Source organism: Rufibacter sp. JT20002, assembly GCF_056491185.1.
Genome location: NZ_JBSZJY010000002.1, coordinates 346,030 through 403,700, shown reverse-complemented (window position 1 = coordinate 403,700; position 57,671 = coordinate 346,030). Strand labels below are relative to the sequence as shown.

The 57,671-nt window shown below is 49.3% G+C and carries 50 protein-coding genes (2 of these 50 only partly in view); 26 read left to right on the top strand and 24 right to left on the bottom strand.

Going from position 1 to position 57,671, the window contains the following annotated elements:
- Positions 1-39, bottom strand: the 5' end (the start) of a protein-coding gene (locus ACW9SV_RS11195) for a glycoside hydrolase family 10-like protein (RefSeq protein ID WP_479556851.1). Its footprint begins 1,806 nt before the window's first position; the window shows 39 of its 1,845 coding nt (coding positions 1-39); the start codon lies at positions 37-39; its stop codon lies off the left edge, out of view.
- Positions 40-404: 365 nt separating this feature from the next.
- On the opposite strand from ACW9SV_RS11195, the gene ACW9SV_RS11190 reads away from it, so the two are divergent.
- The 6 genes from ACW9SV_RS11190 (at position 405) to ACW9SV_RS11165 (ending at position 8,489) form a co-directional block, all read left to right on the top strand.
- Complete coding sequence (locus ACW9SV_RS11190) at positions 405-1,235, top strand: ion transporter (RefSeq protein ID WP_479556850.1); 831 nt, start codon at positions 405-407, stop codon at positions 1,233-1,235.
- Between the two features lie 79 nt (positions 1,236-1,314).
- Positions 1,315-1,662, top strand: coding sequence for an MmcQ/YjbR family DNA-binding protein (locus ACW9SV_RS11185; RefSeq protein ID WP_479556849.1), 348 nt, complete (start codon positions 1,315-1,317; stop codon positions 1,660-1,662).
- Between the two features lie 355 nt (positions 1,663-2,017).
- Positions 2,018-4,435, top strand: coding sequence for a TonB-dependent siderophore receptor (locus ACW9SV_RS11180; RefSeq protein ID WP_479556848.1), 2,418 nt, complete (start codon positions 2,018-2,020; stop codon positions 4,433-4,435).
- A gap of 597 nt (positions 4,436-5,032) precedes the next feature.
- Positions 5,033-6,118, top strand: a complete 1,086-nt coding sequence (locus ACW9SV_RS11175; RefSeq protein WP_479556847.1) for a 3-oxoacyl-ACP synthase III family protein — start codon at positions 5,033-5,035, stop codon at positions 6,116-6,118.
- A 60-nt stretch (positions 6,119-6,178) separates the two neighbouring features.
- Complete coding sequence (locus tag ACW9SV_RS11170) at positions 6,179-7,315, top strand: FAD-dependent monooxygenase (protein WP_479556846.1); 1,137 nt, start codon at positions 6,179-6,181, stop codon at positions 7,313-7,315.
- A 286-nt stretch (positions 7,316-7,601) separates the two neighbouring features.
- Entirely contained in the window at positions 7,602-8,489 is an 888-nt protein-coding gene (locus ACW9SV_RS11165; protein ID WP_479556845.1) for a DUF3822 family protein, read from the top strand.
- 86 nt (positions 8,490-8,575) lie between these two features.
- On the opposite strand, the gene ACW9SV_RS11160 is transcribed toward ACW9SV_RS11165, so the two are convergent.
- The 3 genes from ACW9SV_RS11160 to ACW9SV_RS11150 all read right to left on the bottom strand — a co-directional run bounded on the left by ACW9SV_RS11160 (position 8,576) and on the right by ACW9SV_RS11150 (position 9,953).
- Positions 8,576-9,208 (bottom strand): cytochrome c oxidase subunit 3, encoded by a 633-nt coding sequence (locus ACW9SV_RS11160; protein WP_479556844.1) that lies wholly within the window; start codon positions 9,206-9,208, stop codon positions 8,576-8,578.
- 182 nt (positions 9,209-9,390) lie between these two features.
- Entirely contained in the window at positions 9,391-9,744 is a 354-nt protein-coding gene (locus tag ACW9SV_RS11155; RefSeq protein WP_479556843.1) for a hypothetical protein, read from the bottom strand.
- A gap of 2 nt (positions 9,745-9,746) precedes the next feature.
- On the bottom strand, positions 9,747-9,953 hold the full coding sequence (locus ACW9SV_RS11150; protein ID WP_479556842.1) for a hypothetical protein: 207 nt from the start codon (positions 9,951-9,953) through the stop codon (positions 9,747-9,749).
- A 152-nt stretch (positions 9,954-10,105) separates the two neighbouring features.
- Between ACW9SV_RS11150 and ACW9SV_RS11145 the strand changes: the two genes are divergently transcribed.
- Both ACW9SV_RS11145 and ACW9SV_RS11140 read left to right on the top strand, forming a co-directional pair.
- Positions 10,106-10,849 carry a TapB family protein gene (locus ACW9SV_RS11145; RefSeq protein ID WP_479556841.1) on the top strand — a complete coding sequence of 248 codons (744 nt, stop codon included), beginning with the start codon at positions 10,106-10,108 and terminating at the stop codon, positions 10,847-10,849.
- Positions 10,850-10,913: 64 nt separating this feature from the next.
- Entirely contained in the window at positions 10,914-11,411 is a 498-nt protein-coding gene (locus tag ACW9SV_RS11140; protein WP_479556840.1) for a DUF4920 domain-containing protein, read from the top strand.
- Positions 11,412-11,506: 95 nt separating this feature from the next.
- On the opposite strand, the gene ACW9SV_RS11135 is transcribed toward ACW9SV_RS11140, so the two are convergent.
- On the bottom strand, positions 11,507-11,923 hold the full coding sequence (locus ACW9SV_RS11135) for a hypothetical protein (protein WP_479556839.1): 417 nt from the start codon (positions 11,921-11,923) through the stop codon (positions 11,507-11,509).
- A gap of 72 nt (positions 11,924-11,995) precedes the next feature.
- The gene (locus ACW9SV_RS11130; protein ID WP_479556838.1) at positions 11,996-12,790 is read right to left on the bottom strand and encodes an alpha/beta fold hydrolase; all 795 of its coding nucleotides are present in this window, start codon (positions 12,788-12,790) and stop codon (positions 11,996-11,998) included.
- A 587-nt stretch (positions 12,791-13,377) separates the two neighbouring features.
- On the opposite strand from ACW9SV_RS11130, the gene ACW9SV_RS11125 reads away from it, so the two are divergent.
- Positions 13,378-14,094 carry a 3-ketoacyl-ACP reductase gene (locus ACW9SV_RS11125; protein ID WP_479556837.1) on the top strand — a complete coding sequence of 239 codons (717 nt, stop codon included), beginning with the start codon at positions 13,378-13,380 and terminating at the stop codon, positions 14,092-14,094.
- 102 nt (positions 14,095-14,196) lie between these two features.
- Here the strand turns inward: ACW9SV_RS11125 and ACW9SV_RS11120 are convergent, their stop codons facing one another.
- Positions 14,197-15,342: a DEAD/DEAH box helicase gene (locus tag ACW9SV_RS11120; protein WP_479556836.1), complete on the bottom strand. Its 1,146-nt coding sequence runs from the start codon at positions 15,340-15,342 to the stop codon at positions 14,197-14,199.
- Positions 15,343-15,426: 84 nt separating this feature from the next.
- Positions 15,427-15,918, bottom strand: a complete 492-nt coding sequence (locus ACW9SV_RS11115) for a gluconokinase (protein ID WP_479556835.1) — start codon at positions 15,916-15,918, stop codon at positions 15,427-15,429.
- A gap of 203 nt (positions 15,919-16,121) precedes the next feature.
- On the opposite strand from ACW9SV_RS11115, the gene ACW9SV_RS11110 reads away from it, so the two are divergent.
- The 4 genes from ACW9SV_RS11110 to ACW9SV_RS11095 all read left to right on the top strand — a co-directional run bounded on the left by ACW9SV_RS11110 (position 16,122) and on the right by ACW9SV_RS11095 (position 21,876).
- The gene (locus ACW9SV_RS11110; RefSeq protein ID WP_479556834.1) at positions 16,122-17,393 is read left to right on the top strand and encodes a hypothetical protein; all 1,272 of its coding nucleotides are present in this window, start codon (positions 16,122-16,124) and stop codon (positions 17,391-17,393) included.
- A 227-nt stretch (positions 17,394-17,620) separates the two neighbouring features.
- Positions 17,621-19,672, top strand: coding sequence for an NAD-dependent DNA ligase LigA (ligA, locus tag ACW9SV_RS11105; protein WP_479556833.1), 2,052 nt, complete (start codon positions 17,621-17,623; stop codon positions 19,670-19,672).
- Positions 19,673-19,939: 267 nt separating this feature from the next.
- Complete coding sequence (locus ACW9SV_RS11100; protein ID WP_479556832.1) at positions 19,940-20,947, top strand: amidoligase family protein; 1,008 nt, start codon at positions 19,940-19,942, stop codon at positions 20,945-20,947.
- On the top strand, positions 20,935-21,876 hold the full coding sequence (locus tag ACW9SV_RS11095; RefSeq protein WP_479556831.1) for a gamma-glutamyl-gamma-aminobutyrate hydrolase family protein: 942 nt from the start codon (positions 20,935-20,937) through the stop codon (positions 21,874-21,876). Before ACW9SV_RS11100 ends, ACW9SV_RS11095 begins: the two co-directional genes overlap by 13 nt.
- A 216-nt stretch (positions 21,877-22,092) precedes the next feature.
- Here ACW9SV_RS11095 and ACW9SV_RS11090 read toward each other — a convergent pair whose 3' ends face one another.
- Together ACW9SV_RS11090 and ACW9SV_RS11085 are read right to left on the bottom strand one after the other, a co-directional pair.
- Complete coding sequence (locus ACW9SV_RS11090; protein WP_479556830.1) at positions 22,093-24,018, bottom strand: OmpA family protein; 1,926 nt, start codon at positions 24,016-24,018, stop codon at positions 22,093-22,095.
- Positions 24,019-24,022: 4 nt separating this feature from the next.
- Positions 24,023-24,604 (bottom strand): 7-carboxy-7-deazaguanine synthase QueE, encoded by a 582-nt coding sequence (locus ACW9SV_RS11085; RefSeq protein ID WP_479556829.1) that lies wholly within the window; start codon positions 24,602-24,604, stop codon positions 24,023-24,025.
- Between the two features lie 136 nt (positions 24,605-24,740).
- Between ACW9SV_RS11085 and ACW9SV_RS11080 the strand changes: the two genes are divergently transcribed.
- The 4 genes from ACW9SV_RS11080 to thrC all read left to right on the top strand — a co-directional run bounded on the left by ACW9SV_RS11080 (position 24,741) and on the right by thrC (position 28,870).
- Positions 24,741-25,070 (top strand): hypothetical protein, encoded by a 330-nt coding sequence (locus tag ACW9SV_RS11080; protein WP_479556828.1) that lies wholly within the window; start codon positions 24,741-24,743, stop codon positions 25,068-25,070.
- 101 nt (positions 25,071-25,171) lie between these two features.
- A complete protein-coding gene (locus ACW9SV_RS11075) occupies positions 25,172-26,578 on the top strand; it encodes an aspartate kinase (protein WP_479556827.1) in 1,407 nt (468 codons plus the stop codon).
- Positions 26,579-26,588: 10 nt separating this feature from the next.
- A complete protein-coding gene (locus ACW9SV_RS11070; RefSeq protein WP_479556826.1) occupies positions 26,589-27,554 on the top strand; it encodes a homoserine kinase in 966 nt (321 codons plus the stop codon).
- A complete protein-coding gene (thrC, locus tag ACW9SV_RS11065) occupies positions 27,551-28,870 on the top strand; it encodes a threonine synthase (protein WP_479556825.1) in 1,320 nt (439 codons plus the stop codon). The genes ACW9SV_RS11070 and thrC overlap by 4 nt, the downstream gene beginning before the upstream one ends.
- A 90-nt stretch (positions 28,871-28,960) precedes the next feature.
- Here thrC and ACW9SV_RS11060 read toward each other — a convergent pair whose 3' ends face one another.
- From ACW9SV_RS11060 to lepA, 7 genes are all read right to left on the bottom strand, one after another.
- Positions 28,961-29,842 carry a bifunctional 5,10-methylenetetrahydrofolate dehydrogenase/5,10-methenyltetrahydrofolate cyclohydrolase gene (locus ACW9SV_RS11060; RefSeq protein ID WP_479556824.1) on the bottom strand — a complete coding sequence of 294 codons (882 nt, stop codon included), beginning with the start codon at positions 29,840-29,842 and terminating at the stop codon, positions 28,961-28,963.
- 381 nt (positions 29,843-30,223) lie between these two features.
- Positions 30,224-31,771 (bottom strand): DHA2 family efflux MFS transporter permease subunit, encoded by a 1,548-nt coding sequence (locus ACW9SV_RS11055; RefSeq protein WP_479556823.1) that lies wholly within the window; start codon positions 31,769-31,771, stop codon positions 30,224-30,226.
- 3 nt (positions 31,772-31,774) lie between these two features.
- The gene (locus ACW9SV_RS11050; RefSeq protein ID WP_479556822.1) at positions 31,775-32,815 is read right to left on the bottom strand and encodes an HlyD family secretion protein; all 1,041 of its coding nucleotides are present in this window, start codon (positions 32,813-32,815) and stop codon (positions 31,775-31,777) included.
- Between the two features lie 18 nt (positions 32,816-32,833).
- The gene (locus ACW9SV_RS11045; protein ID WP_479556821.1) at positions 32,834-34,207 is read right to left on the bottom strand and encodes a TolC family protein; all 1,374 of its coding nucleotides are present in this window, start codon (positions 34,205-34,207) and stop codon (positions 32,834-32,836) included.
- Complete coding sequence (locus ACW9SV_RS11040; RefSeq protein WP_479556820.1) at positions 34,204-34,842, bottom strand: TetR/AcrR family transcriptional regulator; 639 nt, start codon at positions 34,840-34,842, stop codon at positions 34,204-34,206. The genes ACW9SV_RS11045 and ACW9SV_RS11040 overlap by 4 nt, the downstream gene beginning before the upstream one ends.
- Before the next feature lie 269 nt (positions 34,843-35,111).
- Entirely contained in the window at positions 35,112-35,855 is a 744-nt protein-coding gene (locus ACW9SV_RS11035) for a DUF4184 family protein (RefSeq protein ID WP_479556819.1), read from the bottom strand.
- Positions 35,856-35,911: 56 nt separating this feature from the next.
- Positions 35,912-37,699, bottom strand: coding sequence for a translation elongation factor 4 (gene lepA, locus ACW9SV_RS11030; RefSeq protein WP_479556818.1), 1,788 nt, complete (start codon positions 37,697-37,699; stop codon positions 35,912-35,914).
- Positions 37,700-37,931: 232 nt separating this feature from the next.
- Here lepA and ACW9SV_RS11025 point away from each other — a divergent pair, with 232 nt between their 5' ends.
- Positions 37,932-38,498 carry a DUF1003 domain-containing protein gene (locus ACW9SV_RS11025; protein ID WP_479556817.1) on the top strand — a complete coding sequence of 189 codons (567 nt, stop codon included), beginning with the start codon at positions 37,932-37,934 and terminating at the stop codon, positions 38,496-38,498.
- A gap of 59 nt (positions 38,499-38,557) precedes the next feature.
- On the opposite strand, the gene ACW9SV_RS11020 is transcribed toward ACW9SV_RS11025, so the two are convergent.
- Positions 38,558-39,184, bottom strand: coding sequence for a trimeric intracellular cation channel family protein (locus ACW9SV_RS11020; protein ID WP_479556816.1), 627 nt, complete (start codon positions 39,182-39,184; stop codon positions 38,558-38,560).
- A gap of 183 nt (positions 39,185-39,367) precedes the next feature.
- Between ACW9SV_RS11020 and ACW9SV_RS11015 the strand changes: the two genes are divergently transcribed.
- The 3 genes from ACW9SV_RS11015 to ACW9SV_RS11005 all read left to right on the top strand — a co-directional run bounded on the left by ACW9SV_RS11015 (position 39,368) and on the right by ACW9SV_RS11005 (position 44,151).
- Positions 39,368-42,775 (top strand): methylmalonyl-CoA mutase family protein, encoded by a 3,408-nt coding sequence (locus tag ACW9SV_RS11015; RefSeq protein WP_479556815.1) that lies wholly within the window; start codon positions 39,368-39,370, stop codon positions 42,773-42,775.
- A gap of 516 nt (positions 42,776-43,291) precedes the next feature.
- Positions 43,292-43,420 carry a hypothetical protein gene (locus tag ACW9SV_RS11010; protein WP_479556814.1) on the top strand — a complete coding sequence of 43 codons (129 nt, stop codon included), beginning with the start codon at positions 43,292-43,294 and terminating at the stop codon, positions 43,418-43,420.
- Between the two features lie 107 nt (positions 43,421-43,527).
- Positions 43,528-44,151, top strand: a complete 624-nt coding sequence (locus tag ACW9SV_RS11005; protein WP_479556813.1) for an FKBP-type peptidyl-prolyl cis-trans isomerase — start codon at positions 43,528-43,530, stop codon at positions 44,149-44,151.
- Between the two features lie 92 nt (positions 44,152-44,243).
- Here the strand turns inward: ACW9SV_RS11005 and ACW9SV_RS11000 are convergent, their stop codons facing one another.
- The gene (locus ACW9SV_RS11000; RefSeq protein WP_479556812.1) at positions 44,244-44,663 is read right to left on the bottom strand and encodes a hypothetical protein; all 420 of its coding nucleotides are present in this window, start codon (positions 44,661-44,663) and stop codon (positions 44,244-44,246) included.
- A gap of 373 nt (positions 44,664-45,036) precedes the next feature.
- Here ACW9SV_RS11000 and ACW9SV_RS10995 point away from each other — a divergent pair, with 373 nt between their 5' ends.
- The gene (locus ACW9SV_RS10995; RefSeq protein WP_479556811.1) at positions 45,037-46,983 is read left to right on the top strand and encodes a KUP/HAK/KT family potassium transporter; all 1,947 of its coding nucleotides are present in this window, start codon (positions 45,037-45,039) and stop codon (positions 46,981-46,983) included.
- A 174-nt stretch (positions 46,984-47,157) separates the two neighbouring features.
- Here the strand turns inward: ACW9SV_RS10995 and ACW9SV_RS10990 are convergent, their stop codons facing one another.
- The gene (locus ACW9SV_RS10990) at positions 47,158-48,960 is read right to left on the bottom strand and encodes a M61 family metallopeptidase (protein ID WP_479556810.1); all 1,803 of its coding nucleotides are present in this window, start codon (positions 48,958-48,960) and stop codon (positions 47,158-47,160) included.
- Positions 48,961-49,085: 125 nt separating this feature from the next.
- Here ACW9SV_RS10990 and ACW9SV_RS10985 point away from each other — a divergent pair, with 125 nt between their 5' ends.
- Complete coding sequence (locus ACW9SV_RS10985; protein WP_479556809.1) at positions 49,086-49,688, top strand: C40 family peptidase; 603 nt, start codon at positions 49,086-49,088, stop codon at positions 49,686-49,688.
- A gap of 605 nt (positions 49,689-50,293) precedes the next feature.
- Here ACW9SV_RS10985 and ACW9SV_RS10980 read toward each other — a convergent pair.
- Positions 50,294-50,671, bottom strand: coding sequence for a hypothetical protein (locus ACW9SV_RS10980; protein ID WP_479556808.1), 378 nt, complete (start codon positions 50,669-50,671; stop codon positions 50,294-50,296).
- A gap of 115 nt (positions 50,672-50,786) precedes the next feature.
- Between ACW9SV_RS10980 and ACW9SV_RS10975 the strand changes: the two genes are divergently transcribed.
- Positions 50,787-51,215 (top strand): DUF2147 domain-containing protein, encoded by a 429-nt coding sequence (locus tag ACW9SV_RS10975; protein WP_479556807.1) that lies wholly within the window; start codon positions 50,787-50,789, stop codon positions 51,213-51,215.
- Positions 51,216-51,345: 130 nt separating this feature from the next.
- Here the strand turns inward: ACW9SV_RS10975 and ACW9SV_RS10970 are convergent, their stop codons facing one another.
- The 3 genes from ACW9SV_RS10970 to ACW9SV_RS10960 form a co-directional block, all read right to left on the bottom strand.
- Positions 51,346-51,816 (bottom strand): hypothetical protein, encoded by a 471-nt coding sequence (locus tag ACW9SV_RS10970; protein WP_479556806.1) that lies wholly within the window; start codon positions 51,814-51,816, stop codon positions 51,346-51,348.
- Between the two features lie 224 nt (positions 51,817-52,040).
- On the bottom strand, positions 52,041-53,915 hold the full coding sequence (locus tag ACW9SV_RS10965; protein ID WP_479556805.1) for a M1 family metallopeptidase: 1,875 nt from the start codon (positions 53,913-53,915) through the stop codon (positions 52,041-52,043).
- A 213-nt stretch (positions 53,916-54,128) separates the two neighbouring features.
- The gene (locus ACW9SV_RS10960; RefSeq protein ID WP_479556804.1) at positions 54,129-55,196 is read right to left on the bottom strand and encodes a T9SS type A sorting domain-containing protein; all 1,068 of its coding nucleotides are present in this window, start codon (positions 55,194-55,196) and stop codon (positions 54,129-54,131) included.
- Between the two features lie 147 nt (positions 55,197-55,343).
- Here ACW9SV_RS10960 and ACW9SV_RS10955 point away from each other — a divergent pair, with 147 nt between their 5' ends.
- Positions 55,344-57,485, top strand: a complete 2,142-nt coding sequence (locus ACW9SV_RS10955) for a sensor histidine kinase (protein WP_479556803.1) — start codon at positions 55,344-55,346, stop codon at positions 57,483-57,485.
- Between the two features lie 31 nt (positions 57,486-57,516).
- On the top strand, positions 57,517-57,671 hold the beginning of the coding sequence (locus ACW9SV_RS10950) for a response regulator transcription factor (protein WP_479556802.1). It continues 583 nt past the right edge of the window; 155 of the gene's 738 nt are visible here — the first part of the coding sequence; the start codon lies at positions 57,517-57,519; the stop codon falls past the right edge of the window.

The following is a 57,671-nucleotide window of genomic DNA, read 5'->3' as shown; positions in this document are numbered from 1 at the left end:
AAGGGCAAGCGCAATTAACGGGGCAAGAAGCTTGAGCATAAAGGTGAAAAGGGTTGCTGCGGGATTGGAAATAAACGGTACGTTCTACAAAGGTAAGGATAAGGCACTTAAAAGTCTCCTTTGACTCTTTATCCATGGCTATTCTCCTGCAGCAAGTAGTCTATTATTAACCAAACCAAAACGTACTACTACTTAATAGCAGACATGCTTTTGGGTTTAGGGCTGCTTTTCAGAAAACACGCTTTAAAACAGGTTTGAGGTTGAGCAAAGGATCTACCCATTTCTGAATATGTTTGCAAGAGGTAAAATCCTTTTCTCAAAAGAAGGAGGAGCGGTTTAAAAACCCTTAGCCTACGTAGAAGTCGTATACATTCACTCTGAGGGTAATCAAAGAAGTAAGAAATATGGGCCAGGCCAGATTGCGGAAACAGCTCTACATTGTCATCCACGGAACAGACACGCCGGCCGGAAGAAGGTTTGACGTGGTGCTGCTCTGGATGATTCTGCTTTCTACCCTTACCGTCTGCCTGGAGAGTGTGCCAGCTTACCGGCGGTTTGCTAATGATCTCTTCAGGTTGCTGGAGTGGTTTTTCACCATTGCGTTTACCCTGGAGTACATGCTAAGGATCTACAGCAATCCCCGGCCGCTCAAGTACATGTTCAGCTTCTATGGCGTCATTGATTTCCTTTCCATCATTCCTACCTTTCTGGCTTTTTTCGCGCCAAGTTTGCGGTTCATCATGACCATCCGGATTCTGCGTTTACTGCGGGTATTCCGGATTCTGAAGCTAACCAGCTACGTAGAAAACGCCCAACTGATCACCAGGGCACTGGTGGCCAGTTTGCACAAGATCACGGTCTTTATAGTGGCGGTATTTGCCCTGGTGCTGATTGTAGGGACAGTCATTTACGTAGTGGAAGGCGAGGAAAACGGGTTTACCAGCATCCCGCAGAGCATCTACTGGGCCATTGTCACCATCACCACCGTGGGGTACGGGGACATCACCCCACGGACAGCTTTGGGCCAGATCATCTCCTCATTGGTAATGCTGATGGGCTACGCCATTATTGCCGTACCCACCGGCATTGTAACCGTGGAGTTGTCCAAAGTGAAAGGAAACTCCTCCGATTCACCTGACCCCACCCCTGTCACGTGCGGCAACTGCGCGCAAACCGTCAGGAAAACCGACAACTATTGCTCTAACTGCGGCAATCAATTAGTGAACATGCGGTAGGCCCCTCCTTTTAAGGTTCTTTTTGGAAAACAGGGTCAAAACAATCGTATCTTTCGGGTTCACTAACCCAAGAACCTGCATGACCCTTGACTCGCTCCGCTCCCTTTGCCTTTCCTACCCTGCCGTGACCGAAAACATTAAGTGGGAGCATGACCTGTGTTTCTCTGTTGGGGCAAAGATGTTCTGCGTGGCCAGCCTGGAGCCCCCTTTCACCTTTTCGCTGAAGGTCACCGACCAGGAGTTTGAGGAACTAGTCGCTTTGCCCGGTATCATCCCAGCACCGTATCTGGCCAGGTATAAATGGGTGTATTTTGAAAACCCTGAGGCGCTTCCCGCTGATAAGCTGGAGCATTTACTTCGGCAGTCTTATGAGTTGATTAAGGGCAAACTTCCGAAAAAGGACCTTAAAGCTGCCGGCTTGCTTTAGCCTGCTGTCTGGCAAACCCTAAGAACATAAGATTTTCTAAGACCCTTTGTTGAACCAAAAAGCCACCCTATTCAAGGTTTTTACAGACCTTGAATAGGGTGGCTTCTTCTTTCCGCTTTCATCTTCTTTTACCTTTTATGGGTTAAAAGCGACCTTTTAGCCACCCACCCCCAACTTTAATATTTTGTTTAAAAGAGTGTTCTCTACATAAGAACCCCAAAAAAACCCTTATAAAAGCCCCAAATCACCTCTTTATTAAATTTATCAAATATTTGGGGAACTTATTTGGAATGTTTCTAAACAGGTGTTTAGTTTGCATCAGTTTAGAACAAGTCTAAATAAAGCTAAACCCATCATGACCCACACCTACCCCTCTCCCAGATTCATACCATCCCTTCTTTTATCTTTTGCTCTTCTCTTATGTTCTACCTTGGCTTTTGCCCAAAATGGCAACCTGAAAGGTAGAATCACCACCTCAGACGGTGAAGCCGCGCCTTACGTAAGTGTGATGCTTAAGGAGCTTGAAAAGTCCACTATGACCTCTGAAGAAGGAGCTTTCTTCTTCCGGAACGTGCCCGCGGGTAGCTATACCTTACAGGTTTCTTGTATGGGCTACAATGTGGAGGAAAGACAAATCAGTGTTTCTTCAGACAGAACGGTTATACAGGATATTCCGCTGGTAAGAAGCAGCCAGCGCATTGGCGAAGTAGTGGTAACAGGGCGCCAAACCCTTAATGAGAAGCCGGTGAGCGCTGGCAAAGTGGCTATTAAACCATTAGACCTGCCGCAGAGCGTGACCGTAATTGGCGGTGAGGTACTGGAAAGACAGCAAACCCAAGCCTTAAGCGAAGTACTACAAAACGTCAACGGCGTGTACGTATCGGGCACCACCGGCGGTACCCAGGAAGAAATTGCGGGCCGTGGCTTTGCTTTCTCCAGCAGCAACACGTTTAAAAATGGTGCCCGCTACAACAACAGCGTCATGCCCGAGATGAGCGGCCTTGAGCGGGTGGAAGTTTTGAAAGGCAGCAACGCCATCCTTTTTGGGAACGTGTCTGCAGGCGGCGTCCTGAACCTGGTGACCAAAAAGCCTAAGTTTGAAACCGGCGGAGAAGTGAGCATGCGGGTAGGTTCTTATGACTACTACAAACCCTCTCTGGATGTTTACGGCGCCATTAACAACAGTGAAAAAGTAGCCTATAGACTGAATACGTCTTACTTGAACGCGGGCAGTTTCAGGGACGGGGTTTCAGCAGAGCGCTTCTACATCAACCCTTCCCTTTTGGTGAAGGCTGGAAGTAAAACCGACATCTTACTGGAAGGAGACTACCTGAAAGACACCCGCACCCCTGACTTCGGGATTGGAGCCATCAACTATGAGATTGCCAACATTCCGCGCAGCCGTTTCTTAGGTGTTTCCTTCGCCGAGAACAACGTGGAGCAGAAGAGTGCCATGGCCTCCATCACCCACCACATTACTTCTAACTGGAACATCAAAGGGATTGCCTCTTACCAGAACTACGATGCCCGCCAGATCAGCACCACTCGCCCTACCGGTTTCATCGCCCAGGTAGATCCTGAAACCCAGGCCAGATCGTTCAACGGAGACCTGAGAAGAGGTTTGCAGCGCAGCGCCTCTGATGAGAACTATTACCTTACCCAATTAGACCTTACGGGCCGTTTCTCAACCGGATTCATCCAGCACACCCTGCTCTTCGGGGCCGATATGGATAAGTACAACACAGACACGTACGCCTTCATTTCAGAGCCCAACTTTGACGTGATCAACATCTATGACCTGAACAAGTACGAGCAGCGCTCAGACATTCCGGTTCTGGCCCGTAACACCACTACCAACACCCTCACTAACCGGGTTGGGGTGTATGTACAAGATTTGTTAAGCCTCTCTGACCACTGGAAAGTACTGGCGGGCTTACGGTACAGCTACCTTGACATGGAAACCGATATTTTCACCCACGCCAAAGGGACTACCACTAACACCCACACGTATGACTACGCGTTTAGCCCACGGGCAGGTATTGTGTACCAACCCACCCAGAATACCTCTGTGTTTGCCAGCTATGCCAACTCTTTCACGCCTAACAGCGGTATTGATGCCAACAGCAACCCTTTAAAACCTTCCATCATTGACCAATATGAGGTGGGGGTGAAAAATGACCTGTTCAAAGGCCTGCTTTCCGCCAACCTTACGCTTTACCAAATTGTGAACAGCCAGTTTGTGCAGAACGTGATCATCCCGGAAGGAAATCCGAACAACATTCCGGCCAATGCCCGGGAACTTGGCGGCGAGGTGACCAGCAAAGGGGTAGAGCTTGACCTGATGAGCAAAAGCATCAACGGCTTCTCTTTCATAGGCGGGTACAGCTACAATGACACTCGCTACACAGAAAGCAACATCTACGCGAAGAATGACCGTCTGCGCTACAACCCGTCTCATACCGCAAACGCCAGCGTGTACTACACTTTCCAGAACGCGTCTTTGAACGGCCTGAACCTGGGTCTGAGCTCCTTCTACGCCGGTGAGCGCTTGGCAGGCAGAAACACTACCGCCGCCAACCCCAACTACAAGTTGATTGCCCTGCCTAACTATTTCCTGTTTGATGCGCACGTAGGCTACAGCATCCAGCGGTTATCGCTTCGCGTGAAGATGACCAACCTGCTCAACAAACTAACCTACAACGCCCACGACGATAACAGCATCAACCCAATTGCTCCTCGTCAGTTCATGGCCACGGTATCTTACAAACTGTAACAAATTTTGAAATCGGCGCAACTTGCAGAAGTTGCGCCGATTTTCTTTTTACCCTACTGCTCTGATCAAAGCCTTTTCTTTTGAGGCCGTTTTTTGAAAAGCTACCTAAAACTAGTTTCTTCGTATGGGGTACTTCCCCCATCTTTCACCGTATAAAATTTTAAGATGATGTCTAACTGGAAAAAAGGCTTAAAAAGAATAGGTGTCGCGGGCTTCCTGTTTTTCCTGATCAAAGGCTTGATCTGGATTTTCATTTTTTTGGGCGGCGCCAAGCTCCTGTTTGATTAGTCCATCCCCCATCTTTTAGTAAAAACCGTTCCTTACCGTACCTGGTTTACAAGGCATTCAGGTGCTTCATAGTTTTTTGTTTTAGGCCTCCTTTTACCTAAAAGCCTTAAAACAAATCCTTTCTCCTCCCCTGCTTTTTATTCAATTTCTTTCCCCTGTTTTTGATTTCAGGATTTATTCTGCACCTTTCCTCTGCAGCAGACAGAAACCTGGTTTGCCGTTGTTTTCCGGCCACTTCCTTTTTTTGTCTCTAATTTTTAATTTGCTTAACAAGGCAAACCTCTTTCTGGCCCATACAACCTACCCTTTATGTCACCTAGCACGCTTTCTACTATCATCACTGGTTCTGGCAGATTCCTCCCCGACCAAGTGGTCTCCAACGCTGATTTCCTGGAGCAAACCTTTTTTGACGCCTCGGGCAAACAATTGGCCAACAGCAATGAAGTCATTATCCAAAAATTTGAGCAGATAACCGGGATACAGGAAAGAAGGTATGCCGCCGAGGAGATGGTTGCTTCTGACCTGGGTTACCTGGCCGCGCAGGAAGCGATTCAAAATGCCGGTATAGACCCGGAAACCCTGGACTACATCATTGTGGCCCACAATTTCGGGGATGTGAAAGCAAACTCCCGGCGGGTAGACATGATGCCTCCGCTGGCCTCGCGCATCAAGCACAAATTGCAGATTGCCAACCCGTACACCGTGGCCTATGACTTGCCGTTTGGGTGCCCGGGCTGGTTGCAGGGCGTCATTCAGGCACATTATTTTCTGCAGTCAGGCGATGCCAAGAAGATTTTGGTCATTGGATCCGAGACTTTGTCACGCGTCACCGATGCCCATGACCGCGACAGCATGATTTATTCTGACGGGGCCGGGGCAGTTGTCTTGGAGGCCCAAGAAGGAGAATCCAAAAGCGGAGTTCTGCAACACCTTACCGTGTCAGATACCTTGACCCAGACGTATTGGCTCCACTCTTCCCCTTCTTACAATCCGGTCGTTCCGCAGGAAGACCTGTTCATTAAGATGGATGGTCGTAAGATTTATGAATACGCCCTTAAAACGGTACCGCAGGTAATCAAAGACTGCCTTGACAAAGCCCAGCTTCCGCTTTCCGCTATCAAGAAAGTGCTGATTCACCAGGCAAATGAAAAGATGGACGAAGCCATGCTGGAAAGACTTTTCAAACTGTATGGAATTGAAACCATCCCGGCCCAGATCATGCCCATGACCATTGCCACTCTGGGAAACAACTCGGTGGCCACCCTGCCCGTGCTATATGACTTCATAGCCCGTGGAGAGTTTGACGGCCAGGAGTTCCAGAGCGGCGATACGGTGGTGTTTGCCTCAGTGGGAGCCGGAATGAACGCCAACACGGTGATCTACCGAATTCCTTAAGTTTAACGCACCCGGCACATTTTCCTACCATTAAATGTTAAAAGGTAGATAAAAGCTAGTATGAAGATCGGAATTATTGGGGGTGGCATTGCGGGTCTTACCACGGCCATCGGATTACAGAATATTGGGATAAAGCCGCAGGTGTTCGATTCAGCTCCCCGGTTTGAGCCCGTGGGCGCGGGGCTGGCTCTTGCCGCGAACGCCATCAAAGGGTTTCAGCGCTTGGGCATTGACCAGGAGGTAATCGCCGAAGGCAATTGCCTGGACGGCTTCCATATCTTTGATAAACATGGGCACCTCATTAACCGCACCGACAGCCGCGCCATCAGTGACAAGTATGGGTTAGACAATTTCGTGATCCATAGGGCCTCCCTGCACCAGGTGCTGGTTAACCAACTCCCCGCCGATTCTTTGCACCCAAACAAAAAGGCCCTTCGTACTTCTGTTGCCAAGAACGGGGTCACGGTTCATTTTCAGGATAACACCGAAGCCACCTTTGATTTCCTATTGGTAGCAGATGGGATTCACTCAGCCATCCGGAAACAACTGTTGCCCCAATCTTCTACCAGATTCGCAGGGTACACCTGCTGGCGGGCCATCATTGAAAATCCCGGACTGGAAAGCATCTACGCGTCTGAGACCTGGGGCAAAGCCGGCCGGGTGGGATGGACCCCATTGAAAGAAAACAAAATCTATTGGTTTGCCTGTATCAATGCGCGGGAGAATGACCCTGCCATGAAAACCATGAAGGTAGAAGACCTGCAGCAGCATTTCAAACACTACCACGCCCCCATTCCGGAGTTGTTCAACCATACCAAACCAGAACAGCTACTCTGGCATGACCTTTATGATTTAGCGCCTCTTTCGCAATTTGCCTTCCAAAACATCCTGCTGCTAGGTGATGCCGGGCATGCCACTACCCCAAATATGGGTCAGGGAGCCTGCCAGGCCGTAGAAGATGCCGTGGTGTTTGTAGATGAACTGCAGAAGGATTTTAATTTCAACAAGGCGGCGCAACGCTTTGAGAAACGCCGGATGCCCCGCACCCATTGGATTACCAAACAATCCAGGTTCTTAGGCGAAGTAGCCCAGGCGCAAAATCCCTTGTTTATGAAAGCCCGCAACCTTGCCCTGCGACACCTGCCCACCTGGATCAATGATAAACAGCTGGAGAAGATCTACTCGGTAGATTTCTAAAATTGTGGTTTAAGCTATCAGTTAATACGTTTCGGCCTTTAAGTCTGTTTTTCTCAAATTAGGAGTAAAATGGACTAAATAAGTTAGCATTTTAGCTTTGCCAGGTAGAAGCTGGTTTGGCCCTTCTTTTCAAAAACGAGGCTTCAAAAGGAGCTAATTCTTAGGTTTCAACATTCCTTAGATCAAGGTTATCTGCTGGCGTTGGGCATCAATCTGGCATCATGGCATGGGGAGTAGGTTTAAATTGAGTAATATTGTAGTCACATTCTCACTAGACCACTTATCCTTGACAACGTCCGTGCCGGCTTTCAGACAGACGCAACGCGTCGTAGATGACGCTTTTGACCCTAGCTATAGTGCCAGTGCACACCTATACCTCAGTTTTGGTGCCCACCGCATCCGCTTGGGCGTATTAGATGCCCAGAGAAACAAGTTCGTTGCCCTGGAGGACTATGAGGCGGAAAGACCTTCCACGGTGGAGAACGCGATGAGCTACCTGCAGGAACTGAGTTCTTCTAATCCGTTGCTGCAGGAGAGAAAATGGCAGCAGGTGCGCATTGGCATCAAAAATCAGCAATTCACTCTTATCCCCGAGGCGCTTTTTGACCTGAATGCCCGCGAAGAATACCTCAAACTGAATGCGGTAGTGGAACCCGAGCAGGAAGTGGTGCACCACCATGAGCATCCGCGGTTAGAGCTCATGAATGTTTTTACCGTCCCCGCCCTACTCCAAGAGTGGTTAGCCCCAAAGTTTCAGGAAAGCCCGGTGGAGTTTGTACACCAGACTTCCGCCTTGATGGAAGGTGTCCTGCACATGGCAGAGCGCAGCACCCGTCCCCAGCTTTTCGTCTACGTAGACAAGAACTACGTTACCTTGATCGTCTTGCAGGGGCTGAAACTGGAGTTCTGTAATTCCTTCTTCTTCACCTCGTCTGAAGACTTTATCTACTACGTGCTGTTTGTCCTTCAGGAAAAGAAAATGAACCCCGACCAAGACCAAGTAACCGTCTGGGGCGAACTTCTGCTGGACTCAGAGTTACACGAAGTTCTCCGGACGTATATCCGGCACGTACAGTTCGGGAAAAAACCCACAGGGGTAGGATTTAGCTATCGTTTTGACACGCTCTTTAACCACCGAAACTTTGATCTTTACAGCCTTCACTTCTGTGACTAAAGTGAAAAGGACCAAATCGTTTTTCCTTCTTTAAGGCTTTTTAACTTTCATTTACTTGATCACTTCCTCTTTCAATCCCCCATTACTTACAACGTGAAAAGGAAGATGAAGAAAAGCGCAATCCAGATCACGTCCAGGAAGTGCCAGTAGGTGCGCAGCATCTGTACCTGCATGAGCCGGTACGGATCGCGGTTAAAGATCAGGGAGCGAATGGGGTCTAGGGAGGCTCTGTTCACCTTCACGTACAGGTAAGAGGCAAAGGCCAGTCCGCCGGCTATGTGCAGCAGGTGCAGCGCTGAAAGCAAGTACAGGAACGTGCCAGCGGGGTGCCCGTCAAAGAACACCCTGGCCGAGGCCATCTCATACCAAGCCACAATCTGCGCAATAGCAAAGGTCACACCCAGCACCAGAGACCACATCAGGTTTTTCTTCATACTCACCAGGTCATCCTGGGCGTAAAAACCCGGTACCTGCTGCATATAGAAACCGCTCACCAGAATAAGGATGGTGCTCACTGAAAAAAGCTTTGGCAATTGAAACGAAGAGGCCGTTGTCGCCTCCCCTGATTTAAACAGGAACATGGCGGTTAACATGAAAAACAACATGGCCATGCCTGCCATGCTCACATACAACAGCATCTTGAGGGGGGGTACCTTCTCTATCTTCTCAAAGCTGGACATCTTTCCAGCCCCAATTTTATTTTGGTTCTCAGATTTCATGATTCAGAAAATTCATCGGCCCAACATGCGTTACCTGTCAGATAAGAACACTAGCTCATACCTTAGATACTACACTGAAAATCAACAGAATGTTTACAGGTTTTCTCATATTTGATGCACTTTTCTGCAAGAACGTTGCATCTACATATTTTTATATTAAATAATCCAGTATTAAGCCTTTCTTAGCTTTTCTTGAACCATGAACCTACCTGCCCAAACACGGCATTGGCGGTGATTCGGGGAGAACTGCCGGTACCAAACTCTACGTAGGTTTTGTTGTTTACCCGTACATCCACCACCAGACCGGCTTTAACCATGGCCTGATTCAGCTCCTTCGCCTTCTCCAACTTACTAGCCAAACTTCCCGAACTTTTTCCCGGGGCAGACGGCGGTAGGATGTTCTCCAGCACCCGCTCCATGGCCGCGTGATCATGGAAGTTAACAATGAAGTAGTTTTCTTCCGCTACTAGTAGAACATGGTCTTGCAGCACGGTAATCACCAGTTTACCGGAAACCTCAAAAGGAAAAGCATCCATGGCTATGATGGGGAAGACCCTGTTGATTTGGTTTTAAGGGAAAGCTTGCCGTTCAGTTTCCATTGGCCGGGTTGCCCCTTCGGCCCAGGTCCTTGCACGGATAGATCCTGAAAATCCAAAGTGATATCAGTTTGGGCGGCCTTCAGTTTCTCCAGGAGAAGGGCGGCTACATCAGAAAGCTTGTGAACGGGTTGGGTAGAATTTTCCATAGTTTTTAGATAATGTAACAGAAACAGAAATACGACGAAGAAAACGCCTCGTTTCTTTCTTTATTTGAATTTAAAAAGTCCAATATATCCAAGTAAACTGCTGCTACGTATAAATAGCAGTTTTACTCTCATTGATGGGGGTATTTCCTTCTATGAAAAACACGTACTTTTTTATACTGGGTCTGGTGTGGTTTCTAGGCTCAAACGTTATTCCAACCCCCGTTCTTGCGCAGCACTGTCAAAATCCCCTGGGATTAACCAAGAATACAGAATTTGTGTACCAGGTCACCGACAAGGGGCGCAACAAAGGCACGCTTAACAACAAAGTGGTGCAGCAGCAAGCCGACAAAGACGGCGTGATGGTGACCACTTTTAAAAGTGCCCGTATTGACAAAACCAACCGGCCCGAGACCTCAGATGAATACCACATCCGGTGCTCTGGCGATACAATCTATTTAGATGCCATGCTGCTGCTGAGAGAGCAGGTGCTGAAAGCCTTTGAAGGTAAGGACTTTGACTACTCCCCCGTTGACATTGCCTATCCGCAGCAGATGAAGGTGGGCCAAAAATTGCCTGACGGGAAATTGGGCGTAAGGGTCCGCTCCTCTTCAGTAAATATAACCCAAATTTCTATACTAGCAACAGACCGCAAGGTGGAATCTATGGAAAAGTTGACCACCCCAGCTGGTACTTTTGACTGTTTTAAAATCAGTTACCAGTACGAGGTGAACTTAGATGCCATGGGCATGCCCCTGCGGGATATCTTTAGGGTAGAGGAGTATTTCTCCCTGGAGCACGGCCTAATTAAATGCCAGTTCACCACCAAGCGCGGCAAGAAGGCTAAGGGACTGGAGCTGATTTCTAAGCGGAATGTGGCGCAGGCGCTGAAGAAATAGGGCGGGCGTTTTGTACTTTCATAAAGTTCAGTAGTTTTATTCTTTGAAACTACCCTTCACCCTCATGAAAAAGCTCCTGTTCCCATCTGCCCTGGCCCTTTCCCTTTTAATAGGAAGTTGCGCCAAAAACCCTGAAACCCCTCCCACCCAGGCGAAAGCCGCTACCGAAAAGGTAACCTCCTATGGTGACAAGCTAAATGCCGCAAAAGCAATTGATGCCTCAGAGTTACCCTCACTCCTCGCCAACCAAGACTCCGCTAAAGCGGTAGTAGCCTCTAATGTCTTGGGGGTTTGCCAGGCCAAAGGCTGCTGGATGGAGGTGGACGTGAAAGGCCAGGAACCTATGCGGGTAACTTTTAAAAATTACGGGTTCTTTATGCCCAAAGACCTCAAAGGCAAAGAAGTGGTATTTGAAGGGGTAGCCCTGCGTGACACCGTGAGCGTGGAAGACCAGCGCCACTTTGCCGAGGATGCAGGTAAAAGCAAAGAAGAGATTGCGGCCATCACCTCGCCTAAGCCCTCCATCACCTTTATTGCCTCTGGCGTTCAGGTGAAAGAATAGCAGGACTTATAGAATTTCAGTTAAAAGCCGTTTAGCAGCTCTTTTCTTTAAAGGAGCTGCTAAACGGCTTTTAACTTATGATTGTGAAGGAAACCTCAGGTTAGTTGCTGCAAAAGCCACTTCTCTGCCAAGGCTTGTTCTTCAAATGACTTCAGTACTAAATGGCCATTTAGATGGATTTTGAACTGCTCAAAGGACCTTTGCCCATAAATTCCGGGTGATAAAATATGGGCGAAATACCGGAGCCCAAGGGAATTTGCCTGCGGTGCCCATTTATAGGCTAAGAAAGAAACGGCCGCTTCCCAAGGGCCAATCAACTCGCGGTTGCTATTCAGCAGCCCTCTGCAAGGCCTCTCCCGCAGCATGGCGAGTACATGGTTACTGCCCATCACCATCGTTTCCAGAGATTGTATACCTATCCAGTTCACAAAGATGTACTCGTTATGGGGCATCCTATGCGCCTCAAAGTAAACGTCTCCGTTCCCCTTCTTAAGTTCTTTTGTTGTATCCATTCACTACATCTTACCGGCTAAAACTGAGGACCGGAATGAAAACCGATCCTGCTTAGCCTTTACAGGCCAGCCTTACTTTCCTAGAAACTCCTTTATGGCGGCCACCGTCTCCTCTGGGGCACTTAGGTTAGGGCAGTGCCCGGTTGCTTCCAGAAGTTTAAAGGTGCTGTTAGGCAGTTGCTGGTGCATGTACTCTCCTACTTCCTGGGGTGCGATAAGGTCCTCTTTGCACTGAAGGATCAGGGTTTCGGTTTTGACATTATTCAGGTCCGCACGGTTATCAGACAGGAAGGTGATGCGGGCAAACTCCTGAGCTACTTCCCTATTGCTTTGACAGAAACTCTGGGCCAGTTCCTGGCTAAGCTCCGGCCGGTGGGGGTTGCCCATAATCACCGGGGCAATGGCGTTGCTCCATCCCAGGTAATCGCTTTCTAAGGATACCAGCAAATCATTAATCCCCTCCTGGGTGAAGCCTCCGGTGTATTCTTCATCATTTATATACCGCGGAGAGGGACCAATCAGGATCAGTTTTGAGAACCGATCGGGGTCCAAGATGGAGGCCAGTACCCCAATCATGGCACTGACCGAGTGGCCAACGAACAAGACATTCTCCAGCTCCAATTCCTCACAGATTTCAAGAATGTCAACGGCGTAGGACTGCAAAGAAGCGTATCGTTCCAGGGTGAACAACGAGGTGTCTGCCTTCCCAAATCCAACGTGGTCAAACAGGACGATTCTGTACTCGTCCTCAAAGGCTGGGGTGATGTAGCGCCACATATTCTGGTCGCAGCCGTATCCGTGGGCAAACAGCATGGGCTTTTGGCCTTTGCCTTTCACCTTTACGTTGTTTCGTTGGATTGCATTCATGTGTAGGGGGGTGATAAATGAAACCGGAAAATACATCAGAAGCCGGAATAGGCTCAATATACAAACCTTATTTGCAAGAACCTTTTTTGAGCCTTCTTTTCTGAAAAGGGCTCTAAACTATATTCATCTAAAAAAGAAAAAGGTTACAATATTTTATTAAAAAGAGACTATAAAATTAAGGCATGAATGCAGTCTAAGATGCAAATGGCAGAAGGCTTTACCACCCTGTTTATTAGGCAACTAGCTGATTTAAAAACTTATTAAGGCATTCAATTTGCACGGAAGAGGTTCTTCTGAGCACATACTTCTCAGTAAAACAAAAAGCCTTCTATGCAAACCCGGTACAGGTAAGACTATCATCCTGGTACACTTAAGTATTCTGTTAAAGGGCATTATTTAATTCAAATCTTTAACTTATTAGAAAACAGAAAGTTGAAGATGCCTTGCAAGAGGTTCTTTGGTCAGGCACAAACCAGGTCCTTTATTTTCCGTTTGTTTAAGGCCTACCGTATCCTGCAGGATAGCGGATATAGGTTGAGCAGAAGATTTTCCTCTGCTACTTTTGATGTTTTTACAAAAGTTAAACTATGGAATCTTTGAAAGGAAAGACCGCTCTCATCACCGGGGCCGGAAAAGGAATTGGGAAAGCAGTAGCCATTGCTTTGGCAAAAGAAGGAGTAAATATAGGCTTGCTATCCCGAACCCAAAGTGATTTAGAAAAAGTGGCCTCTGAGATTGAGGGCTATGGCGTGGAAACCTCTATTGTCACAGCCGATGTAACCAAAATACACAGTGTGAACGAGGCGGTGGAGCAGGTGCAGCAAGAACTGGGTTTTATAGACATTTTGATCAATAACGCCGGTACCGCTTCTTTTGGCAAGTTCCTGGAACTTGAGCCAGACCAGTGGGAGCACATTATCAAAGTGAACCTGATGGGACCTTACTACGTGACCCGCGCTGTGCTACCGGCCATGATCACCAAAAAAGTAGGCGACATTGTGAACATATCCTCTACGGCGGGCCAACGCGGTTCAGCGGTTACCAGTGCTTATAGCGCTTCCAAATTTGGGTTGATAGGCTTGTCTGAGTCCTTGATGCAGGAAGTCCGGAAGCATAACATCCGGGTAACTACCCTAACCCCCAGCACCGTTGCCACCGAACTCTCCCTGGACCTGAAACTTACAGACGGTAACCCTGAAAAAGTAATGCAGCCAGAAGACTTCGCTGAATTTGTGGTTTGCCAATTGAAACTGAACCGCAGGGTGTTCCTGAAAGAAGCCGGCATCTGGTCTACCAATCCGTAAGTTTCCAGACTTCTCTAAGCAAACAACAAAGCCTTTCGGGCCTGTTTTAAGAAAAGCAGGTCCGAAAGGCTTTGTTGTTTGCTGTCAAGGGAGAACGGTTAATTAATATCCTTTTAGATCAATATCTTTTGTTTCCTGGGTAGGAATTACCCGTTTGGTTTGCTTTTGGATGATCTTGAAATGGTGGGCATCTTCTGGCGTGACCAGGGTAATGGCATCCCCGGCAGATTCGGCCCGTCCGGTGCGACCAATGCGGTGCACGTAATCTTTTGAAGAGCGGGGCAAGTCATAATTGATCACATAAGGCAAGTACTGCACGTCAATTCCGCGCGAGGCCAGATCGGTGGCCACCAACACTGCCACTTTCCCCTTCTTGAACAACGCCAATGCTTCCGTTCTGGCACCCTGGCTTTTACCGCTGTGCAGGGCTACGGCCTTGATCCCGTTGTTGGTCAGTTTTATCACCAGGTGGTCGGCGCGCTGGGTGGCAGAAACAAAGACCAGCACCTGTTGCATTTGGTGGTGCTTAATCAAGTATCGAAGGAAGGGCCCTTTTCGCTCTGTTTCCACCAGGTAGGCTACCTCAGTGATGAGCGAAGGCACGGCACTTTCCGCTTCCTTTATTTCAACCGTAACAGGGTCCCGCAGCAAGGTTTCCTGGATGGCATTCACTTTGTTGTCAAGGGTAGCCGAGAACAGGAGATTCTGGCGTCTTTTGGGTAAAAGAGTTAAAATCTGGCGCATCTCTTCCTCAAACCCTAGGTTCAGCATTTTATCGGCCTCGTCCAGCACCAGCGTTTCCACCTCCGATAAATGCACCGCCTTAGATTCTACCAGGTCCAACAGACGGCCCGGCGTAGCCACCAAAATATCGGTGCCCTGCAATTTCATCATCTGCGGATTTATGGACACGCCCCCGAACACCGCCAGGGTTTTGATCTGGATAGGAATATGGGCGCTGAAAGACAAGAACACCTCCCCCACTTGTAAGGCCAGTTCCCGCGTGGGCACCAGCACCAGGGCTTTCACGTACCGGTTCCGGAACGCCCGGTTGGTTTGCATCTTGTCTAGCAAGGGCAAGGCATAGGCCGCGGTTTTTCCTGAGCCGGTTTGCGCAATCCCCAACAAGTCCTTCCCTTTCAGGATCTCCGGAATGGCTGCCTGCTGCACCGGGGTTGGATTAGGAAATTTTTGGGCGGCAACGGCTTTGACAAGGGCGGGTGATAAACCTAACTCAGAAAAGGACATAGAAGAATGGTATTTGCTGCCTCAAAGATAACCTTAAAATATGGGTTTGGGACACAGCAGGCTTTTACTGCCAGTAGGAAGCACTCACAAAGCCCAATCATTTTGGATGATCTGCTCCACTAAGTCTTCTGGCGAATGCACCACGTCCAGGGCCAAGGCATCTTTAGGCACCTCTAAGGTGTTGAGTTGCGAGGCCAGCAGCGTTCCGGGCATAAAATGGCCCACGCGTTTGCCCATCCTACTTTTCAGGAGTTCCTCATCGCCGTACAGGTATACTATTTTAAGGCCGTTTTCCAAATCTTGACGCAAAACCTCCCGGTACCGTTCTTTGAGCGCTGAGCAAGCCATGACCACTTCCTGCCCGGCTTTCTCGGCCTCTTTCAGAAGATGGTTCAGTTTGAAAAGCCACTCTGCCCGGTCTTCATCGGTGAGCGGAATGCCCTGGCTCATTTTAGCGATGCTAGGGGCCAGGTGGTGATCATCGGCATCAATGAAATGCAGTTGAAGTTTCTCGGCCAGCAGTTTGCCTACGGTTGACTTTCCGCTCCCCGATACGCCCATTACCATGTATGACATGCTTTCTTTTTTTGCGTGATAAGTTATCAAAAAAATACGCACTACCGTCTGGTATGTTATTTCTACGGATAGAACATTCAGGCATAATGGGCAGATACGTGCTACTATAGTCTCTCCTACTTTAACATAGGATGACATTTCAGCGGTATGTTTCTTTCCTTTCTGAATATAGAATTTACTATATTTAGGTAAACTGTCGTTCTATGCTCTTAACTGCCTCCCCTTTTCAGACCAAAGAACCTGTCTTAAACTATTGGAGCACCTGGAAAAAAGTGCTCTTCCGCTTTGTAACCCTTTACCTTGGCTTTTACATATCAGGAACCCTGGTTTCTTCCTGGTGGCAGCCTTTAGTTGCTTTTCTTGCCGAGCATGTGCTGCAGGTAAGTCATCCTGTGAAACAACAATTCACAGGCAGTGGCGATACTCTTTTCCATTACGTGCAAGTACTGGGCATCATCCTGTTGTCTATGCTGGGAACTTTGATTTGGACGGTCATTGACCGGAAGCGCAGAAATTACGACCTGCTTTTGTTTTGGCTTTTGGTTTTGGTTCGGTATACCCTGGCTATTACTATGATTAGGTATGGCTTCGTGAAGATCTACAAAACCCAATTCCCATCCCCACTTCCCTACTCCCTCTTTCAGCCTTTAGGAGAAAGCTCCCCAATGGGTCTAGTCTGGAATATGATGGGCTATTCTACCGGGTATAATTATTTTACTGGCCTAGCAGAAGCGGCTGGGGGTATTTTGTTTTTCTGGCGCCGTACCTCCACACTAGGCGCGCTGCTTTCCTTTGGGGTGATGGCCAACATTGTAGCGCTAAATTTCTTTTATGACATACCCGTGAAGCTGTACTCCTCGCACCTGCTGCTCATGGCTGCTTTTGTTGCCGCGCCAGAAATGAAACGGCTGTTCACTTTCTTTTTCCTGAACCAACCGGTGCCTGCTCCTACCCAGCCACTTCCCTTAAAGAAAAAATGGATGCAGCAAACCCGGTTTTGGCTTAAGTTGGCCTTTCTGAGCTACCTGAGTTTTGCCACACTAGTGCAAGGCTATCAAAGAAGCAAATGGTACAAACAATCCATCACCAGCTTTCCATTATTCGGCGCCTATCAGGTAGAAACATTCGTGCTGAACGGAGACACGCTCCCGCCCCTCACCACTGATACCGTCCGATGGAAACAGATGCTGGTGAACAGTGCTGGTTTCATAGGTGCTAAACTCATGAATGACTCTCTCCAGGGGCTATATGTGAAAACAGATACCATTCACAAAACCATCTCCTGGACTTCATCTTCAGACTCAACCCAAAAATCACTGCTTCGGTATCACCAACCAGATAGCTTACATTTCATTTTGACTGGGCACTTAGAACAGGATTCCGTACAGCTGCACCTCCGGAAACTAGATCTGCAGCAATTGCCCCTGCTTAGCCGAAGATTTCATTGGGTGAATGAGGTTCCGTATAATAGGTAGTTAATGTTTTAAGGCTATTTTCTAAAAGCAGAAGCAAAACAGGTCTATGCTCAACTGCTCCTCAAATTAGCTCCGGTCATTCTCATAAGCGCTAATGAACTCTATACAGCACTAGCAGATTGCTCCACCCAAGTTAAAAGGAATTGTAGTTGGTTAACTTCAGGGCAACGGTACTTAGGCAAGCTCCGTTTTTCTTACCTTTACCAGTAGATTAACGCCATCAACCCATGTCTGAGCAGAACCCTGAAGCCCGCATCTTAGAGCTAACCCAACGCCTGAACTACCTTAACTACCAATACTACCAAAACAGCATCTCAGAAGTGTCTGATTACGAATTTGATCAGATGCTGAAGGAGCTGCAACAATTGGAAGACCAGCACCCTCAGTTTCGCTCAAACAATTCCCCCACCCAGCGCGTGGGCGGAACCATCACCAAGAGCTTTCCTACGGTAAAGCACAAGTACCCAATGTTATCCCTGGGCAACACCTACTCAGAAGACGAGGTTCGGGAGTTTGACAAACGGGTGCGTAAAGTAACAGGTGACGAGGTAGAATATGTCTGCGAACTCAAGTTTGATGGGGTAGCCATGAGCCTCACCTACACCAACGGGGCGTTAACGGCCGGTGTCACCCGGGGCGATGGTACCCGTGGCGATGATATTACGCCCAACGTCCGGACCATCCGTACCATTCCGTTACACCTACACGGGAATGACATCCCGGGGGAGGTGGAAGTACGGGGCGAGGTGTTCATGCCATTTTCCGTTTTTGAGGAATTAAACAAAGAGCGCGAGGAAATAGGCGAAGCCTTGATGGCGAACCCCCGCAATGCTACTTCCGGCACCCTCAAATTGCAAGACTCCAAAGAGGTGGCCCGCCGTCGCCTGAGCATGTTTGCCTATAGCTTACTCAGCACTCCTACCCTGTTTGACAGCCACTCCCAAAGCCTGGAGGCGTTGCAGCGTTGGGGCTTGAACGTGTCGCCCACCTGGCGCGTGTGCGGTACCATTGAAGAAGTAATGGACTTCATCCATGAGTGGGAAACCAAACGCTTTGAACTGCCCATCGCCACCGACGGCATTGTGGTGAAGGTGAACTCCTATGCGCAGCAAGAGGAACTGGGCTACACCGCCAAGAGCCCCCGTTGGGCCATGGCCTATAAATACAAAGCCATGGAAGCCGTGACCGAGCTGCTGGGCATTGAATATAACGTGGGCCGTACCGGGGCCGTGACACCAGTGGCCCTCATGCAACCGGTACTGCTGGCCGGAACCACCGTAAAACGCGCTTCTTTGCACAACGCCAATGAGATAGAACGCCTGGGCCTCATGCTTCATGACCGGGTAGTGGTAGAGAAAGGCGGGGAAATCATCCCGAAGGTGACGGCCGTGAAAACCGAGGCCAGAACTGAGAAAGCGGCCCCAATTGTTTATCCCACCACGTGTCCGGCCTGTAGCACTCCCCTCATCCGTACCGAAGGCGAGGCCAACCACTACTGCCCCAACGAAAAGGGGTGTCCGCCGCAGGTGAAAGGCAAGTTGGAGCACTTCATCAGCCGCAAAGCCATGAACATCATGAGCTTGGGCGAAGGAAAGATTGAGTTATTGGTGGAGCAAGGCCTGGTTACCAGCCCTGACCACCTCTACGACCTAACTTATGACACCTTGTTTGGGTTGAAGAAGACGTTTGTGAACGAGGAAACCGGCAAAAGCCGCATTGTAACCTTCCAGAAAACCACCGTGGAGAACATCCTCAAAGCGCTGGAGAAATCAAAGGAAGCCCCGTTTGACCGGGTGTTGTTTGCCTTGGGCATCCGGTTTGTAGGTAATACCGTGGCGCAGAAACTAGCCCAACACTTCCGGAACATAGACGCCTTACGGGCCGCTACCGAAGAAGAACTGATTGCCGTTCCAGAGATTGGCGGGCGGATTGCGGCTTCGGTGCGGGAGTACTTCCAGGATGTTTCCAATGTTCATGTGGTGGAGCGACTTCGCACCCACGGCTTACAGTTAGACCTAGGCGAAGTGGCCGTGGTGGAACCCCAGAGCGACAAACTGGCGGGCCACACCTTCGTGGTATCAGGGGTTTTTACCGGTTATTCCCGCGAGGAACTCCAAGACACCATTGTGGCCAACGGCGGTAAAATAGTAAGCTCTATCTCCAAAAAGCTGTCTTACCTAGTAGCCGGAGACAAAATGGGCCCGAGCAAACTTGAAAAAGCCACAACGCTGGGCGTTAAGATTGTCAATGAAGAGGAATTCAATCAGATGATCGCCTAAGACATCATATTCCAAAAGGTTATTGCTGGCTTGTCTTATAGACTGGTTAGTAAGAAACATCTAGTTCTGCCATTCAAAGAAAACGTTTAGGGGCTACTTTCAAGAAAGTAGTCCCTAAACGTTTTTTGTTTCTACCCTAAAAGCATTTGAAAATAAATACCAGGCAAAGGCAGTATCAACCCTAAAACACTTTCAGAAAGTACAAAAAATGTAACGCTTCTTGTCTATACACGTTCGTTTAGGAAAAACCGTGTAGACTGTAAAGTTATGTCTTTCAAGCCACTGCCAATAGAGAAGAATAAAGAAGGAAATGTGCGTACCGTAGGCTTTGAACTGGAGTTCGCCAATGTGGGAATCACCGAGTGCATCCAGATTATCCAGGAATTGTACGGGGGCGAGGTGCAATGGCAAAACCGTTTTTGCGCCAAGGTGGTAGGTACGCAACTGGGAGACTTCAGCGTAGAAATTGACCTGAAACTCCTAACCGAGAAGCAGTACAAACCCTTCTTTGAGAAGCTGAACCTTGACATAGAGCACATCAAACTGGGAGAGGGAACGCTGGAGGAGAAGATTGACGATGCTCTGGAGAGCGTCATCAAAAAAGTCATTCCTTATGAGATTGGGGTTCCCCCTCTGCCTTTTACCCAACTAGATCCATTGGAGCAATTACGCCAGTCTTTGTATGAGCACCAGGCCAAAGGGACGGAAGCCTTCTTCACTAACGCCTTCGGTACCCACATCAACACCGAAATTCCCGATACCGAACCAGCTACCATTCTCCGGTACATCCGGGCATTTCTGTTGCTGTACCCTTGGTTACTGGAAGCCGGCGAGACCGACTTCGCGCGTAAGAATTTGACTTCTTTCATCAATCCGTTTCCGGCGGAATATAATATGTTGGTGTTGAATCCTTCCTACAATCCAAGCCTGGAGCAGCTCATTGAAGATTACCACCAATACAACCCAGACCGGAACCGTCCCTTGGATATGTACCCTCTGTTTGCCTATGTGAACCCGGAGCAGGTAAACCAATTCACAAACCTGGGTAGCGTAAAAGCCCGTAAAACATTCCATTACCGTCTGCCTAACTCCTGCGTTTCTGACCCAGACTGGACCCTGGCCCAGGAATGGAACAACTGGGTGGTCATTGAGGAACTGGCCAGCCAACCCGAAAGAATCACCGAGATGAGCCTGGAGTACCTTAAACTAAAGGACTCTACCCTAATAGGGTTTGAAACGAAATGGTGTAAACAAACAGAACAGTGGCTAACCTGAAACCTAAGAATTACAAGATAAACCGCAACCGCCCTACTATTGGCATTACCGGGCCAGACAAGGGCGGTGAGGTGGCCTGGGTTTTCACCGCCTTTGGGGTTTTACTGGCCGGCGGCAAACCCGTTCATATTACTCCCTCCAATCCACGCACTGCCGATGGGTTGCAGGGGCTCATTGTAGGCGGCGGTGCCGATGTGGACCCCCAGACCTACCAGAAAGAAGCTGTTTTCCAGGAGTACCTTCAACGCACCCTCCAAAATCCCCGCAAAAACTTCTTCCAAAGAATATGGCGCTTCACGCGGTGGATCTACTACCCTGCCCTGTTTTTCGTGCGAAAACTTTTTAGCGGAAAGCCCCAATGGTCCCTGGACCAGGCCCGCGATCACCTGGAGTTCCAACTGATTGACCAGGCGGTAAAGAAAAACCTGCCGGTACTGGGGATCTGCCGGGGTTCACAGCTCATGAATGTGTATTTCAGAGGCACCCTGCACCAGGACATTAACACCTTTTACAAAGAAGAGCCTAACCCTTCCAGCATTTTCCCGGTGAAGCAAGTCACGTTGAAGCCCGGCAGTAAGCTGGCGCAAATTATTGGGGTACCTACCTTAAAGGTGAACGCCCTGCACCACCAGGCGGTCAACCAGCCCGGCCAGGGAATAGAAATTGTAGCCCGCGAGGCTAATGATGTGGTGCAAGCCATTGAATATGTAGGACCAAGGTTCATGATAGGTGTACAATGGCATCCGGAGTACCTTCCCCGCCGACAGGAACACCGGCGCATATTCCAAGCCCTGGTGCAGAAAGCCCGCGAAGTGAACCTGCAAATAGAAGACCTGGATATGGATGAAGCCCTGGCACAACCAAGAGCCAAAGAGCTGGCCACCTTAGATCAGCAAGCAGAGGAGACATTGCTTCAAAGCAATAGGTAGGTCAGGCAAGATTGTTTCTACCTCAGGAATTTAATTGTTTTAATGAAAATATATCTAGGGGTTTTCTGCCCTGTTTTCCTAAAAAAGGCAAAAAAGCGCCCGAAGAATCTTCGGGCGCCTTTTTGCTTCTACTTAACTATTTAACAACTAAACCTAAGTTTCACTAATGATAGAACCGCAAGAGGTTGTGATTGTTTAAGGAGTTAGGAAAATATTTTAAAGAATTCGCATTTCAATGCGCCGGTTTAATTGCCGGTTCTCCTCGGTGTTGTTTGAGGCCGCCGGTTGGGTTTGCCCGTATCCCTTGGCTTGGAAGATTGTAGCCGGTGCCCCTTTAGAAACCAGGTACTTCACAACCGCTTTTGCCCTGGCTTCTGAAAGCTTCTGGTTTGCGACTGCTTGGCCCACGTTATCGGTGTGACCGGCAATCTCCACCTGAATCTTCGGATTGGCTTTCAGAAATTGGAACAATTTATCTAATTCCGTCTGCGACTCGGGCCGCAGTTCCGCTTTTCCAGTATCGAAGAACAAGTTGCTCAACACCGCTTTAGCGCCTTTGCTCAAGGGCTGCAGGTAAAAATCCAAAGCCAACGGAGCAGTAGTGGAGGTAGCGGCAATGTGGCGGCTTTCCAGCACGTGGCCTGGGGCCGTGACATACAAGGCATACCGTTGCTTTTGGTTTAGGACGATGGTGTAAGCACCCGATGCTTTATCTGAGCTTACCTGCTGACTAATCACCCCGGCTGAATCCAGGTCATACACCTGCACGGTCGCTTTCAAGGGCTTTTTGGTTTGGGCATCGAACACCCGTCCTTGGGCAAACGAGGATATGGTTTTTCCTTTCCAGATTTCCGGTACCTCAAACTGCAACAAGGCCACTTCTACTTTGCCCCCACCCGCCGATTGGCCGGAGTAGTACCCGGTCTTGTTATCAGCGGAGATGAAGATGGAGCTTTCGTCGCGATGGGTGTTCAAGGGGTAGCCCATGTTTTGGGGGGTACCCCAACCTCCTTTCTCGCGGTCCACTTTGAACAAATCCAACCCTCCCATGCCTTGCAGGCCATCAGTGGCGTAGTAAAGAGTATTTCCGCTGGCATGTAGAAAAGGAGAGTTTTCCCGGCCGGGGGTGTTTACTTTGGGTCCTAGGTTGACAGGGATGCTCCAGGTGTCGTCTTCCTGTTGTCTGGTTACCCAAAGATCCTCACCTCCCTGGCCTCCTTTCCGGTTAGAGGCAAAGTAAATGGTCCGACCATCGGCAGAGAGGCTGGGTTGTGAGTCCCAGGAACTGGTATTCACGTTACGCCCCATGTTCTTGGGCTTGCTCCATTCGTTTCCCTCGCGGTAGCTGATGTACAGGTCACAGGATCCGTAAGAATCCTGGCGGTTACAGGAGGTGAACACCAGCACGCGGCCATCACCGGAGAAAGAAGCGGCTCCTTCGTTCAGCTCTGAGTTAATAGCCTCTGAGACTGATACCGGTGCTTGCCACTCTCCTTCCTTGCGGTAAGCCAGGTACAGATTCTCGTCATCCATAGGGCCGCTTCCCTGCCGTGCTGTGAATAGCAAGGCCTGTTGGTCGGCAGTGAGCACGGGCGAATACTGCAGGGTGAATCTGTTGACCCCATCCCCTAATGGCTGTGGCTTGAAGTTGACAGGGTTTTGGAGGGCGTTTTTGGCAAAAGACACGTTATTCAGTTGTTGCAGGGCATGCTGCATCTGCCGGCTGTTCTTCTTGCCGTACTGCGTGTAGTGCTTATAAAAAGTAGAAGCCTGTTCATACTGGCCCCGGGCAAAAGCCAGATCAGCGTAGTTAAAATAATCCGCTGACCTACCCGGGTGTAGGGCCATTTTATTTAAACCTTTCCGGTAGTTCTGGTACGCCTCCTCTTCCTTTTGAAGAATGCGGTACAACCCGGCCGCCTCCACGTAGGCCTCCCCAAAAGTTGTGTCCCGCTTAGAGGCCTCGTTGAACGACTCCAGAGCTTTTTCAAAATTCCGGGCCTTTATGTACTTCAGTCCTTCCTCAAAAGCACTCTGGGCCTTTTTGTTAGAAGAACCACCGGCAGCTTGCTGGGCAGAAACCGAGGAGGCTGAAAACAGGGCAAAAAACAGAATCAGGGCAAAAAGCGGGAAACGCAGCATGGATTTAGGGTATATTCAGAAATTTATGCGTCTGAAGCGAGATACGCCATTTAGGGTTACTCTTCACATACTCTACAATCTGGGGCATCATCTGGTCGGCTTTGCTCCATTCTGGCTGCAGGTACAGACGCGTGTTAGGCCCTACCTGAGCGGCATGTTCCTCGGCCCAGGCAAAGTCGCTTTTGTTGAAGACAATTACCTTCAGCTCACCTGCGTGAGGTTGAACGGAAGGATGAGGCCCTTTGAATTTCTTGGGCGAAAGACAGATCCAGTCCCATTGCCCACTCAGCGGGTACGCCCCAGAGGTTTCAATAAAGGTTTGGATGCCGCGCTTCTGAAGTTCTGAGGTAAGGTAATCCAGGTTGTAAAGTAACGGCTCTCCGCCGGTTACTACCACGGCTTTTCCTGGGTACTGCTCGGCCTGCTGCACAATCCAGTCGGTATCGGTGAGCGGGTGCAGATTGGCATCCCATGACTCTTTCACGTCGCACCAGTGGCACCCAATGTCACACCCCCCTAACCTGATAAAGTAAGCGGCTTTGCCGGTGTGGTACCCTTCGCCCTGGATGGTATAAAAATGTTCCATCAAAGGCAGTTTTGTTCCGTCTTTGGGCACCGTGTGTACGGAGGCAATCTTATGTTCTAACGTAGCTTCCAATTTCTCTCTGTATGCTGGGCCGCTCTAGGACTATTTTCTTGAAAAAAGCCCCTAAACGGCGGTTATGTTATTAGCCCAACAAGCATCTAACGCGATAAGTTGCGGTTTGAGCATGCTAACCGCTATAGACTTTTTTGAAGGGATCTGCAAAGGTAACTATTCCAAACCACAATGCGCAGAACCGCCGTACTCCCCACCTCCTGCCTCTTTATTAAAGTTTTTTCACCTTTTTGATTTGAACCTTAATAAAATTTTAGATATTGGACCATCAATGCTTAAAACTGACAACATAGCACCCTTCCTTCTTTCTTCTTTCTCAGAAGAAACGGCTATGTGCGTTTTGGCATCTTCTATTATTACTGGTATTACCACGATTACCCCTAAGGGGGTATAAAGGCACATATCGTCCATTCACAAGGCCAACATCCACCTGGCCTTTTCGGCCAGTGGGCCAAAATCACCGTATTTAGTATCGTTTCCTAAAAGCCTGATCACATGCTGGTTTTGAAATTTGGGGGTACCTCCGTGGCCAACGCAGATGCCATCCGTCAATTGATCTCTATCATCCAAGAGAAAGAGGCTTCCAGAATGCTGGTGGTAGTCTCTGCCATGTCCAAAGTCACCGATTTGCTTATTGGTTTGTACCAGAAGGCCGCTGCCCAGGATGTCACCTACCTGGAGCTGCTCTCCCAACTGGAAGTGAAACACATGGAGGCCATTGAAGCGTTGGTGCCCATGAGCCAGCAGATTGACATCAAAGGTCGTATCAAGATGATTTTCCGGGAGCTGGAGGATGTCTGCCGCGGCATTTACCTCTTGGATGAGCTGAGTGACAGCACCAAAGCCAGGGTTATGGCCTACGGCGAACGCCTATCCTCAGCCATCGTGTCAGTGGCGTTTCAGCACCACGGCTTGCCCAATGCGCTGGTAGACAGCCGGGATTTCATCCAAACAGACACCACCTATCTTAACGCCAAGGTGAACCTAAAAGCCACCTATTCCTTAATGCAGGAAAACCTTCCGGAAGCCAACCTGATTGTGGCGCCTGGTTTCATTTCACGCTCAGCGGATGGAAAAACCACCGTGCTGGGACGAGGCGGTTCAGACTACACCGCTTCTTTGTATGCCGCCGCCTTACAAGCCGATGTATTGGAAATCTGGTCAGACGTGGACGGCATGTACACCACTGATCCACGTAAAGCCAGTGCGGCCTACTCCATTGAGGAACTGAGTTACGAGGAAGCCATGGAGCTGGCCTACTTCGGCGCGAAGGTTCTCTACCCGCCTACCATCGCACCGTTGGTAGCGGCCAAAATCCCGTTGGTACTTAAGAACACCTTCAACCCTAACCATAAAGGAACGCTCATTTCTGCCAATCCGGCCCCAAGTGCCCACAATGTGAAGGGTATCTCCTGCATTGACCACATTGCGGTGCTAACCGTGAGTGGCAGCGGGATGGTGGGTGTCCCGGGGGTGGCCATGCGGCTGTTCAAAGCCGTAGCGCAGGAATGCATCAACATCTATTTTATTACGCAGTCTTCTTCTGAGCAAAGCATCACCATTGGTCTAGCTGAGGCCGAGGGCGAGAAAGCCGTGCAGGCCATCACCCAGGAGTTTGCCGATGACATGGCACAGGAGCTGCTGAACCCAGTGAGTTTGGAGACCCCAATGAGCATTGTGGCCATCGTGGGCAACGGCATGATCCAGCAACCAGGTATTGCCGGCAAAGCCTTCTCGCTTTTAGGCGACCACCAAATCAACATCCGGGCAATTGCGCAAGGGGCCACTGAGCGGATCATCTCAGTGGTTCTTAACTCCAATGATGCCCACCGCGCCGTGAACCTGCTTCACGACCGCTTCTTTCTCTCAGTACCCCAACCCTCTGCCAGCCCGGTAGTCTAACCAACATCCTATGAACGAGAACGATTTTGTCAAAGCCTATGCGCCTGCCACCGTGGCAAACGTTTGTTGCGGCTTTGATGTGCTGGGCTTTGCCCTTGACCAACCCGGAGATGAAGTCTGGGCCCGGAAAACAGATACCCCCGGTATTACCATCTCGACAATCCATGGCATAGATGGACTTTCCGCAGATCCTCAAGAAAACGTAATTGGTGTGGTGGCCCAAAAGATGCTGGATGACTTAAATGTAACCCATGGTTTAGAACTGCAGTTGCACAAAGGCATGCCGGTGGGCAGTGGCTTAGGAAGCAGCGCCGCCAGCTCGGCCGCCGCGGCGTTTGCCGTGAATGAACTGCTCGGTTCCCCTTTTACTACCCAGGAATTAGTGGTGTACGCCATGGAAGGAGAACGCAAAGCCTCCGGGTCTGCCCACGCCGACAATGTGGCTCCTTCCCTTTTGGGTGGCTTTGTGCTGGTGCGGGACTATGATCCCCTGGATGTGGTTCCGTTGGGAGTTCCTTTGGAGTTGTACTGCACCATTCTGTACCCGCAGATAGAACTGAAGACGTCGCTTTCCCGCAGCATCTTAAAACAGGAAATCCCTTTGAAGAAAGGCATCCGGCAATGGGGAAACCTGGCGGGCTTAATGGCCGGTTTACTTAAAAAAGACTATAACCTGATTGGCCGCAGCCTGCACGATGAGATCTTTGAACCAGAGCGCTCCGTCTTGATTCCCTTATTTAAGCAAGTGAAGGAGGCTGCTAAAGCCGCCGGTGCTTTGGGGGCCGGTATCTCTGGTTCGGGTCCGTCCATCTTTGCCCTTTCTGCCTCCAAAGAACAGGCGGTTGCCGTGAGACAGGCCATGGAAGCCGTTTACGCGGGCAGCGGCATTGAAACCAAAACATACGTATCACAGGTGCCGGACCAGGGAGTTCGCCTAGTAAACCAATCCACCTTTCAACCCGCCCTTCCGCTATGAACTACTACAGCACCAATGACTACTCTGCCCAGATGAGTTTCAAGGAAGCCGTCATCAAAGGACTGCCCCAGGACAAAGGACTCTTCTTTCCGCAAGAGATCCCTACTCTGGGCGAAGACTTCTACGAGGCGCTTCCCTCCCTCTCCTTGGCTGAGATCGCCTTTGAGGTACTGCAACCGTTTGTCACCCCTGATATTACTCCGGAGCACTTACGGCAGGTTTGCGCCGAGGTGTTCAATTTCCCCATTCCGTTGGTGGAGGTAGAAAAAGACGTCTACGCCTTGGAGCTTTTCCATGGGCCAACCTGCGCTTTCAAAGATGTGGGCGCCCGGTTTATGTCGCGGTGTCTGCAGGCTTTCGCGGAGCCAGACCGGCCAGTGACCGTGTTGGTGGCGACCTCGGGTGATACCGGCAGCGCGGTAGCTAACGGATTTTTGGGGCTGGAGAACATTGATGTGGTGGTGGTGTACCCGCAGTTGGGCGTAAGTGAAATCCAGGAAATGCAGTTCACCACCCTAGGTCAGAACACCAGCGCCGTAGGCATTGAAGGTACTTTCGATGATTGCCAAGCCCTTGTAAAACAAGCATTTTCAGACGAAGAGTTAAATCAGAAGAAGAACTTATCCTCGGCCAACTCCATCAACGTGGCCCGGTGGCTCCCGCAGATGGTGTACTACTTCCACGCGTTCGGCCAATGGAAAAAGTTGAACCCAGATGCTCAGGAATTAACCATTTCGGTGCCCAGCGGAAACTTCGGGAACCTGGCGGCTGGCTTGTTGGCCCGCCAAATGGGATTGCCCGTGACGTATTTTGTAGCGGCCACAAACCTTAACCGCATTGTGCCTGACTACCTGGAAACCGGTGAGTATAAGACGGCTCCTTCGGTTTGCACCATTGCCAATGCCATGGACGTAGGCAGCCCCAATAACTTTCCGCGCATTCAGGAGTTGTTCGGGCATAAACTGAAAGCTATGCAGAAAGTAGTGAAAGGTTTCTGGGCTGATGACGAGGAAATCAAAGGCACCATTAAACTGGTGCACCAGGAAACCGGCTACTTGTTGGACCCGCACGGAGCAATTGGATACCTCAGCCTCCGCCAGATGCTTCCCGAGCTGAAAACACCCGGTATTTTCCTGGAAACTGCCCACCCTGCCAAATTCAAGAAAAGCATGGAAGAGGTACTAAGCCAGGAAATAGAATTACCAGAGCAGTTAAAGGTTTTCCAAGGCCGCCAAAAACAGGTAACCGATATGCCCAATGACTTTGCCGGTTTCAAACTGCTCTTGCTGCAGGAACACAAAGAAGGAACCTTATAAAAGTTATTTTAAGTTTAGTTTTAATATAAAGTCTTCTAAATGGAAAAGCCTCACCAACAAAGAGAGTGGTGAGGCTTTTCAATTATAAATTTAGGAATAGACTTCCTTTTTGGCTGCGCGCAAGGTGTTCTTGAGCAACATGGAGATGGTGAGGGGTCCTACGCCTCCGGGTACCGGCGTGATGTAGCTGCATTTAGGAGCTACCGCGTCAAAATCCACGTCGCCGCGCAAACGCCAGCCTCTTTCGCGGGTGGCATCGGTTACCCGGGTGGTTCCCACGTCAATGACCACTGCCCCCTCTTTCACCATGTCGGCGGTGATCAGGCCAGGTTTGCCTACGGCCACAATCAGGATATCGGCTTGGCGGGTGTGGTGTGCCAGGTCAACCGTGTTGCGGTGGCAGATGGTGACGGTTGCCTCACCCGGAAGAGTGCACTTGCTCATCAAAATGCTGATAGGCGTTCCCACAATGTTGCTGCGGCCTACCACCACGCAGTGCTTGCCTTTCGTTTCAATATTGTAGCGCTCCAGCAACTGCATGATGCCGTAAGGCGTGGCCGGAAGATAAGCAGGCAAGCCCGCCACCATTCTACCCACGTTCACCGGGTGAAAACCATCCACGTCCTTCTTGTAATCCATCACCTCTAGTACTTTGTCTGAACTGATGTGCTTGGGAAGCGGCAACTGTACAATCAAACCGTCAATCTCGGCATCCTCGTTTATCTCTTTGATCTTGTTTAGGAGGGCTTCCTCGGTGATGTCAGACTCATAATGAAGCAAGGTGGAGGCAAAGCCCACGCGCTCACAAGCCAGTACTTTGTTGTTTACATACGTCATTGAACCACCGTCCTGGCCTACTAAAATAGCGGCTAAATGTGGCACCTTTCCTCCTTGTTCTTTGATTTGAGCAACTTCTGCGGCAATCTCGCTTTGGATGGCTTCAGAGGTTTTCTTTCCGTCTAAAAGGGTCATGGGTAAGAGAATGAGAGATGATACGAAGCGCAAAAGTACAAGCCAATGTGGAAAGTGCCTCGGGTTTTATCAGTTATTTCCTGATCCTTAATTACATATAAGAAAAAAGATATTTCAGTTAGGCTTAGTGCAAGCCTTTCTGTACCTAAGCCCTCCTATTTCCTCTGTTTTCTACCTGTTTATGGAAAAACAAACCTTAAAACGCCAAGCGGAATAAACCAGGTAAAAACATTCCATGCAGCTATCCCAAGCAAAGGTTTTGCCGCTTAGTCATTTTTTCATCCTGATTTTGAAGCAATGGTTAGTAAAACAAAATCCTTTTCGGAGCCGATTTTAGGGAAACGGTTCTGAAACGGATTTATATTCTTGAAAGCTTTTTGGTTAATGCGCGTCTACCGGCATCTTAACGCCTTTCTTGAACTTCTGCAGGTACAGTAATGGGATGGAACATAGCATGATCATGCCCGATACCCAGAACGCATCGGTGTAAGATAATAGAGCCGTTTGCTTCATCACCATGCCTTCTATGGCTTTGTAGGCGGCTTTCTGGGCATCCATAAACGAGTATCCTTTGCTTAGAAAGTTCTGCAGCAACCCTTTGAAGCGCTGGGTAAAGGCTGGGTTGTACTCATTGATGTTCACCAACAAATTACTGCGGTGGAAACCAGAGCGCACGTGAATAAGCGTGGTCAGGGCGGCAATCCCGAAAGAACCGCCCAATTGCCGCATCATGTTGTTCAAACCAGTTCCTTGTCCAATCTCGGCTCCTTTCAAGTCCTGAATAGCCAGTGTCGTCAACGGCACAAACAGCAAAGCCATGCCTATGCCCCTGATGGCTAGGGGCCAGAAGAAGTTTTCCGTCCCGGATGCGAGGGTAGATTCGTTCATCATCATGGCAAAGAGGAAGAACAACAGCATGCCCACGGTAGCCATAAATTGTGCCGGCACGCCTTTCTGCAGCATTTTTCCAACAAAGGGCATCATCATGATGGTGAACAAACCGCCCGGCAAGAGCAGCTTCCCCGACTGTGCCGCCGTGAATCCCAGCAATCCCTGGGTAAACACCGGAAACACGAACATGGAGCTGTACAACCCGAAACCTAGCACGAAAGACGTAAACATGCCCACCGAAAAACTCCGGTGGCGCATAATCCTGAAGTTCACAATAGGATAATCAATGCTCAACTCTCGCCAGATGAAGAGCAAGGTCCCGATCAACGCCGTAGCCGAGAGCACGATGATGTAGGTAGCCGAGAACCAGTCTTCGGTTTCGCCTTTCTCCAGCACTATCTGCAAGCTACCCACTGCAATGGCCAACAGCGCAATACCCCACCAGTCAATCGGCTTACCGCCGGTTTCTTTGGGTGTGGCCCGGATGAAGGTATAGGTAGCCACGGCCGCCAGAATTCCCACCGGAACGTTCACGTAGAAAATCCAAGGCCAGGAGTAATTGTCTGTGATGTAGCCCCCGATGGTAGGTCCTAACGTAGGCCCTACTACGGCTCCCAACCCGAACAAAGCGGTGGCGGTTCCTACCTGCTCTTTGGGCCAGGTCTCCAGCAAAATGGATTGCGAGGTGGACAGCAGGCCTCCCCCAGCCAAACCCTGTAGAATCCGGAAGATGACCAGTTCCTCTAAACTTGTGGCGTTGCCGCAGAGAAAGGAGAAAACCGTAAAGGTGATGATGGAGGCCATGAAGTAGTTCTTCCGGCCGAAGCGGCTACCCAACCACCCCGACATAGGCAGGATGATCACGTTGGCTACCGCGTAACCGGTCACAATCATGGCAACGTCTTCCAGCGTCGCTCCCAGGTTGCCCTGGATCTGGGGCATGGCTACGTTCACGATGGTGGTGTCAATGAGCTCCAGCAGCGCGGCGGTGATCACCGTGATGGTGATGGCCCATTTTTTTAAACCCGTTTCTGCCATGGCTTATTCTTGCGTCAGCACCGATGCTTTCACGCTCATGCCGGGGCGCAGGCGCTTCATCAGTTCCGGATCGGCTTTTATTTTGATTTTCACGGGCACGCGCTGTACCACTTTCACGAAGTTACCGGTAGCATTGTCTGGCGGCAGCAGCGCGAACTTGGCACCGGTGGCGGGTGAGAAGTTATAGATCTCCCCTTCTACTTTGGCTTCGGGGAATGCGTCTACCTCAATGTTCACCTTCTGTCCTTCTCTAATGTTCTCCAGTTGCGTTTCCTTGAAGTTGGCGGTCACGAAGATGCTGTTGTCGTTCACGATGGAGAACAGGCTTTGCCCGGCTTGCACCAGCTGTCCTTTCTGCACGTTTTTCTTAGACACAATGCCACTGGCCGGCGCCGAGATGGTGGTATACGACATTTGCAGTTTGGCAAAATCCACATCGGCTTGGCGCTGGTTTACGCCCGTGTTCGTCACAGCTAACTGGGAACGAGTGGTACCTACCTGCTGCAAAGCGGCTTTGTATTGGTCCTGAGCGGCCTGGTAGTTGGCCTGGGCCACATCGCGCTCAGCTTTAGCCTGTTCAAATTGCTGCTGCGTGATAGAACCGTCTTTGATCAGGTTCGCGAAACGGTTGTAGTCCTGGGTAGCTTTCCAAAGGCGTACGCGGGTGGCCTCAATGTTCGCTTTAGCAGTAGTGGCGGTGGCTGCGGTAGCGGTGATCTGAGCCTGGTTTACGCCGGTGCTGGCGCTGGCGCCTTGCTGGGCGGCCATAGCCTGCTCTACTTTAATGGCGTAATCGCGGTCATCCAGTTTTACCAGTAACTGGCCTTGGTTTACGTGGGTGTTTTCCTCAAACATGATGGAATCTACATAGCCACTCACGCGGGCCACTACCGGACTGATGTCAGCATCAATCTGGGCGTCATCGGTGTCTTCGTGCTTGCTGTAGTACAGGTATTCTTTCACCCCGAAGAACCCGCCTATGATGAGCACCAGGCCTAAGATGATGGGAATAACTTTATTGGATTTCTTTTTCTCGGTTTCCATTCTGGTTGTATGCGGTAATTAGTTGATGATATTTCCAGTTGATTTAAGCAAAGTGTAGTAAGCTAAGCCAGCATCGGCGCGGGCCAGTTCCAGATTGATGAGCGCCTGGTACAAGCGAGTTTGGGCATCGATGCGGTCGGTGGCCGAGGCTACTTTGTTTGTGTAGCGGGAGGCTTCACTGCGGTCGTTTTCCTCAGCTTGCGCAATAGAGGTCTGCAGAATGTTAATCTTGTTTAGCGCCAACAGGTACTTCTGGTAGTTCTGATTTACCTCGGTCTTGAGTTGGTCGGTGGTCAGTTCGCGGCTGATGTCCAGCTGGGTTTTCTGGATCTTGGCTTCGGCGATTTTGTTTTTATTGGTCCAGAGGCGGTCAAAGTTCCAGGCGGCGGTTACCCCCACCGTCCCGATGGCTAGTGCACCATGACTAGGTGGAATGATGGAACCGCTGGGATTGATGTGGTAGGCATCGGCAGAGGCCACCAAGGCAGGCAAAGCATCGGCTTTAATGGACTTGATGTTGGTATCAACGACTTTGCTGTTTAAGGCAATGGCCTGCAGTTCCTCGCGGTTGGTGAGGGCAGAATCAAGGTACGCGGCCAGAGAAAGCGTGCGTCCGTCCGGCGCACTTACTTCGTCCACCACCAGGTCGTTGTTCTCGGAAAGTCCCAGCAAGAGGTTCAGGTTATAGACCACGATATTGCGGTTGGTCTCCAGGTCGGCCCCTGTGAGTTCCACGTTGCTGCGCTGCAATTTAAAACGCAGCACGTCGTTCTTGGTCACAATGCCCTGCTCAAAGAACCGCTGCGCCTGCTTGATTTGCCGGTCAATGGCCTGTAGGTTCTGCGCCACCACTTTCTGGCTTTGCTGCAGTTTATACAGGTTGAAGTACGCATTGGTAATGGTGTAGGCAATTTCATCTTTGTCTTTTTCCGCATCCAGGCGGGCCACCTGCGCCATCAGGTCGGTAGATTCTTTGGCGTATTTCAGCTTGTTTCCGGCAAAAATAACCTCCTGCACTGAAACCGTTCCTAACAAAGCATTCGCCCGTTTTGGCAAGAAAAACGGTTCTGCGTTATCCGACATCTGCAAGATGTTGGAAGGAATTTCAGCGTGGTTGTAGGTGAAACTGGCACTGGCTTTTGGCTTGGCTTCGTCTTTCACCTGGTTGTAGCGGGAGATGGCCTGGTCAATTTTGGTCTGGGACAAGCGCAGCACTTTGCTGTTCTGTACGCCCAGTTGCACTGCCTCCTGCAGGTTCAGGTGCTTGGCTTCCTGGCCCGCGGCGGGCTGGACCAACGCCATCACCAGGCTCAACCCGCCAATAACAGCGGCTATTATAACTTCCCGCCCACTGGACGGACGTTCAGGAGCAACATTGATTATGGATTTCATTTGTTAAGTAAATGTGTTTTAAGCGAGTCTTCTAAGTAAGCCAGCAGGCGCGGCTTCATTTCTTCCTGCAGCACCTGGTCATCCAGCAAATCCATCTTCAGGATTTTGGAGGCTAATCGGCGTGAATTAATCAGGTAGTTCACCGTACCGAAAATGCTGGCGATGGTCATTTCCACATCCACCGGTCGGAACTCTTCTTTCTGTATGCCTTCTTCCAAGATCTGCTGCACGTGCATGGTGTTGGCGTAAAGGTTATCCAGCACAAAGTCGGTCACTTCTGAGGCCCCACCAGGTCTGAGCACTGAAATTTCCCGAAAGATAATTTTGTGGAAGTATTTGCTGGTTGCAACCTTGCCCACGTAGAGCTGCACCACCTGCGTGATTTTGTCCCAGGAGGAAGTGTCTTGCAACGCAATTTCCTCAAAGCTCTTCCGGGTACTGGCCATTCTCCGCTCCACCACCGCCTTCAGCAGACCATCTTTAGAGCCGAAGTAGTAATTGAGCATGGCCATGTTCATGCCTGCCTCCTGCGCCAGCAGCCGGGTAGAAGCGCCATCATAGCCCAACTCCCCGAACACACGTTCCGCCACATTCAGCAAGTGCTCTTTCTTATCTATTTTCTCTTTCTCTGCCATTTTCTATAAAGTAGGGCAAAATTAATCAATCGATTGATTAATAAACAAGGCGTGTTTTGTTTTTGTTTCTAATAACCCCATAATTACTTATAGATGAGGAAGATTATTTTAAAGAACAGGATGTAAGTAAGCTAGAAGGAAGAACACCCTTACCCTATCTGCAACGGCACCGGTTTGGCCATTAGCCTCTAAAACGCAAAATTCCCGCTTTGTTTTAGGGCTGCTTTTAGGTAAACAGTTCTAAAACCAAGCGGGACCTCCTTAGAAGATTACGCCAGTGCCCGTTTGCTGAACAAGTTGGCGGCGGAGGAAGAAACTAGTATGCCCAGCAAACCGGCTGCAATGGCCGTCATGATGATGTCATCCATGATCATCTCCCGGTCCCTTAAGGTAAACCGCAAAATGAACGTGGGCACTGTTATTAGGATCGCTAATCCCCAATACCTCCAGAAGGCGGCGGGGTGCCAGGCTGCCTCCCGGGAAGGTAGTTTCAAAGCCTGATAAACAAGAAGGAGCCCCATTACCAGGCTACTCAGGTATTGCAGGATGTGATAACCCGGAACCGTTTTCCCAAACAGCTCATATTTAGCGGCAAGCCAGGGGAAGTTGTTTGCAGTCCACCCGTAATAATGGGTAAAGTCGTCACATAGCAAGTGGGTGACCACCCCCAGAAAGGCCGAGGTTATCACCACTACCCAGTTCTTTTTGAAATACCCAACCCAATCAAAAGCCTTATACACCGTGAATCTCTTCTTTAGGAAAAGAGGCAGATGGTCAATAAACGGGTTTCGGATCCAGAGATGGTACAGGAAAGCCATGGCCACCACTACCGGAATGTCAAACAGAAAAATGCCTTTTAACGTGTGGCTAATATCCGTTTCGGCCCGCATTCTGAAAAAAAATTCAAAATCAGGGGCCATGCTCCCTAGAGCCAAAGCCGTGAGCGACACTTTTTTGCCGGAAACAGATTGGAACGGAAGAATGAGCGCGGGGTGCGAGAAGGTGAACGGCATGAAGCACAGCAAAATAGAAAAATAAAAACCCGATGCCTGAGCACCGGGTTCTGAAATCAGTCAAGTTTGAGAACTGCCAGGAACGCTTCCTGCGGAATTTCCACGTTGCCCACTTGGCGCATACGCTTCTTCCCTTTCTTCTGTTTTTCAAGGAGTTTCCGCTTACGGGAGATATCCCCACCGTAGCATTTTGCCAATACGTTCTTACGCAGCGCTTTTACCGTTTCGCGGGCAATGATTTTCTGACCAATTGCGGCCTGGATGGCGATTTCAAACATTTGGCGCGGCAACAGTTCACGCAGCTTCTCGCAAAGGCGCTTTCCCCAGTCATAGGCTTTGTCGCGGTGTACAATTGCGCTTAGGGCATCTACCTTCTCTCCGTTCAGCATGATGTCCAGTTTCACCATGTATGACTCCCGGAAACCAATCAGTTCATAGTCCAGGGAAGCGTAGCCGCGGCTGATGGTCTTCAGTTTATCAAAGAAGTCAAACACGATCTCGGCCAGCGGCATTTCAAAGATCAACTCTACCCTATCTGATGTAAGGAAGTTCTGGGCTTTCAGGATACCGCGCTTGTCCATACACAAGGAGATGATCGGGCCAATGAACTCGGCTTTGGAGATGATCTGCGCTTTGATGAACGGCTCTTCAATGTGGTCAATGAAGTTAGGCTCGGGCATTTCAGAAGGCGCACTTACCGCAACTTCGCCGTCTTTGGTGGTGAAGGCCTTGAACTGCACGCTTGGTACCGTGGTGATCACGGTCATGTCAAACTCACGCTCCAGACGCTCCTGCACAATCTCCATGTGGAGCATGCCCAGGAACCCGCAACGGAACCCGAAACCAAGGGCCGCTGAAGTCTCAGGCTCCCACACCAAGGAAGCATCGTTCAACTGAAGCTTCTCCATAGAAGAACGCAGTTCTTCGTACTCCGTGGTTTCTACAGGGTAAATACCGGCGAATACCATGGGCTTCACCTCTTCAAAGCCTTGGATCTGGATGGTGTCTGGGTTGGCGGCGTGGGTGATGGTATCCCCTACTTTTACTTCTTTCGCGTTCTTAATACCCGAGATTAGGTAGCCCACGTTACCCGCGCCCATCACCTGTTTAGGCTCCTGGTTCAGTTTGAGCACGCCAATCTCATCGGCTTCGTACTGCTTGCCGGTGGCAATGAATTTTACCTTGTCGCCTTTGCGCAGGGTTCCGTTCATGATCCGGAAGTACACCTCAATACCGCGGTATGAGTTGAACACCGAGTCAAAAATCAAGGCTTGCAAGGGAGCATCAGGATCGCCCTTCGGAGCTGGAATCCGGTCACAGATGGCAGCCAGGATTTCCTCAATCCCGATACCTGCTTTACCAGAGGCATGGATAATGTCTTCACGCTCGCAGCCAATCAAGTCAATGATCTGGTCGCTTACCTCTTCGGGCATGGCGTGCGGCAAGTCAATCTTGTTCAGCACCGGAATAATCTCCAGGTCGTTACCGATGGCCAGGTACAGGTTAGAGATGGTCTGGGCCTCAATTCCCTGCGAAGAGTCCACGATCAGCAGCGCACCTTCACAGGCGGCAATGGAACGGGAAACCTCGTAACTAAAGTCTACGTGGCCCGGGGTGTCAATGAGGTTGAGGATGTAGTCCTCGCCTTTATAATGATAGTTCATCTGGATGGCGTGGCTCTTGATGGTGATGCCGCGTTCCCGCTCCAGGTCCATGTTATCCAAAAGTTGGTTCTGCATTTCCCGTTCGGTAACCGAGGAGGTAAACTCCAGCAGACGGTCGGCCAGGGTACTTTTGCCGTGGTCAATATGCGCAATGATGCAAAAATTGCGGATGTTCTTCATACAGATAAATTACAATCAACAAAGATAAGAAAGAAAACGAGCCTCTGGAAGGTAGCGGGAAGCCAAGCTTTACTTTTTTACGTTTCTTGTGCTATTTAGGGCCTGTTTTCTGGAAATTAGCTGAGGAAACTACGTCATTTTCATAGGCTTATACTGATTTTATAACATTCTCATTCTTTCTGACCGCTACTTTTTACAGCCTCCGTATAATTCCCAGTTAAATCTTAATGTCATGGCAGCGAATAAAGAGAATGGTATGTTTAAGGGGTCAGAGGGACACATGGCCGAGATTGTGGAACGCAACATCAAGGCCCTCCTGGCGCGGCGCAAACAGGAAGATGTCTCCCGTAGTTTGTCTGAGCGTATCTCTGATGGCGTGACCAAATTCACGGGCAGCATGCTTTTTGTAGTCATTCACCTTCTGCTGTTTGGCACCTGGATTGCGTGGAACTCTGGCTGGTTGGGCCTGAAACCCTTTGATGAGTCTTTTGTGGTGCTAGCCATGTTTGCCTCCGTAGAAGCCATCTTTCTTTCCACCTTTGTGCTCATCAGCCAAAACCGCTCTAACATCCAGGCTGATAAACGTGCCGATCTGGACTTGCAGGTAAGTTTACTGGCCGAGCATGAGATCACCCGCCTTGTCACGCTGGTCACCGCCATGGCTAAACAAATGGGGATTGATGCGGCCCACGACCCGGAAATAGATGAACTTGCCAGAGACGTTCAGCCAGAGAAGGTACTGGACACCATGGAAAAGCACCAGGACAAGTTAGAACAGATGAAAGTGAAAAACAGCTAAGGCTGATGCTTGCCATCCGTTTACCGCCTCTTTTCTAAAAACAAGGTGCAAACGGATGGTTACTCCTCCGGATTAAGGTTAGGGAAAGCCCACTTCAGGCGAACGGCCAAAATCCGGATCAAGATGATGATCGCGATGGCAATCCAGACGGGAACGCCGGCTGGCACCGGCGCCAATCGCATGAGTAAATAAGCAGCGCCTCCTGCCAGACAGGCAGTGGCGTACACCTCCCGGCGGAAGATCAGGGGAATTTCGTTGCACAGGATATCACGCACCACCCCACCAAACACCGCCGACACCACCCCCATCACCAAAGCAATAAGCGGCGGCACCCCTAAGCGAAGGGCTTTCTCCATGCCTAGCACCGTGAACAAGGCGATTCCCACGGTATCAAACAAAAACATGGTCCTTCTGAACCGGCCTATTTCCTTTCTGAACAGCAGCGTCACCATCACGGCAATGAAGACCGTCACCAAAAGCCGCTCCTCCTGAATCCATACGGGTCTCAGATTCAGAAGTAAGTCGCGCACCGTTCCGCCCCCCAGCGCTGTAGCAAACGCGATAACAGATGCCCCAAACGGGTCTAGCTTTTTGTCGATGGCCGTTTGCGTGCCACTAATGGCGAACACAAAGGTGCCGACCACGTCAATAAAAGGAATGAGCGCTAAAGGAGGAAGTTCGGGCATGGACAGCTTTTTTGGTAAACTACGCAAAAGCGCCCACCCGCGGTACCCGTTTCTGAACGAAAGCCGTTTCGAGGCTGTTTTAGCAATTGTACCCCAGAAACGCCAGAAGAGAGTTTACGCCACCTCCTCCATTCTATCTGAAAATTCGTACTTTCGCATACCGTTCACTAGCTAACCTAACAAATGTCAGTTACTACTGTACAACCCTACAAACCGGTTAACCACATCCGCATTGTCACTGCCGCCTCTTTGTTTGACGGCCACGATGCGTCTATCAATATCATGCGCCGCATCATTCAGGCGTCTGGCGCCGAGGTGATTCACCTGGGCCACAACCGCTCCGTGCAGGAGATCGTGGATTGCGCCATTCAAGAAGATGCCCAAGCTATTGCTATCACCTCCTATCAGGGCGGTCACCTGGAGTACTTTAAATACATGTATGACCTGCTCAACGAGCGCGGTTGTGGCCATGTACGGATCTTTGGTGGTGGCGGAGGTGTGATTTTGCCTACCGAGATTGAAGAGCTGCACGGCTACGGCATTGCCCGCATCTACTCCCCGGATGACGGACGCGCCATGGGCTTGCAGGGCATGATCAACGACATGCTCCAGAAGTGCGACTTCCCTACCGGCCAGAATCTGAACGGCGAGGTGAAGCACCTGAAGGAAAAAGACATCAAATCCATCGCCCGTCTGATCTCCGCCGCTGAGAACTTCCCTGAGGAGTTTGCCCGGGTAAAGGAGCAGTTGCTCTCTGGTGTTGACCAACAATCATCTAACGGAAAGCAACTGGCTACCCCGGTGCTAGGAATCACCGGAACCGGTGGCGCCGGTAAATCTTCTCTGGTGGATGAGTTGGTTCGTCGTTTCCTGATGGATTTTCAGGACAAGACCATTGCCATCATTTCGGTGGACCCGTCTAAACGCAAAACGGGTGGTGCCCTCTTAGGTGACCGAATCCGGATGAATGCCATCAGCAACAGCCGCGTGTACATGCGCTCGCTGGCTACCCGCCAAAGCAACCTTGCTTTGAGCAAGTATGTTCAGGATGCCGTAGACGTGGTGAAGGCCGCCAACTTTGATTTGATTATTCTGGAGACCTCCGGAATTGGTCAGTCTGATACGGAGATCATTGAGCATTCAGACGCCAGTTTGTACGTGATGACGCCCGAGTACGGGGCGGCCACCCAGCTGGAGAAAATTGACATGCTGGACTTCGCAGACATCATTGCCTTGAACAAGTTTGACAAGCGCGGGGCATTAGACGCTTTGCGTGACGTGAAGAAACAATATAAGCGTAACCACCAGTTGTGGGACGTGTCTGATGATAAAATTCCGGTATTCGGGACCATCGCCTCGCAGTTCAACGACCCAGGCATGAACCGTTTGTACAAAGCGGTGATGGCTAAGATCTCTGAGAAAACCGGAGTGGATTTTGACTCAAAGATTCAGGCAACCGGCGAGATGTCAGAGAAAGTGTACATCATCCCTCCTGCTCGTACCCGCTACCTTTCGGAGATCGCGGAGAACAACCGCAGCTATGACAAGTGGGTGCAAGACCAAGCTTCTATCGCTCAGAAACTGTACGGCATTCGCCAGTCCATTGAAGCAATTCAGGCCATTGAGGTAGAAGATAAAGACCGCTTGATTAAAGGGTTAGAGTACGCCTACGAAGAAACGGCTTTAAGACTATATGGGCAGAACAAAAAGCTGCTGGAAGCTTGGTTAGAGAAACGCCAGAGCTACAAAAATGAGTTCTACGAGTTCAAGGTACGCGATAAAGTCTTACGAGTGGCTACCCACACCGAGAGCCTTTCCCATTTGAAGATTCCTAAGGTAGTTACCCCGCGTTATGAGGCTTGGGGCGATTTGCTGAAGTGGAACCTGCAGGAGAACGTACCTGGTGAATTCCCTTACACCGCGGGCGTGTTCCCGTTCAAACGTGAAGGCGAAGACCCAACCCGTATGTTTGCCGGCGAAGGCGGACCAGAGCGCACGAACCGCCGCTTCCATTACGTAAGTAAAGGGTTGCCTGCCAAGCGCTTATCTACGGCTTTTGATTCCGTTACTTTATATGGCGAAGACCCAGATCTGCGCCCGGATATCTATGGCAAAATAGGTAACTCCGGCGTAAGCATCTGCTGTCTGGATGATGCTAAGAAGCTGTACTCGGGCTTCAACCTGGCCCACCCGATGACCTCGGTGTCCATGACCATCAATGGTCCGGCCGCTATTTTGACCGGTTTCTTCATGAACGCCGCCATTGACCAGCAGTGCGAATTGTACATCAAGGAAAATGGCTTGGAAGAAGAAGTAAATGCCAAGATTGAGGCTATTTTCCTGGAATTAGGTCAAAAACGTCCTCGGTACCAAGGTGAGTTACCGGAAGGAAACGATGGCTTGGGATTGATGCTATTAGGCGTGACTGGTGACCAGGTATTACCGGCCGACATTTACGCTCAGATCAAAGAAAGAACATTAGCCTCGGTACGTGGTACCGTGCAAGCCGATATCCTGAAAGAAGACCAGGCGCAGAACACCTGTATCTTCAGCACCGAGTTCTCGCTGCGTTTGATGGGTGACGTACAGCAATACTTCATTGACCACAATATCCGGAACTTCTACTCAGTGTCCATCTCGGGCTACCACATCGCGGAGGCAGGTGCGAACCCTATCTCCCAGTTGGCCTTCACGCTGGCAAATGGCTTCACCTTTGTGGAGTACTACGTGAGCCGCGGCATGGACATCAACGCGTTTGCACCTAACCTGAGCTTCTTCTTCTCTAACGGCATTGACCCGGAGTACGCTGTGATTGGCCGCGTGGCCAGAAGAATCTGGGCAAAGGCCATGAAACTGAAGTACGGGGCCAATGCCCGCTCACAGATGTTGAAGTACCACATCCAGACATCCGGCCGCTCATTACACGCGCAGGAAATTGACTTCAATGACATCCGGACTACTTTGCAAGCGCTTTATGCGATTTACGACAACTGTAACTCGCTCCACACGAATGCCTACGATGAGGCCATTACCACGCCTACGGAGGCCTCAGTACGCCGGGCCATGGCCATTCAGCTCATCATCAACCGTGAGTTGGGCTTAGCTAAAAACGAGAACCCGCTGCAAGGTTCCTTCATCATTGAAGAACTGACGGATTTAGTAGAGGAAGCTGTATTGCTGGAGTTTGACCGCATCACCGAGCGCGGTGGCGTGTTGGGCGCGATGGAAACCATGTACCAACGCGGCAAGATTCAGGAAGAAAGTTTGTACTATGAGACTTTGAAGCATACCGGTGAGTACCCCATCATTGGCGTGAACACCTTCCTGAGCAGCCAGGGCTCCCCTACTGTGATTCCATCAGAAGTGATCAGGGCTACGGAGGAGGAAAAGCAGTACCAAATCTCCATGCTGCAGGAACTTCATGCGCGTCATGCCACTGATACTCCAGCCCGTCTGAAACTATTGCAGGAAGTAGCGGTGCAGAACGGCAACATCTTTGAAGCCATTATGGAAACTGCCAAGTACTGCTCTTTAGGACAAATCACTAATGCCCTTTTCGCCGTGGGCGGTCAGTACCGACGCAACATGTAAGGTTCTCATGGTAAGCACATAAGCTTAACTAAGAATACCTTTTTGTTTATTTTCATGAAAGGAGCCTGTAAATACAGGCTCCTTTTTTATTAATCAAACCAGACAGTATGGCTAGGGATCACCTATTGGCTCCTCTTCCCGATAGCTGGATGATGAACGCACCCACTTGCATTCCCAATTGCAAGTGGGTGCCGAGGACTTTGCAGGCAAGTTTATGTCTCAGCCTTTAAACCAAGCCTTCCTGGTCACAAAAGAAATAGAATACGCTTGGTTGAAGCACAATGTGGTGGAGGTAGATATTTCAAGTACTTTTTATAGCAACTTTATCCGCAAAAAATAAAAAGCAAGTTGCTCTAAATTTACCCTGTTGGCTTTTTATTCATTTTTGTTTAACTTACTAGAAACAAGCACTTTCCGACATTCCATTTTTAATACAAGCTTAATAATAAATTAAATTTTACATCAAACAAATTGTAGATTTTTACGTTCTAAATATAAACCCTTTAAGGTAATGCCATGAAAGCTATCACCACCATCTCGTCTATTTTAGTTATTGGCGCTCTGGGCTTCTTTGCCACTTCCTGGTTGTCGCCTGGCAACATCTCGCTGGATCTTTCTGAAGAAGATATCCATCTTTATCTGTAAAAAAACTCTCCCGGTACAAGCTCAAGACCCCGCTTTGACGGGGTTTTGTGTTGTTAGGCCACCCAAATTCGGCAGAAACCGTACCTTTACCTTACAAAAGATAAACTATGGAATTAAAAGACCTTTCACAGAAAATCAGCTACATCATTGGCCGTGACATGGCAGCCAACTTTGCCAAGCAAGGGATTGAGGTAGAACCAGAAGCATTGCTTTTCGGCTTAAAAGATGCGTTGAGCGGCTCTCCTTCAAAACTAGACCAGAATGAAGTGCAGCAAGCCATGATGCAGTTACAGATGCAGATGCAGGAGAAGCAACAAGCATCGGCAGGGGCCTCGGGTGAGCAAAACAAAGCCGAGGGCGAGGCTTTCCTGAAAGAGAACAAAGAAAAAGAAGGGGTGCACGCTTTACCTAGTGGATTGCAATACCAGATCTTGGAAAGCGGCTCAGGCAAGACCCCTTCCAGAAATTCAAATGTGACAACCCACTACCACGGCACCTTGATTGACGGTACTGTCTTTGACTCTTCTTACGAGCGCGGCGAACCCGCTTCTTTCCCGGTAAGTGGCGTGATTGCCGGCTGGACCGAGGCTCTTCAGTTGATGAAGGAAGGAGACAAATGGCGTCTGTTTATCCCAAGCAACCTGGCTTACGGGTCAAGAGGTGCCGGCGGAGATATTGGACCAAACGCCACCCTCATCTTTGACGTGGAATTGATCACCGTTAACAACTAATGTTCAATTGCTTGTGAATAAAAGAGGCCTTTCTATCAAGTAGGAAGGCCTCTTTTATTTTCCAGAATCTATCTAGTAGAAAGGTAAGGAATTTAAGACTGAACCGAAGATTCGTTTTCTAACCAATCCATAGCTTCCCCCACTTGGGTAAAGTAATTGATAGTAAGGGGAAGATTGAATTTACAAACCCGGTTCAAGGAGTATTCATGAATCATCTGTTGGTATTTCAGGTCAGACATCACTAAGGCCACGTGTATTCCTTTCGGAACAAAAGAACTGTCGTCACTTTGAAGCATGTTTAACTCCCACTCCTCGGCTTCTGCCGAAAGGATACTTCTGCGGCAGGTATTGATCAGACATTTATCTAATTGGTGCTCCTTTATCAAGGCAAATAGCTCAGTAATCCCTTTCTGGCATTCTTCCAGACCAACATCTCTTTTCCACTTCAACATAGCAATGCTTTTAGAAGCTTCTAACCATACTTTAAAAGACTCAGTCTCTGCTTGAATCATATAATGTTTTGGATACAAATTTTAATTAATCTAATTTATAAAGTTATATTTTCTTTATATTTTAATTTATTCAATCTAAACTATGACTTTTATTATAAACTTCCAAATTTACTTTAGTATAGTACAAGTAACCACCTTTAAATGTGCGTTAGGGTCTATTCTTGAGTAAAAACCTAATGCAGAAAGGAAGAATTGCCAACTAAGGTGAGCTGCTGAAATTCAATTCAGGAATGTATTGAATTTGATTGGAAGCTATTACTTTTGCCCACTTTCTTCAAAGGACGGCTAAGGTCGGATTTCTAGCCAGAAAGGAAGTTTGCTTTGCCTTTAGGCTTAGATTATTACGGAAGCTAATATTTAGAAGAAAACGAAAATGAATAACACTAGCCACTCTCAACGAGTCTCGGGTGCAGGTTTGCTCATTGCTTTAGGCATCATTTACGGCGATATTGGAACTTCTCCCTTATACGTGATGAAAGCCATCATAGGGTCCACGCCCATCAATGCCACTCTGGTGTATGGCGGTATTTCCTGCGTAGTTTGGACACTTACCCTACAAACCACCATCAAATATGTGGTGCTTACCCTTCGGGCCGACAACAAAGGGGAAGGCGGTATTTTCTCTTTATATGCGTTGGTGAGGCGTCACGCCAAATGGCTTACCATCCCGGCAATGCTGGGGGGCAGTGCCCTGCTAGCTGATGGGGTCATCACTCCTCCTATCTCGGTCTCCTCCGCTGTGGAAGGTCTGCTCCTGCTGAACCCAGATATACCTACTGTGCCCATTGTCATCAGTATTCTGGTGCTCCTCTTCCTTCTGCAGAGTTTCGGGACCCAGATTGTGGGGAAAGCCTTCGGACCGGTTATGTTTATCTGGTTCAGTATGTTGGCTACCTTGGGGGTATTGTCCGTTCTGGAGCATCCAGAAATCCTGAAATCCTTGAACCCCTACTACGCCTACGACTTACTGGTGAACTACCCGGGTGGGTTCTGGCTTTTGGGAGCGGTTTTCCTGTGTACTACTGGTGCCGAGGCCCTTTACTCAGACCTGGGACATTGCGGAAAGGGCAACATCCGGATTAGCTGGGTTTTCGTGAAAATATGCCTTTTACTTAACTACTTCGGGCAGGGCGCCTGGTTGATGCAGTACGAGGGGAAAGAGCTGGTTTCTTTGGGAACTACCAACCCTTTCTATGGCCTGATGCCAGATTGGTTTCTGCTCATCGGGATCATCATTGCCACCATTGCCGCAGTTATCGCCAGCCAGGCCCTTATTACCGGCTCCTTTACCTTGATTGGGGAAGCCATCCGGTTGAACATGTGGCCTAAGGTGCGCCTTATTTACCCCACCAATGTGAAAGGCCAGCTGTATGTCCCTAGCATGAATTGGCTGTTGCTTTTAGGCTGTGTGGGCGTGGTGCTTTATTTTGAGGAATCTGCGAACATGGAGGCCGCCTATGGCCTTGCCATCACGGTGACCATGTTAATGACCACTACCTTGCTTAGCTATTACCTGCTGACTCGCCGGGTGGCCAAGCTATGGGTGTTTCTTTTCTTACTCGTTTACCTGACCATTGAGGGATCATTCCTGCTGGCCAACCTTATTAAGTTCCCACACGGCGGCTGGGTGACCTTATTGATTGGCTTCCTGTTAATTGCGGTGATGTACATCTGGCTTAAAGCCTTCTATATTAAACGCCGCCTGACCGAGAATGTGCCTCTGCCGGAGTACGTTTCGGCTTTGCGGGAACTCAGTGAAGATGACTCCATCCCTAAATACGCGACCCACCTGGTGTTCATGACCAGTGCCGATCGTACCACCGAGATTGAGTCTAAGATCATTTACTCCATCTTCCAGAAAAGGCCCAAACGAGCCGATATTTACTGGTTTGTGCACGTGAACACCATGGACGAGCCGTATACCATGGAGTACAAAGTGAATGTACTGGCCGAGCAGGATGTGGTGCGGATTGATTTCCGGCTAGGTTTCCGGGTGGAGCAACGCATTAACCTGTTCTTCCGGAAAGTAGTGGAAGACCTGGTGAAAAACAAAGAGGTGGACATCACCAGCCGCTACAGCTCCCTGAACAAACAAAACCTGATTGGGGACTTCCGGTTTGTGGTGCTGGAGAAGTTCCTAAGCTACGAGAACGACCTTCCCTTTTGGGAGAACACCATCATGCAGTCGTACTTCAATATAAAGCAATTCACCACCTCAGAAGGCAAATGGTTTGGCTTGGATACCAGCTCAGTAAAAATTGAAAAGGTGCCTTTGATTATTAAACCAGCGCGCGAAGTGGAATTGAAGCGCATAAAATAAAAAGCAGGCTGTTCGGGTAGAGGCTCTAAGTACACCAGGAGGATCAGATATCTGAAGGTTTAGAAGCTAATTATCTGAAAATCGCCCTAAAACAGAAAGGCCGCTCTAATGAGCGGCCTTTCTGTTTTAGGGCGATTAGTTTTGAGCCTGTTTTAGTGAAAAAGCCCTATTCCTCTATTTGGCGCTAGTCCATTTAAGGTAGCTTTTCTTCTGCACGTCTGTTGGTGAAGGAAGCATATCTGCCCGGTATTTAAGGGTCTGGTCTTTCAGCAACGTTACGGGAAGGATCATCAACTGACCGCTTCTGTTCACCACCAGTTCAATCACGTCTCCAACGGCATAGGCCGGAATAGACTTGTTGATGTCATCAGAAACCCGGTACCCGTTCATTCCAATGATCTCATCATTTACATTCAGGCCAGACTGCCAGGCACTTCCGTTGCGGGTGACGGTGGTCACTACAGGTCGGCCGCTGGCGGCTGAAATTCCGGCTCCTAGCAAAGGTTGGTTTGTGCCTTTGTTCACGTCATTGAGGGTGATACCTACGGCATTGAAGAAACTATTGTAGTCTGGGGTTTCCACGCCATACACGTACCGTCTGAAGAAATCGTCCATGGAGCGTCCGGTAAACTTCTCGATCCCCTGTTGGAACTCCTTATCGGTGAAACCGCGGTCCTTCTTCTTGTAGAATTCATTATACAAGGCTCTCATGGCATCGTCCAGGCTTTTGGCGCCGTTGGTGGCTTTCAGAATCTCCAAATCCAGAAGCATTCCTAAGAGGCTTCCTTTGCTGTAGTAAGAAAGGTGGGTGTTGTAAGAGTTCTCATCGGGGCGGTACTGCTTGATCCAGGCATCAAAGCTGGACTGGGCCGCCGATACCACTTTGTTGCCCGGGGTATTCTCAATGCTGGTGATGCTGCTGGAGATTCTGTCAAGGTATTCGCGGTCAGAGGTAAAACCAGCCCGCTTCAAGATCACATCGGCGTAATAGGAAGTGAACCCTTCAGACACCCACAGCATCCTGGAGTAATTCTCCTGGTTGTAGTCAAACGGTCCTAAAGCGATCGGGCGCAAACGCTTCACGTTCCATAAGTGGAAATACTCATGCGCTACCAAGTTCAGGAAGCCTTCATAGCCCCGCTCCGTTCCATAAGCAGTGCGGGTGGCGTGCAGCGTGGTAGAGTTCAGGTGCTCCAAGCCACCGCCTCCGCTTTGCAGGTTATGGACAATGAACAGGTAGTAGTTCACCGGCAACTCACCAAATACTTTGGCGGCTTCTTCGGTCACCTTTTTCATGTCGGCCGTAAGGCGGGCGGCATCGTAGTTGGCATCGCCGTACATGGCTACCTCATGCTTCACCCCGTTGCTTTCAAAAGAAAGGATCTCATGGTTTCCAATCTCAATGGGAGAATCGGCTAAGACATCGTAGTTTGGCGCTCTATAGGTAAAAGGCTGCTCAGTTACAGTTGGTAGCCCGGTAGATACCTTGCTCCATCCTTTAAAAGGAACCACGGTCAACGTGGAAGGCAGGTCTTTGCGCCCCTCGGGGTACATGAACACGCTGGTTCCATTCAAATAGCCGTGGCTGGCGTCAATGAAACTGGTGCGTACACTCAATTCAAAGGCGTACACCTTGTATTTAACGGTTACGTCTTTCCCGCCGGTGGCTACCCGCCAAGTATTCTTGTCTACTTTCTCTGAAGTTAGCTTGGTGTTTCCGGCAAATGCCTCAAAAGCCTCTACGTTCTTGGGAAACTCCCTTATCAAATAGGACCCGGGCGCCCACACGGGTAAGGTCAAGTCCAGGTTTTTCCCGTTGAAATCTTCCAGGCGCATTTCCACCTCAAAGTAGTGGGTCTGAGGTTCTGGCATGGAAAGCCGGTAAGAAAGCTTAGGAGCAGCATAGGCCGACGAAGAAAAAGCTAGGGCCAGCAGCACCAGTACTCCTGTAGCCCAGGAATGGATTATTTTTTGCATGGTAATGTTTAGGTAGTTTGGAATAAAATCGAATAATACAGCTAAAAAGCCGCTAAACCAAAGGAGTAGGTACTTAAGGTAACCGGTGAAGGTGGTAAATACGTATGCACGACAAAGGATTTAATATGAAAAAAATATGGATCATTTTTGGTGTGCTGCTCACCGGACTTCTGGTGTACAAGGTTTTTCTGTCCCCTGGTGATCTGGAAGGTGCAGGCATAAAACGTACCAGTTTAGACGGGCGCGACAAAGAATTTCATGATGACTCTGCCAGTACCAAACCTATCTCTGGAGGCGAGGCTTCTCCAGGCCTCGGGGTGCTGAAAGGAAATTACGCCACCAAGTCTGACAGCGTGGTGGCTTTTGCCCTGCAACGTTACGGAACAGAATACACCTATGGGGGCGTCACCGAGGAAGGCTTTGATTGCTCAGGCTTTATCACCTACGTGTACAACCATTTCGGGATAAGTATTCCCCATGGCTCTTCGGCACAAGCCAAACTTGGGGAAACAGTTTCTGTACAGGAGGCTAAAAAAGGAGACCTGATAATTTTTACCGGCACCAACCTGGAGGACCGCACCCCTGGCCACGTGGGGATCATTATAACCAATCCGCCAAAATCTGTTCAATTTGTTCACTCCTCTTCCAACGGAGGTGTAAAAGTAAGTGAACTGGAAGGCACCTTGTATCAGAAGCGCTTTCTGGATATCAGAAGAGTTTTACCGTAAATTACTCCTACCTTGTTTCTGGTAAGTTTTTGGTAAACCTGCCTTAAAAGAGTAACAAATAAGCTCTTGTGTTTTGAAGCCGAGCGTATTTCCACCTTTGTATTTTCTGATTTGTTTCTTTGCCAGATAAAAACTTAACGCTGAAGTGGATTATGCCGGGCTCAAGCCTTTTGCTAAAAGAAAGTTAAACTCCTTTTATCCAAAAGCTAACGTTCTGAAGGTCAATTACAAATAGAATACTTTATAGAAACAAAAGGGCAAAAAAATACCCGGCCACTGCAGTAGCCGGGTATGGAATCCTTTGAAATGGTATCAAGCGACACGAAAGAGAACTGCCTCTCAGTCGCATGGGCTACCTCATGCCGGATTCGCCAGTAGACAAAGTCTAGTTAGCAAGCTTCAACACGGTTAACGGTTGACACATGAGCTAGGCTTAATACATTTTTACTGGGATTAGACACTTTTACCTCCTTTCTTTTAGTCCGACATAAACCCATCCGCTTTGCCAAATAAATTATGGTTTGGCGAGAGAGGCCCGGAGCACTCGCTTCCGTTTTATAAAGTTAAAAGACGAAAAGATAGTTCAAAAGGTTTGATGAAAAATTTTATGTTTTTACGAGCCTTTCTTTTTTCGGCTTATTGAAGAAAACCCATATCCAGGCCATAGCCAGCAAGAACTCGCCAACGGCGTCTAGCAGGTAGATACCCAAGATCACATCATTAAGGGCGTATCGCACATCAATAGCCCCTAACCCCACTGCACTGAAGAACCCCAGTAACTCAGGACTTTGCTCTTCCCTCTCCTGGAAGGCCGCCGCTAAGAAGGTCGCGCCGATGACTAACACCAGAATACCTACGGTCACTACCAGCCACACTTCGTTCTTGGGACCGGTGACGGCTAAGAAACTAGGCATGTGCAGCAAGGGCCAGATACCGGTTATTGCATAGTAGATTCCCTGAGAGATCAAAAGTATTTTCCGCATGATTCTTTGTTTAGAGCGCCCTTCACAGCCTCTTACGAGAAACTTAGGAGCAGACATTAATTTGGATCATAAATTGCTTATATTTAGTAAACCAAACTATCTAAAAACAACACGTATGAGAAAGATCTTTTTGTTAGCCCTTTTCCTATGCTTGACCAACCTGGTTTGGGCGCAGAAAAAATCTCCTATTGGTGTCTGGACCAACGAAGAGAAAGAAGCTCGCTTTGAAATCTACCAATGTGGTGATAAGCTTTGCGGCAAAATCATCTGGCTGAAAGAACCCAATAGAGACGGCAAACCAAAAGTAGATCAGTTTAACCCAGATCCTAAACTGCAGAAGCGTCCAATAATTGGTTTGGTTTTCCTGAAGAACTTCAATTCTGTGGGTGACAGCAAGTGGGATGATGGCACCATCTACGACCCCAAATCTGGCAAGACGTACTCTTCTTACATGAAACTAGTGGGCAACGACAAACTGGAGGTGAAAGGATACATTGGTATCTCCTTAATAGGTCGTTCCCAAGTTTGGACCCGGGCGCAATAAGCAACTAATACCTTCGGTCCTAAAAGCAAAGCGGGAATCTCATCAGAGATTCCCGCTTTGCTTTTAGGACCGAAGTTTTTTCCGGGGGAAGGAACCCAAACCCGCCTAAAATTTGATACGCTACTTGCCTTTAGAAAAGATCTAGGATTGTGATTTTCTTGTCACGGAAGGTGAAGGACTCCCCTTTGGTTTTTCCGGCCATGGCCTGGAACACCGGAGAAGCCGCGGAGATGGCAAAATACTTCTCGCCGTCCAATTTTATTTCACCCAAGCTAACCGAGATAAAGTAGTTCTGGGCATCTGTGCGCACAATGGATCCTAGGGACACATCTTCGTTCACCTTGCTACGAACAATTCTTTTCAGGATGCTCAGTTTCCCGATGGCTTCATCCAATTGCTTGGCAAACATATCCCGCTGGATATGGCAGGCCTCCCTAAAGGACTCGAACTTGTCTTCAATGGCTCCCTGGCTTTCATTGGCGCTGGTCTGGGCCTCTTCCATGGCTTGCCGGGCATGGTCCACAAAATCTGTCTGCTGGCGCAGGCACTCATCTAATAACCTATGCTTTATATCTAGGTCAAGGGTAGTTTCAGTAGTCATAGACATAGTTTTATAAGGTACAATAGTTCTAATTATTTCCAATTCTGTAAACAAACTAAAGAAAGGAAGTGCTACTTCCAGGCGTTTTAAAGTGGGTTTAATGCCTGTTTCAGGAAAACTGATGAAAAACTGTTAAGAAGAAGTTCAGTAGAACTCGCAAAGCTTTAAACTGATAAACTAAAGTTTTGTTGGGAAAAAACAATCAAAAAAGAAGAATAATATCATTAAAGCTTTAAAATACGTACTTGTGAGTACTCCTGGGCATACCTTAACCTGAGAAAGTAAGCTCCTGCCCCCAGATCTGCGAGGGAAAAAGAACGTCCTGTGGGCGTAAAGGTTCTAATATGCCTGCCCAACATGTCATAAATAGAGATCTCCTCAGGCACTCCCTTTCCTCCTCTCAAGTTCACTTCGCCCAAGGTAGGGTTAGGGTACACCTGTACTTCTTCTGAAAGGTCTAAGACCAAAGAAGGATCATTTTGGATGGGGTTCACGGCCTCCACGAGCCATTGGTCGGGGTCTACCTCAAACTCCAGCACTTCACCAGCTACGGTAAACCGGAAATCCTCGGTTCTGGCATTTTGCCGCAACACCACCGTAGTGTCTTTGACGGAAGTGGTAATCCTGACCTCCAGTTCGGTGGTGAAGAAAGGAGTGGCTTGGCTTGAAGTTAATTCTGTGCTTCTAAGGAAAAGTTGATTTCCCTCCTGCGCCCACGAGAGGTCAAAAATAGGATACCCTTCCCCATATACCCATTGGTCAAAGAAATACTGGAAAGACCGGCCGCTTACCCGTTCCACTACCTTCTGGAAATCGCGGGTGTCGGCAACCTGATACCGGTACTCCTGCCTATAGGTTTGCAGGGCTTGAAAAAACAGAGCATCGTTCTTAAAGGTGCGACGCAGCATGTGCAATACCATGGCACCTTTGCGGTAAGACAAAGCAGAACTGAAGATACGCCCAACATTGGTGCTGTCTTTCACAAACACCGATCCCTGTGGCTGGCTCAGGGCCCCTTCGTTTGCCCGGTTAAGCCAATTCAGTTTTTGGGCCGGTAAAAGCCTTTCAATAGCCAAGTACTCGCCGTAGGAAGCAAAGCCTTCGTTTAGCCAGATGTGGCTCCAGTCTGAACAAGTCACCTCATCTCCCCACCATTGGTGGGCCAGCTCATGGGCGGTGAGGGTGAATTCAAAGGTTGACTGGGTAGTCATGGTCTGGTGCTCCATTCCCCCACCAATGGGGGCCATGCTATGCCCATACTTCTCCCGATGGAAGGGATACAAACCGAACAGCTCAGAAAAGAGCTGCAGAAATGGGCCTGTTCTATCAATCTCGGTCTTAAAGGTATTTAGCGCCTGGGGGTAGATATAGTTTTGTACCAGAAGCGGTTGTGACAAACCAGGCAAAGGCACCTGGTAAGAATACTCCTCGTACTGGGCCACCGCCACAGAGATCAGGTAGTAAGCTATGGGGTAGTTTGATTTCCACTCGTACCGGTGCTTCTGGTTAGGCATGGGAGTAATCCGTTGCAGGACGCCGTTAGAACCAACTTTGTTGGAGACATCGGTAGTGACCCACACCTCCACCGAATCGGCTTTGTCTTCCAGCAACTGCTTGCAAGGGAACCACTCAGAAGCCGCAAAAGGCTCACTTAAGCTCCAAGTCACTTGCTGGCCCCAAGGTTGAGCAGTAGCCGTGTTAAACCCATTGCCAATGGCCGCTCCCGCTCCCGAGGGCGCCCTTCCAGAGTAAGTCACCTGCATGGTAAATCTGGACTGACCAGACCTGGCGGCCGGGAGCATGGCTATAGCCTCACTCCCGTTCCGTCTTAGGCTGCAAGGCACCCCATCCATTAACACCTCTTGGATTAAGAAATTGGGGTGCAGCTCAAAAGCAAACTCAGAGAAGTTGTTTTGCTGCGCGGTGGCATACATAATGACCTTTCCGCTGATGTTTAAGGAATTCCGTTCCAAGGCCAGATCCAGCTTGTACCAATGCACGTCGTACTGCCGCATCAAGGCCCGGTGGCCCTCTGAGGTGATCCCATCGGCTAACAAGAGGGAGGCTGAGTGAGTACGGGCCTCAGCGCAGGGGTGCACATCTTTTGTTTGCGCAAGTAAAGCACCTGTTACCCCTGTAAACCAAAAGGTTAAACATACAAAAACAGACCTGACAAGATAGGCTGTAGATATGGAAAGTAGGCGTGAATTCATATTGGTGCTATACGATTCGGTCTAGAAAAAACTAGGGCAGAACGCAAAAAAGGCCCGAAATTATTTTCAGGCCCTTTTCCCAAACTTACAACCAAAATCTTATTCCACTACTACTTTCCCAGAGCCGGCCAACTTTCCTAATAGAACCTGAACCATGTACATTCCTTTGCCATATTTGGCTAAGTTTAACCGCTTATAGTACTGCCCCTGCACGGTACCTAGATCTTCCTCAACGATGGTCTTTCCTTGGGTGTCTACCACCCGCACCTGCGCTTTTGCCTTCTTTTGGGAAAAGAAGTTGATATTCACCTCACCGTTGGTAGGATTGGGGAAAAGCTGCAAATCAATTTTGGCAGGGACGGCTGCCTCTTTCTTTTTACTTTTCTTCCCCACCTTAATAGCCTCGCCAGGTTCCGCTTTGGCTTGACTCAGGATGATCACCCGCTCTTGCCCTGGGTTTCTAAGTTTAAAGACATTGTACTCCCCCGTTTCTAATACCTCGGGGCTTAAGTTTCCTTTCCTGAACCCGATCACCCTTACCTCTCCAGAGGAATCTCTCTCCACCCGAATGGTTTCTTTCATCATGAAGGTATCGGTTTTCAAGCGCAAAGAGGAATCCAACCGAAAGATGCTGACTTCTTTGACCAAAGAGTCAAGGCTGGGAGTGCGGTGGAAGGTAATTGGTCTGCCGTAAACGGTGATGGCTTGCGATATGGGTCCCTTCAAAGAATCCACTCTTATTGCTTTAGGTCCATACACCCGAACTGCTTTCAGCTTGGTAAAAACCGTATCTGAAACAACTGTCTTGAAAACGGCAGCCCGTAGAGAATCCAAAGGGTGGGCAGCGATATATCTAGTGACGTCCATTCCTTTTGCAATAGATAACCTTAGGGGTTCAAGGGTCTTTGCCCCTAGCTCCTTGAAGGAAACAGAATCAGCTTTAAGTTTTTTCACGGCTTCCAGGTAAGAGCCACCCTCGGCAATAGTCAGGGTAGTGTCCAGCACATAATATTTATCCCCCTCCTGTTTAATTACTTTCACTATTGCCTGGTTGCCAATTTCTTTTTTACCAGAGTTCTTTACCTGAGCCCAAGCCGGGGAAAAGGCGGTGGCGGAGAGCAGCAGCAAAGAGACCAGGGTTGCCAAGGTGTATTGTTTCTTTCTCATAACAATTGTAATTTAGGTGAGGCTAGTACATTGATTTACACAATATTACCCGGTATCTTTTTAGGAAGAGGTTAAGGCTAGGTTAAAGTCTGTTAATGAAAAGTTAAAGTGAAGTTTGCCCTCAAATAAGCCTTTATCTTTGTAGAGATGAGAAAGAAAACATTGCTTTGGGTCATTGTACTGATGACTATCTCCCTAGTGGGGCTGATAGGGTTCCAGGTCTACTGGATCCACCATGCAGTACGTATGGAAGAGGAGGTTTTTGACCGGAACGTGAATGATGCGCTCCAACAGGTGGCCCGTCGCCTGGAAACCCAGGAAGCCGTCCATTATCTAAGCGAAAAAGCTCCCCAGATAAGGGCAGCGGCACTTTCTTCTGATGAGAGCCAGAGAAGACCAGATAAGTGCTCTGCGCCAAAAGTGACTCGTCCGGTAAAGAAAGTGAAGGAGCCTGTAAGGCTTACTATTGCCTCTCCTGCGCCGGTGCCCGGTCCTGCACCAGTTACTGTTCAGGGCTTCCCGGCTACGCATACCCTGTCGCCAGTGAGAGTGCTAGTAACTCAGGCTGAGGCGGTGACCATGACGAAAGGGCATGAGTTGCATGGAAGGACCTACATCAGAGGATCTAAAAACGTGGCTACGTTCAAGGACCAACATGAAATCTTTGGACAGGGCTCTACTGATTCGGTTGTGATCTGGAAAATATTAGCTTCTCAGAGGCCCCAAATAGATTCATTTATCAAAAAGAGCAATGCCCGGTACTTCCAAAGGGCAAAAGTTGATTCTGCGTTTGTGGTTAGGATGAGTTATGACTCCGCTACCCGCGCCAAGCAGCATGAATTGCTTCGCATCAACCCCAAAGACATTAAGGCGGTGAATGTGCGGGGCAAGTTGATTGATGTCTTTACGGACACAACGGCCAGCAAAAACCTATGGAAAACCCTGACCCTTTCCGTGGATTCTGCCTCAAACCGCGTGACCCACTATCTTCCTACTCTTAAACACAATTCCGGACAAGTCACCGTGGTCCAAGGAAAACCTAGAAAGACTACGCCTCCATCTACCCAACTGGTCCCTGAAAACATTCCTACCGTTGCTACGGCCTCCCTTAAAAAAGTAGCACCAGAAAAAGATAAACAACAGAAAGCAGCTGCCAAGGTACAGAACCTGAACATGGTGATGCAACAGATGGCCGTGGAGTATGTCAGGAAAGAGAAACCTTTGGTGGAGCGCCTGCAACAGTTGAAAGTGGATGAACTGCTCACCACCGAGCTTGCGGCGCACAACATCTCCACTCCGTACAATTGCACCCTGCAATCAGCCAGCGGCAAGGGCAACCCCAACCTGGTACTGACCTCCTCGCACGACGTGATGCTGCCTACCAATCTGCGGGAAAATGAATATGTGGTTCGCCTGTTTCCCAATGACGTCATGACGGCGCCAAGCTTTCTGCTCCTCAATTTCCCAAACAGAGATTTGTACGTGTGGCAAAGCCTGCTCCTTCCATCGGCTATCTCGGTGCTGTTCACGCTCATCATCATTCTTACTTTCTCCTTCACTCTGTACACCATTCTGCGGCAGAAAAAGATTTCTGAGATCAAGAATGACTTCATCAACAACATGACACATGAGTTCAAGACACCTATTGCCACCATCTCACTGGCCTTGGATGCCTTGGTGAACCCCAAAGTGCGGAAAGACGAGGTGCGGGTAGATTATTACGCCCGTATCATCAAGGACGAAAACAAACGCATGCACCAGCAGGTGGAGAAAGTATTGCAGACCGCCCAAATGGAACGTAAAACCCTGCAACTGGCCTTTGAAGAGGTGGATGTCCATCAACTGATCAGAAAGGCTGCCGAGCCCTTCCAACTGCATATTGAACAGCGGCAAGGCAACCTGGACCTGAAACTGGATGCCCGTACCCCCTTCATCTGGGCTGATGCCGGTCACCTGGCCAACATGATTGGCAACCTGCTGGACAATGCAAACAAATACTCTCCCAACGCGCCCAAGATTGTTATCCAAACCACTACCATTGCCAAGGGGTTGCATATCACCGTGGAAGACCAGGGCACCGGAATGTCGCGCGAGGCACAGAAGAAGGTATTTGAGAAGTTCTACCGGGTGCCCACCGGAAACGTGCACAATGTGAAAGGCTTCGGGCTGGGGTTAAGTTATGTAAAAACCATGGCCGAGGCCCACGGGGGCAGCATCCATCTTCGCAGCGAATTAGGCAAAGGAAGTAAGTTTACCTTATGGCTTCCTTTTCAAAAACATGTCAGTTAATCCTAACTTATCCTTCTAACCGCATTTTCCCATGACTGCCCATTCAGACACCCGCCTTCTTTTGGTAGAAGATGACCCCAATTTTGGAATGGTTCTCAAAGACTACCTGGAGTTGCATGACTATGAGGTGACCCTTTGCACAGATGGCATGCAGGGTCTGCACATGTTCCAGAAAGAATCGTTTGA

Bases quoted from the DNA above. Each gene is read 5' to 3' on its own strand.
- ACW9SV_RS11130 (WP_479556838.1), bottom strand. From the start codon at position 12,790: ATGAATGCAATCCAACGAAACAACGTAAAGGTGAAAGGCAAAGGCCAA.
- ACW9SV_RS10955 (WP_479556803.1), top strand. From the start codon at position 55,344: ATGAGAAAGAAAACATTGCTTTGGGTCATTGTACTGATGACTATCTCC.
- ACW9SV_RS11000 (WP_479556812.1), bottom strand. From the start codon at position 44,663: ATGATTCAAGCAGAGACTGAGTCTTTTAAAGTATGGTTAGAAGCTTCT.
- ACW9SV_RS10980 (WP_479556808.1), bottom strand. From the start codon at position 50,671: ATGCGGAAAATACTTTTGATCTCTCAGGGAATCTACTATGCAATAACC.
- ACW9SV_RS11040 (WP_479556820.1), bottom strand. From the start codon at position 34,842: ATGGCAGAGAAAGAGAAAATAGATAAGAAAGAGCACTTGCTGAATGTG.
- ACW9SV_RS11110 (WP_479556834.1), top strand. From the start codon at position 16,122: ATGCTCTTAACTGCCTCCCCTTTTCAGACCAAAGAACCTGTCTTAAAC.
- ACW9SV_RS11025 (WP_479556817.1), top strand. From the start codon at position 37,932: ATGGCAGCGAATAAAGAGAATGGTATGTTTAAGGGGTCAGAGGGACAC.
- ACW9SV_RS11070 (WP_479556826.1), top strand. From the start codon at position 26,589: ATGAACGAGAACGATTTTGTCAAAGCCTATGCGCCTGCCACCGTGGCA.
- ACW9SV_RS11140 (WP_479556840.1), top strand. From the start codon at position 10,914: ATGAAAAAGCTCCTGTTCCCATCTGCCCTGGCCCTTTCCCTTTTAATA.
- ACW9SV_RS11080 (WP_479556828.1), top strand. From the start codon at position 24,741: ATGTTATTAGCCCAACAAGCATCTAACGCGATAAGTTGCGGTTTGAGC.
- ACW9SV_RS11005 (WP_479556813.1), top strand. From the start codon at position 43,528: ATGGAATTAAAAGACCTTTCACAGAAAATCAGCTACATCATTGGCCGT.
- ACW9SV_RS10975 (WP_479556807.1), top strand. From the start codon at position 50,787: ATGAGAAAGATCTTTTTGTTAGCCCTTTTCCTATGCTTGACCAACCTG.
- ACW9SV_RS11090 (WP_479556830.1), bottom strand. From the start codon at position 24,018: ATGCTGCGTTTCCCGCTTTTTGCCCTGATTCTGTTTTTTGCCCTGTTT.
- ACW9SV_RS10985 (WP_479556809.1), top strand. From the start codon at position 49,086: ATGAAAAAAATATGGATCATTTTTGGTGTGCTGCTCACCGGACTTCTG.
- ACW9SV_RS11175 (WP_479556847.1), top strand. From the start codon at position 5,033: ATGTCACCTAGCACGCTTTCTACTATCATCACTGGTTCTGGCAGATTC.
- ACW9SV_RS11055 (WP_479556823.1), bottom strand. From the start codon at position 31,771: ATGGCAGAAACGGGTTTAAAAAAATGGGCCATCACCATCACGGTGATC.
- ACW9SV_RS11185 (WP_479556849.1), top strand. From the start codon at position 1,315: ATGACCCTTGACTCGCTCCGCTCCCTTTGCCTTTCCTACCCTGCCGTG.
- ACW9SV_RS11150 (WP_479556842.1), bottom strand. From the start codon at position 9,953: ATGGAAAATTCTACCCAACCCGTTCACAAGCTTTCTGATGTAGCCGCC.
- ACW9SV_RS10995 (WP_479556811.1), top strand. From the start codon at position 45,037: ATGAATAACACTAGCCACTCTCAACGAGTCTCGGGTGCAGGTTTGCTC.
- ACW9SV_RS11035 (WP_479556819.1), bottom strand. From the start codon at position 35,855: ATGCCGTTCACCTTCTCGCACCCCGCGCTCATTCTTCCGTTCCAATCT.
- ACW9SV_RS11060 (WP_479556824.1), bottom strand. From the start codon at position 29,842: ATGACCCTTTTAGACGGAAAGAAAACCTCTGAAGCCATCCAAAGCGAG.
- ACW9SV_RS11100 (WP_479556832.1), top strand. From the start codon at position 19,940: ATGTCTTTCAAGCCACTGCCAATAGAGAAGAATAAAGAAGGAAATGTG.
- ACW9SV_RS11145 (WP_479556841.1), top strand. From the start codon at position 10,106: ATGAAAAACACGTACTTTTTTATACTGGGTCTGGTGTGGTTTCTAGGC.
- ACW9SV_RS11115 (WP_479556835.1), bottom strand. From the start codon at position 15,918: ATGTCATACATGGTAATGGGCGTATCGGGGAGCGGAAAGTCAACCGTA.
- ACW9SV_RS11135 (WP_479556839.1), bottom strand. From the start codon at position 11,923: ATGGATACAACAAAAGAACTTAAGAAGGGGAACGGAGACGTTTACTTT.
- ACW9SV_RS11075 (WP_479556827.1), top strand. From the start codon at position 25,172: ATGCTGGTTTTGAAATTTGGGGGTACCTCCGTGGCCAACGCAGATGCC.
- thrC (WP_479556825.1), top strand. From the start codon at position 27,551: ATGAACTACTACAGCACCAATGACTACTCTGCCCAGATGAGTTTCAAG.
- ACW9SV_RS11015 (WP_479556815.1), top strand. From the start codon at position 39,368: ATGTCAGTTACTACTGTACAACCCTACAAACCGGTTAACCACATCCGC.
- ACW9SV_RS10970 (WP_479556806.1), bottom strand. From the start codon at position 51,816: ATGACTACTGAAACTACCCTTGACCTAGATATAAAGCATAGGTTATTA.
- ACW9SV_RS11160 (WP_479556844.1), bottom strand. From the start codon at position 9,208: ATGAAATCTGAGAACCAAAATAAAATTGGGGCTGGAAAGATGTCCAGC.
- ACW9SV_RS10990 (WP_479556810.1), bottom strand. From the start codon at position 48,960: ATGCAAAAAATAATCCATTCCTGGGCTACAGGAGTACTGGTGCTGCTG.
- ACW9SV_RS11170 (WP_479556846.1), top strand. From the start codon at position 6,179: ATGAAGATCGGAATTATTGGGGGTGGCATTGCGGGTCTTACCACGGCC.
- ACW9SV_RS11020 (WP_479556816.1), bottom strand. From the start codon at position 39,184: ATGCCCGAACTTCCTCCTTTAGCGCTCATTCCTTTTATTGACGTGGTC.
- ACW9SV_RS11050 (WP_479556822.1), bottom strand. From the start codon at position 32,815: ATGGAAACCGAGAAAAAGAAATCCAATAAAGTTATTCCCATCATCTTA.
- ACW9SV_RS11155 (WP_479556843.1), bottom strand. From the start codon at position 9,744: ATGGATGCTTTTCCTTTTGAGGTTTCCGGTAAACTGGTGATTACCGTG.
- ACW9SV_RS11010 (WP_479556814.1), top strand. From the start codon at position 43,292: ATGAAAGCTATCACCACCATCTCGTCTATTTTAGTTATTGGCGCTCTG.
- lepA (WP_479556818.1), bottom strand. From the start codon at position 37,699: ATGAAGAACATCCGCAATTTTTGCATCATTGCGCATATTGACCACGGC.
- ACW9SV_RS10960 (WP_479556804.1), bottom strand. From the start codon at position 55,196: ATGAGAAAGAAACAATACACCTTGGCAACCCTGGTCTCTTTGCTGCTG.
- ACW9SV_RS11120 (WP_479556836.1), bottom strand. From the start codon at position 15,342: ATGTCCTTTTCTGAGTTAGGTTTATCACCCGCCCTTGTCAAAGCCGTT.
- ACW9SV_RS11190 (WP_479556850.1), top strand. From the start codon at position 405: ATGGGCCAGGCCAGATTGCGGAAACAGCTCTACATTGTCATCCACGGA.
- ACW9SV_RS11045 (WP_479556821.1), bottom strand. From the start codon at position 34,207: ATGAAATCCATAATCAATGTTGCTCCTGAACGTCCGTCCAGTGGGCGG.
- ACW9SV_RS11180 (WP_479556848.1), top strand. From the start codon at position 2,018: ATGACCCACACCTACCCCTCTCCCAGATTCATACCATCCCTTCTTTTA.
- ligA (WP_479556833.1), top strand. From the start codon at position 17,621: ATGTCTGAGCAGAACCCTGAAGCCCGCATCTTAGAGCTAACCCAACGC.
- ACW9SV_RS11125 (WP_479556837.1), top strand. From the start codon at position 13,378: ATGGAATCTTTGAAAGGAAAGACCGCTCTCATCACCGGGGCCGGAAAA.
- ACW9SV_RS11085 (WP_479556829.1), bottom strand. From the start codon at position 24,604: ATGGAACATTTTTATACCATCCAGGGCGAAGGGTACCACACCGGCAAA.